General features: G+C 64.9%; 51 protein-coding genes, 4 tRNA genes and 2 pseudogenes (1 of these 57 cut by a window edge). 27 read left to right on the forward strand and 30 right to left on the reverse strand.

The window, feature by feature from the left end; all coding sequences use genetic code 11:
• From gspL to ACERLL_RS14640, 6 genes are all read left to right on the forward strand, one after another.
• A protein-coding gene (gspL, locus tag ACERLL_RS14615; protein ID WP_373656841.1) for a type II secretion system protein GspL crosses the window boundary here: on the forward strand, positions 1-29 show its 3' end. 1,237 nt of this gene lie to the left of the window's left edge; only the last 29 of its 1,266 coding nucleotides appear in the window; its start codon lies off the left edge, out of view; its stop codon occupies positions 27-29.
• A gap of 1 nt (position 30) precedes the next feature.
• Complete coding sequence (gspM, locus tag ACERLL_RS14620) at positions 31-531, forward strand: type II secretion system protein GspM (protein WP_373656842.1); 501 nt, start codon at positions 31-33, stop codon at positions 529-531.
• Between the two features lie 11 nt (positions 532-542).
• The gene (gene gspN, locus ACERLL_RS14625) at positions 543-1,310 is read left to right on the forward strand and encodes a type II secretion system protein N (protein WP_373656843.1); all 768 of its coding nucleotides are present in this window, start codon (positions 543-545) and stop codon (positions 1,308-1,310) included.
• A 63-nt stretch (positions 1,311-1,373) separates the two neighbouring features.
• Positions 1,374-3,422 (forward strand): NAD-dependent DNA ligase LigA, encoded by a 2,049-nt coding sequence (gene ligA / locus ACERLL_RS14630; RefSeq protein ID WP_373656844.1) that lies wholly within the window; start codon positions 1,374-1,376, stop codon positions 3,420-3,422.
• Between the two features lie 185 nt (positions 3,423-3,607).
• On the forward strand, positions 3,608-3,970 hold the full coding sequence (locus ACERLL_RS14635; RefSeq protein ID WP_373656845.1) for a coiled-coil domain-containing protein: 363 nt from the start codon (positions 3,608-3,610) through the stop codon (positions 3,968-3,970).
• Positions 3,967-5,637 carry an ABC1 kinase family protein gene (locus tag ACERLL_RS14640; protein WP_373656846.1) on the forward strand — a complete coding sequence of 557 codons (1,671 nt, stop codon included), beginning with the start codon at positions 3,967-3,969 and terminating at the stop codon, positions 5,635-5,637. Before ACERLL_RS14635 ends, ACERLL_RS14640 begins: the two co-directional genes overlap by 4 nt.
• 52 nt (positions 5,638-5,689) lie before the next feature.
• Here ACERLL_RS14640 and ACERLL_RS14645 read toward each other — a convergent pair whose 3' ends face one another.
• From ACERLL_RS14645 to mutS, 4 genes are all read right to left on the reverse strand, one after another.
• Positions 5,690-6,328, reverse strand: coding sequence for a TIGR04211 family SH3 domain-containing protein (locus tag ACERLL_RS14645; RefSeq protein WP_373656847.1), 639 nt, complete (start codon positions 6,326-6,328; stop codon positions 5,690-5,692).
• Positions 6,329-6,513: 185 nt separating this feature from the next.
• A complete protein-coding gene (locus tag ACERLL_RS14650; protein WP_373656848.1) occupies positions 6,514-8,553 on the reverse strand; it encodes a CHASE2 domain-containing protein in 2,040 nt (679 codons plus the stop codon).
• Positions 8,550-9,248, reverse strand: a complete 699-nt coding sequence (locus ACERLL_RS14655) for a FecR domain-containing protein (RefSeq protein WP_373656849.1) — start codon at positions 9,246-9,248, stop codon at positions 8,550-8,552. The genes ACERLL_RS14650 and ACERLL_RS14655 overlap by 4 nt, the downstream gene beginning before the upstream one ends.
• Positions 9,249-9,321: 73 nt before the next feature.
• The gene (gene mutS / locus ACERLL_RS14660; protein ID WP_373656850.1) at positions 9,322-11,910 is read right to left on the reverse strand and encodes a DNA mismatch repair protein MutS; all 2,589 of its coding nucleotides are present in this window, start codon (positions 11,908-11,910) and stop codon (positions 9,322-9,324) included.
• Between the two features lie 120 nt (positions 11,911-12,030).
• Here mutS and ACERLL_RS14665 point away from each other — a divergent pair, with 120 nt between their 5' ends.
• Positions 12,031-12,453 (forward strand): archease, encoded by a 423-nt coding sequence (locus ACERLL_RS14665; RefSeq protein ID WP_373656851.1) that lies wholly within the window; start codon positions 12,031-12,033, stop codon positions 12,451-12,453.
• A gap of 20 nt (positions 12,454-12,473) precedes the next feature.
• Entirely contained in the window at positions 12,474-13,904 is a 1,431-nt protein-coding gene (locus tag ACERLL_RS14670; protein ID WP_373656852.1) for an RtcB family protein, read from the forward strand.
• Between the two features lie 105 nt (positions 13,905-14,009).
• Here the strand turns inward: ACERLL_RS14670 and efp are convergent, their stop codons facing one another.
• Positions 14,010-14,573 carry an elongation factor P gene (efp, locus tag ACERLL_RS14675; RefSeq protein WP_373656853.1) on the reverse strand — a complete coding sequence of 188 codons (564 nt, stop codon included), beginning with the start codon at positions 14,571-14,573 and terminating at the stop codon, positions 14,010-14,012.
• A gap of 191 nt (positions 14,574-14,764) precedes the next feature.
• Here efp and ACERLL_RS14680 point away from each other — a divergent pair, with 191 nt between their 5' ends.
• From ACERLL_RS14680 to ACERLL_RS14705, 6 genes are all read left to right on the forward strand, one after another.
• Positions 14,765-15,079, forward strand: a complete 315-nt coding sequence (locus ACERLL_RS14680) for a gamma-butyrobetaine hydroxylase family protein (RefSeq protein WP_373656854.1) — start codon at positions 14,765-14,767, stop codon at positions 15,077-15,079.
• Positions 15,080-15,206: 127 nt separating this feature from the next.
• The gene (locus ACERLL_RS14685) at positions 15,207-15,908 is read left to right on the forward strand and encodes a rhomboid family intramembrane serine protease (RefSeq protein ID WP_373656855.1); all 702 of its coding nucleotides are present in this window, start codon (positions 15,207-15,209) and stop codon (positions 15,906-15,908) included.
• Between the two features lie 28 nt (positions 15,909-15,936).
• Positions 15,937-17,763, forward strand: a complete 1,827-nt coding sequence (gene uvrC, locus ACERLL_RS14690; protein ID WP_373656856.1) for an excinuclease ABC subunit UvrC — start codon at positions 15,937-15,939, stop codon at positions 17,761-17,763.
• Complete coding sequence (pgsA, locus tag ACERLL_RS14695; protein ID WP_373656857.1) at positions 17,760-18,332, forward strand: CDP-diacylglycerol--glycerol-3-phosphate 3-phosphatidyltransferase; 573 nt, start codon at positions 17,760-17,762, stop codon at positions 18,330-18,332. The genes uvrC and pgsA overlap by 4 nt, the downstream gene beginning before the upstream one ends.
• A 55-nt stretch (positions 18,333-18,387) precedes the next feature.
• A tRNA-Gly gene (locus tag ACERLL_RS14700) sits at positions 18,388-18,463 on the forward strand.
• 61 nt (positions 18,464-18,524) lie between these two features.
• Positions 18,525-18,599: transfer RNA gene (locus ACERLL_RS14705), tRNA-Cys, on the forward strand.
• A 155-nt stretch (positions 18,600-18,754) separates the two neighbouring features.
• Here the strand turns inward: ACERLL_RS14705 and ACERLL_RS14710 are convergent.
• Positions 18,755-18,964, reverse strand: a complete 210-nt coding sequence (locus ACERLL_RS14710; RefSeq protein ID WP_373656858.1) for a hypothetical protein — start codon at positions 18,962-18,964, stop codon at positions 18,755-18,757.
• A gap of 131 nt (positions 18,965-19,095) precedes the next feature.
• On the opposite strand from ACERLL_RS14710, the gene ACERLL_RS14715 reads away from it, so the two are divergent.
• Positions 19,096-19,923, forward strand: coding sequence for a hypothetical protein (locus ACERLL_RS14715; RefSeq protein ID WP_373656859.1), 828 nt, complete (start codon positions 19,096-19,098; stop codon positions 19,921-19,923).
• Positions 19,924-19,998: 75 nt separating this feature from the next.
• On the opposite strand, the gene ACERLL_RS14720 is transcribed toward ACERLL_RS14715, so the two are convergent.
• From ACERLL_RS14720 to ACERLL_RS14730, 3 genes are all read right to left on the reverse strand, one after another.
• Positions 19,999-20,163, reverse strand: a complete 165-nt coding sequence (locus tag ACERLL_RS14720; RefSeq protein WP_373656860.1) for a hypothetical protein — start codon at positions 20,161-20,163, stop codon at positions 19,999-20,001.
• A 381-nt stretch (positions 20,164-20,544) separates the two neighbouring features.
• Positions 20,545-20,633 (reverse strand) — tRNA-Leu (locus tag ACERLL_RS14725).
• A 534-nt stretch (positions 20,634-21,167) separates the two neighbouring features.
• The gene (locus ACERLL_RS14730) at positions 21,168-21,965 is read right to left on the reverse strand and encodes a hypothetical protein (protein ID WP_373656861.1); all 798 of its coding nucleotides are present in this window, start codon (positions 21,963-21,965) and stop codon (positions 21,168-21,170) included.
• 234 nt (positions 21,966-22,199) lie between these two features.
• On the opposite strand from ACERLL_RS14730, the gene ACERLL_RS14735 reads away from it, so the two are divergent.
• The 9 genes and pseudogenes from ACERLL_RS14735 (at position 22,200) to ACERLL_RS14775 (ending at position 29,407) form a co-directional block, all read left to right on the forward strand.
• Positions 22,200-23,318 (forward strand): MlaE family ABC transporter permease, encoded by a 1,119-nt coding sequence (locus ACERLL_RS14735; protein ID WP_373656862.1) that lies wholly within the window; start codon positions 22,200-22,202, stop codon positions 23,316-23,318.
• Positions 23,318-24,121, forward strand: coding sequence for an ABC transporter ATP-binding protein (locus tag ACERLL_RS14740; RefSeq protein WP_373656863.1), 804 nt, complete (start codon positions 23,318-23,320; stop codon positions 24,119-24,121). Before ACERLL_RS14735 ends, ACERLL_RS14740 begins: the two co-directional genes overlap by 1 nt.
• 2 nt (positions 24,122-24,123) lie before the next feature.
• Complete coding sequence (locus ACERLL_RS14745) at positions 24,124-25,101, forward strand: MlaD family protein (protein WP_373656864.1); 978 nt, start codon at positions 24,124-24,126, stop codon at positions 25,099-25,101.
• Positions 25,098-25,631 (forward strand): annotated as a pseudogene (locus ACERLL_RS14750) (ABC-type transport auxiliary lipoprotein family protein); the annotation flags it as partial. The gene ACERLL_RS14745 and the pseudogene ACERLL_RS14750, both read left to right, overlap by 4 nt.
• 68 nt (positions 25,632-25,699) lie before the next feature.
• Positions 25,700-26,680 carry an IS30 family transposase gene (locus tag ACERLL_RS14755; RefSeq protein WP_373656865.1) on the forward strand — a complete coding sequence of 327 codons (981 nt, stop codon included), beginning with the start codon at positions 25,700-25,702 and terminating at the stop codon, positions 26,678-26,680.
• A gap of 373 nt (positions 26,681-27,053) precedes the next feature.
• Positions 27,054-27,407: a peptidoglycan-binding domain-containing protein gene (locus tag ACERLL_RS14760; protein ID WP_373656866.1), complete on the forward strand. Its 354-nt coding sequence runs from the start codon at positions 27,054-27,056 to the stop codon at positions 27,405-27,407.
• A gap of 88 nt (positions 27,408-27,495) precedes the next feature.
• On the forward strand, positions 27,496-27,888 hold the full coding sequence (locus tag ACERLL_RS14765; RefSeq protein ID WP_373656867.1) for a peptidoglycan-binding domain-containing protein: 393 nt from the start codon (positions 27,496-27,498) through the stop codon (positions 27,886-27,888).
• Between the two features lie 96 nt (positions 27,889-27,984).
• The gene (locus ACERLL_RS14770; RefSeq protein ID WP_373656868.1) at positions 27,985-28,191 is read left to right on the forward strand and encodes a hypothetical protein; all 207 of its coding nucleotides are present in this window, start codon (positions 27,985-27,987) and stop codon (positions 28,189-28,191) included.
• Between the two features lie 52 nt (positions 28,192-28,243).
• Positions 28,244-29,407, forward strand: a complete 1,164-nt coding sequence (locus tag ACERLL_RS14775; protein WP_373656869.1) for an aminotransferase class V-fold PLP-dependent enzyme — start codon at positions 28,244-28,246, stop codon at positions 29,405-29,407.
• 18 nt (positions 29,408-29,425) lie between these two features.
• Here ACERLL_RS14775 and ACERLL_RS14780 read toward each other — a convergent pair whose 3' ends face one another.
• From ACERLL_RS14780 to ACERLL_RS14865, 18 genes are all read right to left on the reverse strand, one after another.
• Complete coding sequence (locus ACERLL_RS14780) at positions 29,426-30,205, reverse strand: MBL fold metallo-hydrolase (protein ID WP_373656870.1); 780 nt, start codon at positions 30,203-30,205, stop codon at positions 29,426-29,428.
• A 15-nt stretch (positions 30,206-30,220) separates the two neighbouring features.
• Positions 30,221-31,000, reverse strand: a complete 780-nt coding sequence (locus tag ACERLL_RS14785) for a TatD family hydrolase (protein WP_373656871.1) — start codon at positions 30,998-31,000, stop codon at positions 30,221-30,223.
• Between the two features lie 18 nt (positions 31,001-31,018).
• Positions 31,019-32,569 carry a methionine--tRNA ligase gene (gene metG, locus ACERLL_RS14790; protein ID WP_373656872.1) on the reverse strand — a complete coding sequence of 517 codons (1,551 nt, stop codon included), beginning with the start codon at positions 32,567-32,569 and terminating at the stop codon, positions 31,019-31,021.
• A gap of 50 nt (positions 32,570-32,619) precedes the next feature.
• Positions 32,620-33,393, reverse strand: a complete 774-nt coding sequence (locus ACERLL_RS14795) for a PSP1 domain-containing protein (protein WP_373656873.1) — start codon at positions 33,391-33,393, stop codon at positions 32,620-32,622.
• 16 nt (positions 33,394-33,409) lie between these two features.
• On the reverse strand, positions 33,410-34,429 hold the full coding sequence (holB, locus tag ACERLL_RS14800) for a DNA polymerase III subunit delta' (RefSeq protein ID WP_373656874.1): 1,020 nt from the start codon (positions 34,427-34,429) through the stop codon (positions 33,410-33,412).
• Positions 34,411-35,064, reverse strand: a complete 654-nt coding sequence (tmk, locus tag ACERLL_RS14805; protein ID WP_373656875.1) for a dTMP kinase — start codon at positions 35,062-35,064, stop codon at positions 34,411-34,413. Before tmk ends, holB begins: the two co-directional genes overlap by 19 nt.
• Positions 35,064-36,095, reverse strand: a complete 1,032-nt coding sequence (mltG, locus tag ACERLL_RS14810; protein ID WP_373656876.1) for an endolytic transglycosylase MltG — start codon at positions 36,093-36,095, stop codon at positions 35,064-35,066. Before mltG ends, tmk begins: the two co-directional genes overlap by 1 nt.
• The gene (pabC, locus tag ACERLL_RS14815; protein WP_373656877.1) at positions 36,088-36,951 is read right to left on the reverse strand and encodes an aminodeoxychorismate lyase; all 864 of its coding nucleotides are present in this window, start codon (positions 36,949-36,951) and stop codon (positions 36,088-36,090) included. The genes mltG and pabC overlap by 8 nt, the downstream gene beginning before the upstream one ends.
• A 252-nt stretch (positions 36,952-37,203) precedes the next feature.
• Positions 37,204-38,442, reverse strand: coding sequence for a beta-ketoacyl-ACP synthase II (fabF, locus tag ACERLL_RS14820; protein ID WP_373656894.1), 1,239 nt, complete (start codon positions 38,440-38,442; stop codon positions 37,204-37,206).
• 78 nt (positions 38,443-38,520) lie between these two features.
• Complete coding sequence (gene acpP / locus ACERLL_RS14825; protein WP_373656878.1) at positions 38,521-38,757, reverse strand: acyl carrier protein; 237 nt, start codon at positions 38,755-38,757, stop codon at positions 38,521-38,523.
• Between the two features lie 100 nt (positions 38,758-38,857).
• The gene (fabG, locus tag ACERLL_RS14830) at positions 38,858-39,598 is read right to left on the reverse strand and encodes a 3-oxoacyl-ACP reductase FabG (protein WP_373656879.1); all 741 of its coding nucleotides are present in this window, start codon (positions 39,596-39,598) and stop codon (positions 38,858-38,860) included.
• Positions 39,598-40,551 (reverse strand): ACP S-malonyltransferase, encoded by a 954-nt coding sequence (gene fabD / locus ACERLL_RS14835; protein ID WP_373656880.1) that lies wholly within the window; start codon positions 40,549-40,551, stop codon positions 39,598-39,600. The genes fabG and fabD overlap by 1 nt, the downstream gene beginning before the upstream one ends.
• 35 nt (positions 40,552-40,586) lie before the next feature.
• Positions 40,587-41,558, reverse strand: a complete 972-nt coding sequence (locus ACERLL_RS14840; protein ID WP_373656881.1) for a beta-ketoacyl-ACP synthase III — start codon at positions 41,556-41,558, stop codon at positions 40,587-40,589.
• Positions 41,559-41,577: 19 nt separating this feature from the next.
• Positions 41,578-42,594: a phosphate acyltransferase PlsX gene (plsX, locus tag ACERLL_RS14845; protein WP_373656895.1), complete on the reverse strand. Its 1,017-nt coding sequence runs from the start codon at positions 42,592-42,594 to the stop codon at positions 41,578-41,580.
• A gap of 68 nt (positions 42,595-42,662) precedes the next feature.
• On the reverse strand, positions 42,663-42,848 hold the full coding sequence (gene rpmF, locus ACERLL_RS14850) for a 50S ribosomal protein L32 (RefSeq protein WP_373656882.1): 186 nt from the start codon (positions 42,846-42,848) through the stop codon (positions 42,663-42,665).
• A gap of 75 nt (positions 42,849-42,923) precedes the next feature.
• On the reverse strand, positions 42,924-43,484 hold the full coding sequence (locus tag ACERLL_RS14855) for a YceD family protein (protein ID WP_373656883.1): 561 nt from the start codon (positions 43,482-43,484) through the stop codon (positions 42,924-42,926).
• Positions 43,485-43,490: 6 nt separating this feature from the next.
• A complete protein-coding gene (locus ACERLL_RS14860) occupies positions 43,491-44,237 on the reverse strand; it encodes an HAD family hydrolase (protein ID WP_373656884.1) in 747 nt (248 codons plus the stop codon).
• 51 nt (positions 44,238-44,288) lie between these two features.
• Positions 44,289-45,266, reverse strand: a complete 978-nt coding sequence (locus ACERLL_RS14865; protein ID WP_373656885.1) for an RluA family pseudouridine synthase — start codon at positions 45,264-45,266, stop codon at positions 44,289-44,291.
• A gap of 360 nt (positions 45,267-45,626) precedes the next feature.
• Here ACERLL_RS14865 and ACERLL_RS14870 point away from each other — a divergent pair.
• Positions 45,627-47,246: pseudogene (locus ACERLL_RS14870) on the forward strand (Rne/Rng family ribonuclease); the annotation flags it as partial.
• 834 nt (positions 47,247-48,080) lie between these two features.
• On the opposite strand, the gene ACERLL_RS14875 reads toward ACERLL_RS14870, so the two are convergent.
• A complete protein-coding gene (locus tag ACERLL_RS14875) occupies positions 48,081-48,311 on the reverse strand; it encodes a hypothetical protein (RefSeq protein ID WP_373656887.1) in 231 nt (76 codons plus the stop codon).
• Positions 48,312-49,293: 982 nt separating this feature from the next.
• Between ACERLL_RS14875 and ACERLL_RS14880 the strand changes: the two genes are divergently transcribed.
• Positions 49,294-49,369 (forward strand) — tRNA-Asn (locus tag ACERLL_RS14880).
• Positions 49,370-49,565: 196 nt separating this feature from the next.
• Here the strand turns inward: ACERLL_RS14880 and ACERLL_RS14885 are convergent.
• Positions 49,566-49,895, reverse strand: coding sequence for a hypothetical protein (locus tag ACERLL_RS14885; RefSeq protein WP_373656888.1), 330 nt, complete (start codon positions 49,893-49,895; stop codon positions 49,566-49,568).
• A gap of 82 nt (positions 49,896-49,977) precedes the next feature.
• Positions 49,978-51,999 (reverse strand): CocE/NonD family hydrolase, encoded by a 2,022-nt coding sequence (locus tag ACERLL_RS14890; RefSeq protein WP_373656889.1) that lies wholly within the window; start codon positions 51,997-51,999, stop codon positions 49,978-49,980.
• A 154-nt stretch (positions 52,000-52,153) separates the two neighbouring features.
• On the opposite strand from ACERLL_RS14890, the gene ACERLL_RS14895 reads away from it, so the two are divergent.
• Positions 52,154-53,038, forward strand: a complete 885-nt coding sequence (locus ACERLL_RS14895; RefSeq protein WP_373656890.1) for a M23 family metallopeptidase — start codon at positions 52,154-52,156, stop codon at positions 53,036-53,038.
• Positions 53,039-53,334 lie beyond the last annotated feature (296 nt).

Consider the following 53,334-nt stretch of genomic DNA (forward strand, 5'->3'; position numbering starts at 1 on the left):
CCCGCCTCCGCCTGCGGGAGGCGGGCTGATATGTGGAGCACCTGGTGGCGGGAGCGCGCTCCCCGGGAGCGGGCCTTGTTGATCGGGGGCGGCGCCGCGCTCGTTCTGGTGGTTTTCTATCTGATCCTGGAGCCCCGCTTGCAGGAGCGGCAGCGGCTCGCGGCCGAGATCCCGCAATTGCGGGAGGACCTGGCCTGGATGCAGCGTCATCTGAGTCAGGCCAAACAGCTCGGGAACCGGGCCGGGCCCGGGGGCGGGGAAGGGGAGGAGCGCTCCCTGACCCCGGCCCTGGTGGAGGAATCGCTGCGCGGATCGGGCCTCAATGAACGGGTGACGGCCCTGCGTCCCTCCGGAGGGCGGGGCATCCAGGTCGCCTTCGATCAGGTACCGTTTCCGGAGCTCGCCACCTGGCTCAGGCAGCTCCGGAACCGATCCGGGGCCGAGGTGCGCAAGGCCCGATTCGAGCGGCTTGCGGGGAAGGAAGGCGTGGTCAAGGTGGATCTGGTGCTCGCCGCGGGGCAGGGCTCATGAGAAGGCGGTGGGTGCGGCTTCTGATTATGGGGGCGCTGGTCTACGTCATTGCTCTTGTGGTTCAATTACCCGCCTCCTGGGCCTTCCATTGGGCGCGGGGAACGGTCCCGGAAGCGGTGACCTGGCAGGGCGTGGAAGGCACCATCTGGCATCCGCGCATAAACCGCTTGGCCGTCGCGCTTCCGGGGGGGATCCAAGTGCCCACCGGACCGGTGGGCGTGGATTTCCAGCCGTCCGCCCTGCTTACGGGGGCCCTGGGCGCGCGCTTTCGGGCGGAATTGCTGGGCGGCACGGTGCGGGGCCGCCTGACCGGCGGCCCGGGCGGCCGGTGGACGATGTCCGAGATTCAGGGGCGGCTGTCGCTGAGCCGCTTGGCGGACATCGACCCGCGCTTCGGGATGGCCGGAGCCCAGGGGACCCTCCTGTTCGCCGGGGAGAACCTGGCGGGCCGGGCCCTCCCCGAGAAGGGACAGCTCCGGGCCACGCTGGAAGGGCTCCAGGTGGGATTGCTGCCCACGGATGGCCCGGTGGGCGAATACGCCCTGCGCGCGGAAGTAACCGGGCCCGGCCGGATCCGGGGCGAGGTCCAGACCCTGGAGGAGCGTGCGCTGGGCATCCGGGGGCGCTTCCGGGCGGATCTCCGCAAACGAACCTACCGTTTCAAGGGCGAGGGCTGGGTGCCCTCCGACGCGCCGCAGGCCGTGCAGGACATCCTACCCCTGCTCGGTCCGGTGCGGGACGGGCGCGTGAACATTCAGCGGCAGGGGAGGCTCCGGTAAGCGTCCCCGGCGCGGTGCCAGCCTTCCCCAGAGGCGGGCCACGAGTACGATCACGGGGACGACATGGGCGAGCAAGCCGGCGAACGGGAAGCGTACAACAGGCTCCTGGAATTGCGCGATGCGCTGCACTACCACAACCATCGCTATTACGTGCTCGACGACCCCGAGATTCCCGATAGCGAATACGACCGGCTGTTCCGCGAGCTCCAGGACATCGAGGCCGCACATCCGGAGTGGGTGACGCACGATTCCCCGAGCCAACGGGTGGGCTCGGCACCCCTCGATGAATTCCCCGAGATCCGGCATGAAGTCCCCATGCTCTCCCTCCAGAACGCCTTCAGCGAGGAGGAGGCGCTGGACTTCGACCGGCGGGTCCGGGAGCTTCTGGGAACGGATTCCCCCGTGGACTACACCGTGGAGCCCAAGCTGGATGGACTCGCCGTCTCCCTGATCTACGAGGACGGCCGGTTCGTGCGTGGCGGCACGCGCGGCGACGGCTACCGCGGCGAGGAGATCACCTCCAATCTGCGCACCATCCGCCAGATTCCCCTGCGTTTGCAGGGGGAGGGCTGGCCGGCCCGCCTGGAGGTGCGTGGCGAGGTCTTCATGAGCAAGGCGGGCTTCGAGCGTCTCAACGCGCGCCGCGAGGAGCGCGGCGAATCCCCCTTCGCCAATCCGCGCAACGCCGCCGCCGGCAGCCTGCGTCAGCTGGCCCCCCGCATCACCGCGGAGCGGCCCCTGGAGATCTCCATCTACGGGCTCGGGGTTGTGGACGGCGATATCGGTGCGTGTCACAGCCAAGTGCTCGAACGGCTTCAGGAATGGGGGCTCCCCATGGTGCGGGAGGTGCGCACGGTCACGGGCATGGAGGATTGCCTTGCGGCCTACCGGCGGCTGCTCGACGACCGTCATTCGCTGCCCTACGAGATCGACGGCGTGGTCTACAAGGTGGACCGCTTCGATTACCAGGAAGACCTGGGCAGCATCGCCCGGTCGCCGCGCTGGGCCATGGCCCACAAATTCCCCGCCCTGGAGGAGCTGACGCGGATCCGCTCCATCGAGCCGTCGGTGGGGCGGACGGGCGCCGTGACACCAATCGCGCACCTGGACCCCGTGGTGGTGGCCGGCGCCACCGTTTCCCGGGCTTCCTTGCACAACCAGGACGAGATCGACCGCAAGGACGTGCGGATCGGTGACTGGGTCATGATCCGCCGCGCCGGGGATGTGATTCCCGAGGTGGTCAAGGTGGTCACCGAAAAGCGCCCCCCCAGTGCGACCGCCTTCCGGCTGCCGGATTCCTGCCCGGAATGCGGTTCCCAGGTGCTGCGTCCCGAGGGCGAGGCCATCGCCCGCTGTACGGGCGGGCTCACCTGCCCGGCGCAGCGCCTCCATACCATCCTCCACTTCGCCAGCCGGCGAGCCATGGACATCGACGGGCTGGGCGAGAAGATCGTCCAGCAGCTCATCGAGCGGGACATGGTCCATACCCCAGTGGACCTCTACCACCTGACCGTGGAAGGGCTCCAGGATCTGGACCGCATGGCGGAGAAATCCGCCACCAATCTGGTCAATGCCGTCGCCGCCAGCCGCGAGACCACCCTGGCCCGCTTCATCTACGCCCTTGGCATCCTGCTGGTGGGGGAGGCCACCGCCCAGGTATTGGCCAGCCATTTCGGCAGCCTCGATGCCCTCATGGCAGCGGACGAGGAAGCGCTTCAGGAGGTGCCGGACGTGGGCCCGGCGGTTGCCGCCTCCCTGGTGACCTTCTTCCGGCAGCCTCACAACCGGGAGGTGATCGCGGGACTGCGGGAAGCCGGGGTCCACTGGGCGGAGGGCACCGGGGAAAGCGTGGATGGGCCCGATCTGAGCGATGTCCGGGTGGTGCTTACCGGCACCCTGGAGCGCTGGACCCGGGAGGAGGCGAAAGCCGCGCTGGAAGCCCGCGGCGCCAAGGTGACCGGCTCGGTCTCCGCCAAGACCTCCTACGTGGTGGCGGGCACCGACGCCGGCTCCAAGCTGGAAAAGGCCGAATCCCTGGGTGTCCGGGTCCTGAACGAGGAGGGCCTGGACCGCCTGCTGGAGACCGGGAGTCCCGGAGACCGGACACCCTGAATTATCAGACTGGGAACGGCCCGGCGCCGCAGTGGCCGTGGACGCGCCCCTTCTGCTAGGGTCCCGGTCGGGTACACTGATAGTTCTTCGCCGGATGCTGGAGCGCGGCATCCCCTGTTCCCGGGATAATCGGTCCGCATCCGGAACATATTCCGCCCAGAACCTCACCGAAAAGGGAGCGGGGAATGCGTGAGCGCCTTCGAAACGCCATGGATATGAGCCTGGGAGCCGCTCTGACCGGGTGGCGACGCGTCCAGCGCCGCGCCGGCGACCTCGCGGAAACCGGGAGGGCCGGCCGGGAGCGGATGCAGGCACGCCTGGACCGGGAGACCGAATCCTGGCGCGAAACCGGCCGGGAGCAGATCCAAGACCTGGAAGGGCGGATACGGGAGGAAGTGAATCGCGTGCTGCGCGGCATGAATCTGGTGACCCGCGAGGAGCTGGAGCGCCTCAATCGGCAGGTTGCGCAGCTTCAGTCGCGACTGGCGGAGCTGGAGCGCGAGAGCCCGCCTTCGGAGCGGGGTACCGGTGAGGACAGCAGCGCTTGAGCCGTTTCGGGCTTGACGGCTTCCGTCAAATCAATCGGCTCCGCGAGGTGCTCGCGGTACTCGCCCGCTACGGGTTCGCCGAGCTGGTCCAGCAGCTACGCTTGGGCCGCCTGCTGCCCTCCTGGGCGCGCAAGAGCCCGGAGCGGGCCCGGGGACTGACCACTGCCGAGCGCGTGCGGCGGGTATGCGAGGAGCTGGGTCCCTCCTTCATCAAGATCGGCCAGATCCTTTCCACGCGTCCCGACCTGCTGCCCCCCGACTGGATCGAGGAGCTGTCCACCCTCCAGGGTCGCCTGCCCCCCATCCCCTTTGCCGACATAGAGCAGGAGCTGCGCTCCGCCTGGGGCGACGAGGGATGGCACCGCCTGGGTCGGTTCGACCGCCACCCCCTTGCCACCGCCTCCATCGCCCAGGTGCACCGCGGCACCCTGGACACCGGGGAGGAGGTGGCCGTCAAGGTTCGCCGGCCCGGGATCCAGGAGCAGGTGGAGGTGGACCTGCGGATCCTGAAGCGCCTCGCCCAGCTGGCCTCGGATTACCTGACCGACCTGGCCCGCCATGATCCGGTGCGCATCGCCGAGGAGTTCTCCGAGAGCTTCCGCGCCGAGCTGGACCTGACCCTGGAGGGGCGCAACCTGGAGCGCTTCCGGGAGAACTTCCGCAGCAGGCGCGAGGTGCGCTTCCCCGAGGTCTATTGGGAATACACCAGCGAGACTGTGCTGGTTACCGAGTTCATCGGCGGGTCCATGGCCCTTACGCCGCCGGAAACACTGGACGAGCAGGGGTACGACCGTAACCGTCTGGCCCGGGTGGGGGCGCGGGCGTTCCTCAAGATGATCATCCAGGACGGCTTCTTCCACGCCGATCCGCACCCCTCCAATGTGATCTTCCCCGAGCCCAACCTCGTATGCTTCATCGACTGCGGCATGGTGGGGCGGCTGCGCTCCGAGCTTCGGGAACAGATCCTGGGACTCCTGCTCGCCCTCATCGAGCGCAATGCCGAGGAGGCGGTGGACGCCTTCGTCAGCATCGGCCGGGCGCCCTCCGATCTGGATCGGGAGCAGCTGCTGCGCCATGCGGAGCGGTTCATCGACCGCTACCACGGCGTGCGGCTGGAGAATCTGCAGCTCGGCGAGATCCTGTTGGACTTCGTGCGCCTGATCCGGGAGCACCATATCGCCCTTCCGCCCGATCTGGCGCTGCTCGCCAAGGCCCTCATCACCGTGGAGGGGCTGGGCCAGGTGCTGGACCCGGAATTCGACATGGTCTCCGAGGCTGAGCCCTATCTGCGGGCCGTGCTGCGCGCCCGCTACCGCCCGGATCGGCTGGCCATGCGCCTGCTCGGGCGCGTGGAGGCGGGCGGCGCCGAAACGCAGGCCATTTACCGGGACTTCCGCAGCGGCCTGCGGCGGCTGGGGCAGGGTACCCCCATCCAGTTCGAGTTCCGACAGCTCCGCAACCTGGAGCAGGAGCTGGACCGGGCCAGCAACCGGATCGCCTTCGCCCTGGTGGTGGCGGCCCTCATCATCGGCTCCGCCCAGCTCGTTCAGGCCGGTGCCGGTCCCGTGGTCTACGGCATGCCCATGTTCGGACTCGTGGGCTTCGGAGTGGCGGCCTTCTTCGGGCTCTGGCTCATCGTGGCCATATTCCGTTCCGGCCGGTTGTGAATGGGCCGCCGCCCCGGTGCGCCGGTTCAAACTGCCGGCCGATCCGGCGGATTCAGAACTCGTACCGGCGCTTCTTGCGGAAGCGGATGCGGGGAAGGATCAGCCCCACCAGCATGCCGGCGATGATCACGCCGGCCCCCCGGGTGAACCAGGATTGGGCGGACAGGTCCTGGAGCTGGTTGTTCTCCTTACGGAGCCGCTGCAGCTCCTCGGCCTGCTCCTGGTTGCGCTGCTCCAGGGACTCCGCCCGCTCCTTCAGGGCAACGGCGTTTTTGCTGAGCTCCCGGATACGTTTCAGCTCGGCCTTGAGCTGCCCGTTCTCCTTGCGGAGCGCCTGAAGCTTCTCCTGCTGCCCCTCCATCTTTTCCATGCGCGCTTGGTTCCGCTGCATGCGCTTGCGCATGTCGGCGATCCGGTTGCGGGCCGCGGGCTCGTCCATCAGGAATCGGGTGTGCACCCAACCTTCGCGGCCCGAGGGGGCCCGGACATAGGTGTACCCGTTCTTGCGGTCCACCTTGAGGATCTCCACCGGTGTGCCGCTGACCAGAGACTCCAGGATGGTGTGCTGAAGCCCCTTGCCATCCCGCAGGGTGATCTTCAGCTGGTCGCTTACGTACCGGGTTTCTGCCTGAGCGGAAAGTACTGGGCTAACGGTCAAAAGGGCGAGCAGGATTATCAGTGTACGTGGCATTTTCGTCGATTCGAAAAAAGGATGAGGTTGCCTGGATTGGGTCTAGATGATGCCCCTTTCCGCGGCCGGGTTCAAACCCGATTTCTCCGGGAAAACCCGCGATTCAGGATAAGGTTTTGATTTTTCCGCGCATTCCTATCGGGGTTTTCTTTTATTCCCATAAGGGATGAAGTAAATGCTCCGGCTCACCCGGTTCCGGAAGGAAGTAGGGCGGCGGGCGGACGACTGCGGCCAAGTAAACCGAGCCGCCAGCGGGCCACCCGATCCCCCGTGATCGCCGCGGCCACCACCCATTCCCCCAGACCGCGAGAAGACGGGGCGCGCAGCAGGGCATGGGCGTCCAGGGCGGCGCGTAGCCTGGCCTCGGCTCCGGGGGGCAGGAGCTCGTGGACGGCAACCGTGGTCTGTCGGCCCTTGACCTGGACCGTTTCCAGGTAGCGGGTGGTGAAGGCATCGTCCAGGCATGACTGTACCGCCCCACTGATGAGAATCCGGGTCCCGTAGACCTTGTTCAGGCCCTCCAGGCGGGCAGCTACGTTCACGCTATCTCCCAAGGCCGTGTAGTTGAAACGCTGCCGGGAGCCCACATTGCCCACCACGGCGGACCCCGTGTGCACGCCGATGCCCATATCCAGCTCCCCGCCCGGAGCAGCCGAACCTCGCCGATTTATGGCCTCCAGGACCGCCGCCATGGCCAGGGCGCTTCGGCAGGCGGCCCGCGGGTGATCGGCGAGGTCCACGGGGGCGTTGAAAAGCGCCATGACCGCGTCGCCGATGAACTTATCCACGAAGCCGCCCTGTTCCTGGACCGCCTCGGTAACCGGGGTGAACAGGTCGTTGAGGCGGCCGATCAGCTCCTGCGGATCCATGCCTTCGGAGAGGCTGGTGAATCCGCGCAGATCGGCGAACAGCACGGAGAGCTCCCGGGTCTCCCCCCCCAGCACCAGGCTTCCCGGCCGCCGGGAGAGGCCCCGGAGCAGGTCCTCGGATACATAGGCCCGGAAGGCGCGCCGCACGAACCGGGATTCCCGTTCCCGGCTTCGGAACAGCAGGGACTCGCAGCCCACCGCGCTCAATCCCAGGGCCATCAGCGGATAGAACCCTTCCAGCCAGAGATCGTGCGCCACGAAGGCCCAGCCGATGCCGGAAACGGCAACCGTTCCCGCCCCGAGGTACAGTGCTGTGCGGAGCTTGTGGCGCGCTTCAAAGGCATGGCTGGCGGCCGCGGGCAGCAGGCCGAGGAGCAGGAGCAGGCCCCAATCGAGGCGCGGCGAGGTGCGAAGCAAGTCGCCGTTCAGGAAATTGGCCAGGAAGGTGTAATGGAGCAGGCCGCCGGGTACGGCACCCAGAGGGCTCGACCGGATGTCGGAGAGTCCGGCCTCGGTTATGCCCACCACCACCGCCTTGCCCCGGAAAAGTTCTGGAGAAACCTCCCCCCGCAGGAGATCGATGAAGGAGATTCGCCGGTAGCTTTCCCGGGGATAGAAATTCAGACGGGTCATGCCCTGGTCGTCCACGGCCAAGCGCCTGTCCATATGCAGGCCCGTGAATCCCCGTCCCCGCTCCCGGATCCGGAAGTCGCGGTTATGGAACAGGCGCAGTCCCTGCACCCCCAGGGAGGGATACACCCGGCCGCGGTGGATGAAGGCCAGGGGATAGCGGCGGAAGATGCCGTCGGCGTCCGGGCTGGTGGAGAATGCGGCGTTCAGCGGGCAGGCCCGCAGTAGGGCGCCGATGTTGGCCTCGGCGTAGGGCAGTTCCGGAAAGGGCAGGGGACCGGCCGGCACGCGCTCCAGGGTGGATCGGGTGAGCCATTGCCGCTCTTCGGCGGATAGCCGCTCGCTGGCACGGCGCCGCAGGAAAAAGCCGCAAACCGTGTTGCCGAGGTCCCGTAGAACCGCCGCCAGCCGCCGGTCGTCCTTCGGGCGAGCGGCCTCGGAGAACACCATATCCAGGACCACCACCCGCGCCTGGTCCAGGCGGTCGAGGCCCCGCGCCAGCAGGCGGCGCTCCCAGGGCCAGCGGCCGAGCTGATTGACACTTTTCTCGTCCACGGCCAGGAATACCACGGAATCGGGCGCCCCGGTGTCGCGGAGGCGGTACTTCAGGTCGTTGGCCTGCAGGGACAGGGAATGCAGCGGCGGCAGACGCAGCTGCCAAGCGGTACCGAGGAGCGTGACCAGGAGAAGGGCGGCCCCGTAGCGCGCCACGAGGTCCCTGTTCATAGCATCCCGCGCAGCCGCTGGATGTCTTCGGCCAGCGCCTCGGAGATGGGCGCCTTGGTGGCCTGATTCCCCTCGAAGGTGGCCATCCCGCCGGTACGGAGCCGGAAGGAGCGGGTATATTCCTGGAATTCCCGCCGCACCTTTTCACGGTACCGCGCGAACTCCTCACGGCGTTCCTTCATGAAGGACTCGAACTCAGAGCGCCGCTTGCTCTGGTAAAGCTCGAAGCGCCCCTCCGGGGCGCGGATCTCCACGTCCCCCTCCTGGAGGGCCACTGCGCGGGTCTCCGACTCGTCCCCCACCAGGAATTCCGTGCCCTTGACCCCGATGACCGAATAGTCGGTGCGCACGGTGCGCCCCTCGTGGCTCCGGGATTCCACCCGGTAGTAGGCCTTACCCCCCTCCTGGTGCCACTGGTCGGGGCCGTTCAGCGTAAGCCGTGTGCTGCCGTCGAGGGCCACCCGGGAGTCGTCCGGGAACCGGACCACCGCCGAGCCTTGCCCGCCGGTAAGGACGGCATCCCCGGGCTCCAGATGCATGCCCTTTCTGGCCGGCTCCCGCCGGAAGCCCTGGGCGGGCAGCACCTCGACGGTGCCCTGGATCCCGACTATGGTTGCGACCCGGCCGGTATCTTCCGCCAGCACGGTACCGGGGCAGTGGAGTACGAGCAGGCTCAGGAGCAGGACCAGCCGCATGGCATTCCCCTTTGTTTCGCAAGGCTTTGCGGCGCTCGGCTCGCCGGACGAGTCCGACTCTACCAGAGGGCGGTCACGGCTTCCTCCCCTCGGCCTGCTCGCGTAGCTCGTACAGCAGCTGAAGCGCCTGGCGGGGGGTGAGATCATCGGGGTCCAGCTCGCGGAGCCTTTCCATGACCGGATCCGGGGCGGTGCTGAACAGGTCCAGCTGCGGGGTGGGCTGGGGATTCCCGGGCTCGTGGGACGGCGTCACCGCGCCGGACTCCAGCTCCTCCAGCAGATCCCGGGCCCGCTCGATCACGGGCCCGGGCAGCCCCGCCAGGGAGCCGACCTGGAGACCGTAGCTGCGGTCGGCGGCGCCGTCCTGGACCGTGTGCAGGAAGATCACCCGCTCCCCGTACTCGCGGGCGGATACATGCACGTTGGCCACGCCGCTCAGCCGGTCCGCCAGGTCGGTGAGCTCGAAGTAGTGGGTGGCGAACAGAGCCCAGGAGCGATTGCTTTCGGCGAGCCGCTCGGCGCTCGCCCAGGCCAGGGCCAGTCCGTCGAAGGTGGAGGTGCCGCGGCCGATCTCGTCCATGAGCACCAGGGAATCCGGCCCGGCGTTGTGCAGGATATTGGCCGTCTCGGTCATCTCCACCATGAAGGTGGAGCGTCCGGAAGCGAGGTCGTCCCGGGCGCCGATGCGCGTGAAGATGCGGTCCACCGGCCGCAGGCGGGCCTCGGCGGCGGGCACGTAGCTGCCCGCGTGCGCCAGCAGGGTGATCAGGGCCACCTGGCGCATGTAGGTGGACTTGCCGCCCATGTTCGGCCCGGTGATGAGCAGCATGCGCCTACGGTTATGGAGATTCAGATCGTTGGGCACGAAGGGTTCGCTGCTGGCACGCTCCACCACCGGATGGCGGCCTTCCCGGATGGTCAAGGACTGGTCCTCGGTCCATTCGGGCTGGACGTAGTCCAGGGTTTCCGCGCGTTCGGCGAAACAGGCGAGCACATCCACCTCGGCAACCACGTGGGCGAGGGGCTGGAGCGTGGTCAGGTCGGCGCGCAAGGCCTCCATCAGCTCCTCGAACAGGGCCTTCTCCCGGGCCAGAGCACGCTCGGCCGCCGACAGGGCCTGTTCCTCGAACCGCTTGAGGTCCGGCGTGACGAACCGTTCGGCATTTTTCAGGGTCTGCTTGCGGATATAGCGCTCGGGAACCCGATCCAGGCGGGACTTGGATACCTCGATGTAGTAGCCGTGCACCTTGTTGTAGGCCACCTTAAGATTATCGATGCCGGTGGCCTCCCGCTCCTCGGCTTCCAGACGGACCAGGTAATCGCCGGCGTTGTCCCCCACATCCTTGAGCGCATCCAGCTCTTCGTCGAACCCGGCCCGAATGAAGCCGCCGTCGCGGACGGTGGCGGGCGGCTGATCCACGAGCGCGCGGCGCAGATGGTTCACCCATTCGTCCTGGGGCGGAAGAGCGGCCGAAAGCCGCGCGAGCCGGGGGCTGTCGTGCCGTTCCAGTGCGATCCGGACTTCAGGAAGCGCCGCAAGACTCTCCTCCAGGCTCTTGATATCCCTGGGGTTTGCCGAGCCCAGCCCAACCCGTGTCAGGACCCGCTCCATGTCCCCGATGCGGTCCAGCACCTCCCGCATCTCCACGAAGCGCCCGCCCTCCAGTAGGGAGCCCACTGCCTGGTGACGCAGGCGGAGCGCTTCGATGTCCCGCAGTGGACGATTGAGCCAGTGGCGGAGCAGGCGGGCGCCCATGGGCGTGACGGTGCGATCGATGACCCCTACCAGATGGGTGCTGCCCTCGCCGGAGAGCGTCCGGTCGATCTCCAGATTACGGCGGGTGGCCGCATCCATGACCACCGCCTCGCCAGTGCGCTCCCGGACCAGGGCGCGGAGATGGGGAAGCAGGCCCTTCTGGGTCTCCCGGGCGTAGATCAGCAGGGCGCCCGCGGCGGGGATACCCGCGCTCAGCCCCTCGCAGTCGAAGGCGGAGAGGTCGCGGGTACCGAACTGCTCGGTGAGGTATTCGCGCGCCGTTTCCTCCTGAAAAGACCAGGCGGGTCGGAGCTGGACGCGGTCGCTGTAGGTGGCACTCATGGCCTCGGGTAGGGCGTGGCCCTCGGGCAGGATGATCTCCGCCGGGTTCAGCCGCGTCACCTCGCCGCCCAGGGACTCCCCGGAGTCCAGCTCGGTGACGGTGAAACGCCCGGTGGACAGGTCCAGGGCAGCCAGCCCCCAAATGCGCTCCTCCCGGTCAGGGACCACCGCCGCCAGGAAGTTGTTGGCCCGCTCCTCCAGCAGATGGGACTCCGTGAGGGTGCCCGGGGTGACCACGCGAACCACCTTGCGCTCCACGGGCCCCTTGGCCGCATTGGGGTCGCCCATCTGCTCGCAGATGGCTACTGACTCCCCGGCCTTCACCAGTCGCGCCAGATAGGGCTCCAGGTTATGGACCGGCACGCCCGCCATGGGAATCGCCTCCCCACCACTCTCTCCACGCTGTGTGAGGGTGATATCCAGCAGCCCGGCGGCGTGCTGGGCATCCTCGAAGAACAGTTCATAGAAATCCCCCATGCGATAGAACAGGAGGATATCCGGGTACTCCGCCTTGATGCGGAGATATTGCTGCACCATGGGGGTGTGGGCGACGGCCTTGCTCATGGCTTCCTGTACTTGTCTTGCGGCGAGGGACTGGCGAGGGCGGCGGGGCCGCTTGAGCGGCTCGGGCTACGGTAACATACTCAAATTTTGGCTCGCTTTCAGTGCCCGCGGGAGACGGACATGGTGCAGGCAGGCTGGTCGCACTATGAGCACCAGGCCGATATCGGAATCCGCGCCTCCGGACCTTCCCTGGAAGAGGTGCTGGTGCAGGCCGCCCTGGGTCTGACCGGGGTGATTACGGACCCGGATTCGGTGAAAGCGAAGGAGCCCGTTCGGCTCCAAGTTGCTGCCGCCGATCCGGAATTCCTCCTGGTGGAATGGCTCGATGCCCTCATCTACGAGATGGCCGTCCGCCGCATGCTGTTCGGTGCGTATCGGATAACGCTGACGGAGCAAGGCCTGGAGGCCACCGCATGGGGCGAGCCCGTGGAGCGCGAACGGCATCATCCCGCGGTGGAGGTGAAGGGAGCCACCCTCACCGACCTGGCGGTTAAGCAGGCCGAGGATGGATCCTGGACCGTTCAGTGCGTGGTGGATGTCTAAGGTTACGCGAGGACAGAGCCATGGATACCAGCCGCTTGCACAAGATGGACGACTTCCGGTGGGTCCGCGAGCCCAAGGGGGCCATGCGGGTTCCGGGCATTCTATATGCCGACGGGCATCTGCTCGGCGAGATGGACGACAAGGTCCTGGAGCAGTTGGCCAACGTGGCGGCGCTACCGGGAATCGTGCAGGCCGCCTACGCCATGCCCGACGCCCACTGGGGCTATGGTTTCCCCATCGGCGGCGTGGCGGCCTTCGATGCCGACGCCGGCGGCGTGGTCTCCGCCGGCGGGGTGGGATTCGACATTTCCTGCGGCGTGCGCACCCTGCACACGGGGCTCGCCGAGGAGGACATTCGGCCCCACCAGGAAGCCCTGGCCAACATGCTCCTCCACCGCATCCCCGCCGGGGTGGGGAGCCGCGGCAAGATCCATCTCGCCCCCGCGCAAATGGACGCCATGCTAAGCGGCGGGGCGCGCTGGGCGGTGGAGGAGGGCTATGGAGACCCCGCGGACCTGGAGCGCACCGAGGAATACGGCTGCATGGCCGGCGCCGACCCGGCAGAGGTCTCGGAGCGCGCCAAGGAGCGCCAGAAGGACGAGATGGGTACCCTGGGCTCGGGGAACCATTACCTGGAGGTGCAGAAGGTAGCGGCGGTCTACGATCCGGAAACCGCCGTGGCTTTCGGTCTGCACGAGGGGGACGTGGTGCTGACCATCCACTGCGGCTCGCGCGGCCTGGGCCACCAGATCGGTACCGAGGCCCTGAAATCCATGGCCCGCGAGGCGCCGGTCCACGGCATCGAGCTGCCCGACCGGGAGCTGGCCTGCGCCCCCTTGCGCTCGACCGCAGGCCAGTCCTATCTGGCCGCCATGCGCTCGGCCATCAATTGCGCCCTGGCCAACCGCCAGATCATCACCCATTTCGCCCGACAGGCTTTCCGGGAGCTGTTCTCCGATTCCGCCCTAACGCTGCTCTACGACGTCTCCCACAACACCTGCAAGGAGGAGATGCATCAGGTGGATGGCGAATCCCGGCGACTGTTCGTCCACCGCAAGGGCGCAACGCGCGCATTCGGGCCGGGCAGCCCCAACCTACCCGCATCCCTCCGCCCGGTGGGGCAGCCCGTGCTGATCGGCGGCACCATGGGCACGGCCTCCTACATCCTGGTGGGCGAGGAGGGCAACGAGAACCGCTCCTTCGGCAGCTCCTGCCACGGTGCCGGGCGGCGCATGAGCCGCAACCAGGCCAAGAAGCAGTGGCGGGGCGATCAGGTGGTCAGGGAGCTCGCCGGGCGGGGGATCCTAATCCGCAGCCCCTCCATGCGAGGGGTGGCCGAGGAAGCGCCGGGCGCCTACAAGGCGGTGGAAGAGGTGGTTGAGGCCGCCGAAGCTGCCGGTCTGTCGCGGCGGGTGGCCCGGGTGGAGCCCCTGGTAACCATCAAGGGCTGAGCACGTCGGGAAGGGGAGAGGCGATGACCGGGGAAAGGGAGGGAGGAAAAACAAAAGGCGGGATCCGCGCACCCCGCCCGTAGTCCGGTCGGCCGAAAAGAGGGGCTATTTGACCCGGTCCTCGTAGCTGCCGTCGCCCGGATTGACGCGGATCACATCCCCGGCTTCCACGAAGGGCGGCACCATGACGGTCACGCCGGTTTCCACCTGGGCGGGCTTGTAAGAGGCACTGGCGGTCTGGCCTTTCACCACGGGCTCGGCGTCCAAGACCTTCAGCTCCACGGCCTTGGGCAGCTCGATGCCGATGGGCCGCTCGTTGTGGAACAGCACCTCCACCTCCGTATTGGGCAGCAGGAAGTCCGTGGAGCCTTCCAGGACGTCCTCGCTGATGGCCACCTGATCGTAGGTGCCCTGGTCCATGAAGATATAATGGGTGCCATCGTGGTAGAGGAACTGCATGGGCCGGGGCTCCACGACGGCCTTTTCCACCTTCTCTTCGGAGCGGAACCGGTGATTGGTTTTGGTCCCGCTTTCGATATTCTTGAGCTCCGCCTGGATGAAGGCGCCCCCCTTACCGGGCTTGGTATGCTCGGTTTTCAGGACCCGCCACAGGCCGCCGTTGAACTCGATGATATTGCCCTTGCGGATCTGCAGTGCCTCAAGCTTCATGGTTACCTTCTCTTCGGTTTCCGATAGGGTGGGGCGAACATATTATCAAGAACTGATAAATTGGCGGCCGGTCCAAGGAAACAGGCTCCTTGGCGGACCGAGCAGCCCGGGGCCTTTTTTACCATATTCCTCATGATCAGCTTAAGCGGTCCCGGGGGCGTGGAACCGGAGATTTAGGAGAATAGACGGCCATGAGCCAGAATACGACGCACCAGCCCGTGGAGATCCGGCCCCACACCAAGTCGAAGATCCTGGAGATCGAGTGGGATGACGGCCATATTTCCAAGCTAACCTACGAGTACCTCCGGGTGGAATGCCCGTGCGCGGACTGCAAGGGACACACGCCGGACCAGGCCAAGACCATCACCGGCAAGGAGAACGTGGACATCACCGATTTTCAGCCGGTGGGGAACTACGCTCTCCAGCTCGCCTTCGATGACGGCCATAATACCGGGATATTCACCTGGGATTATCTGCGTCGGCTGGATACCGCTGCGGATGCCTAGGGGCTCCGTTTCCTGAGCCTGGGCGATCCGGAGTGCCATCCGGCGGATTCCGAAAGCGGCGGCCCCCCGGCCGGCCGTCTCCGGCACCCGCCATCCAGCCGCCGGCGTACGGTAGAAGGGGCACGACATGATCCCGCTCTACGACGACAACCCCACCAGCCGTCCGCCGGTGATCACGGTGACGCTTATCGCCGTGAGCGTGGCGGTGTTCCTCGGCCAGATCTCACTCAGCGAGCAGGCCGCGACGGTTCTGATCTACCGGCTGGGGGCAATTCCCGCGGTGGTGACCGGAGAGGTCCGGCTGCATCCCGATCTGGCCGGAGCGGTGCCGGCACAAGCCACCCTCTTCACGAGTATGTTTCTTCACGGCGGTTTTTTGCATCTGGCCGGCAACATGCTCTACCTGTGGATCTTCGGCAACAACGTCGAGGACGCGCTCGGCCATTTCCGGTTTCTGCTGTTCTATCTGGCCGGCGGGGTGGTGGCAGCCCTGGCACATATCTACATGGATCCCGTTTCCGAGGTACCCATGATCGGGGCCTCCGGCGCCATATCCGGCGTGCTGGGCGCCTACCTCCTGCTGTACCCAAAGGCGCAGGTTGCCGTGCTGATTCCCATCGGCATCATCCTCCAGCTTGTGCGGCTCCCGGCGGTGGTGGTCCTGCTGCTTTGGTTCCTGTTCCAGTTTCTGTCCAACCTGTTCGCGAGCGCGCAGGAGGGTGGTGGCGGGGTGGCCTGGATGGCGCACATCGGCGGGTTCGTGGCCGGGATCCTGCTTCTGTTCCTGTTCAAGCGACGCAGCGTTCCCCTGTTCGGGGACGGGCGGTAGCCCGAAGACCGATCACAATCCGCAAAGCATGAACGAAACCGAGCAGCGCAACCACCTGATCCAGAAGATGCCCACCGGGCCCGGGGTCTACCAGATGGTGGACGACTCCGGGGTGGTGGTATACGTGGGCAAGGCCCGCAATATCCGTAGCCGTATCCGCAACCATTTCCAGAATGCGGACACGGACGCCAAGACGCGGGCCATGGTCCGGCAGATCAAGGACATCCACGCCACCCTGACCCATACGGAAACCGAGGCTCTGCTTCTCGAGAGCAATCTGATAAAGCGGCACACGCCGCGCTACAACGTCCTGCTGCGGGACGACAAGAGCTACCCCTACATCTTCCTCTCCCGGAACCACGACTACCCGCGGCTGGCCTTTCACCGCGGACCGCAGAAAGAGAAGGGGCGCTACTTCGGTCCGTACCCTTCCGCCGGGGCCGTTCGGGAGACCCTCAAGCTCATGCAGAAGATCTTTCCGGTGCGGCAGTGCGAGGACACCTTCTTCGCCAACCGGTCCCGGCCGTGTCTGCAGTACCAGATCGAGCGCTGCAGCGGCCCCTGCACCGGGGAAGTGGACGAGGAAACCTACCGCGAGTACGTGCGCCAGGCCGAGCTGTTCCTCGCGGGGCGCAACGAGGAGCTGGATCGGGAGCTCACCGAGCGCATGGAACGGGCCTCCGCGGAGATGCGCTTCGAGGAGGCGGCACGGCTCCGGGATCAGATCCGGGCGATCCGCCGCGTCCAGGAGCACCAGCACGTCAGCGGCGGCAGCGGTGACCACGATGTCATCGCCGTGCGGATGGAGGCCGGCGTGGCCTGCGTCCAGGTGTTCTTCATCCGGGGCGGGCGCAACCTCGGCAATCGCGGATTCTTCCCCAAGCACACCGAAGGCGTACCTCCAGAGGGGGTGCTGCAGGCCTTCCTGACCCAGTTTTATGATGACAAGCCTGTACCCCCGAGCGTCGTAGTGAACCAGGCCCTGAGTGAGCGAGAGGCCCTGGAGGCGGCCTTCTCGGAGCGTATGGAGCGCAAGGTGGCCATCGCCTGCCCGCAGCGCGGAGAAAAGCGCCACTGGGTGGCCATGGCCGAGCACAACGCGGATAATGCCCTGCAGCGAAGGATTTCCGACGAGGCGAGCCTCGAGGCCCGCTACCAGGCCCTCGCCGATTCCCTCGGGCTCGAGGCGCCGCCGGAGCGGATGGAATGCTTCGATATTTCCCATACGCGGGGGGAGGGGACAGTGGCCTCTTGCGTGGTCTTCGACCGGGAAGGACCCCGGAAATCCGATTATCGACGGTTTAACATTCGGGACATCGAAGCCGGGGATGATTACGCCGCCATGGAGCAGGCCCTGTCACGGCGGTACGGCCGTCTGAAACGGGAAGGGGCGGTCCTCCCCGATCTGGTCATCGTGGACGGCGGGCGGGGCCAGCTGCACGTGGCCGAGCGGGTCTTCGAGGAGCTGCAGGTTTCCGGGGTGGAACTGCTCGGCGTCTCCAAGGGGCCCGAGCGCCGGGCGGGCGAGGAGGATCTCTGGCAGCCCGGCCAGAGCCGGGCCTTCCGGCTCGACCCGCATTCCAAGGCCCTGCATCTGCTGCAGCAAATCCGGGACGAGGCCCATCGATTCGCCGTGTCCGGCCATCGGCAGCGGCGCAGCAAGGCCCGCCGGGAATCCGCCCTGGACGGCATTCCGGGGGTCGGCGGCAAACGAAAGAAAGCCTTGCTCAGCCATTTCGGCGGTCTCAAGGGCATTCGCTCCGCCGGCGTGGAAGACCTCCAGAAGGTCCAAGGAATCAGCCGCGGCCTGGCTGAGCGCATTTACGCCGAATTCCACTCGGGGAATAACGGGTGACTTGGAACGTTCCTAACATATTGACCCTCATCCGCATCGCGGCCATTCCGCTGCTCATGGGCCTTTTCTTCATCCCGGGATGGGCGGGACACCTGTCGAGCACCGTGGTCTTCATTCTCGCCGCCATTACGGACTGGGTGGATGGCTATTGGGCGCGCCGGTACGAACAGACCAGCGCCTTCGGGGCATTCCTCGACCCGGTGGCCGACAAGCTCATGGTGGCCACGGCCCTGGTGCTGTTGACTGCAGACGCCCGTGTGCCCTCCATCCTGACGGTGATCATCATCGGCCGGGAGATCACCATCTCCGCGCTCCGCGAATGGATGGCCGAGCTCGGCAAGCGGGCCGCGGTGGCCGTTTCCTGGATGGGGAAATTCAAGACCGCCGCGCAGATGGTGGCCATCGTGCTACTGCTCCTGCATCAGCCCATTTACGGGGTGGAGGTGCACCTCTGGGGGCTCGGGCTCCTGACTCTGGCGGCAGTTCTGACCCTCTGGTCCATGGTCCTCTACCTCAAGGCGGCCTTGCCCGTCCTTCTCTCCGGAAAGGCTGCCGCCGAGGAGCCCTGAAGCTCCATGGCCGCTTGACACGAAAGGGGCATTTTGCGAATCTTGGGCTTTCCGAGCGGAAGTAGCTCAGCTGGTAGAGCACAACCTTGCCAAGGTTGGGGTCGCGAGTTCGAATCTCGTCTTCCGCTCCAACTACCAAGCAGGTCCTGAACCTGGAAGGGAAAGCTGTTTGGCTTTCCCTTTTTGCTTTTCGGCTGGGTGGCAGAATGGCTATGCGACGGACTGCAAATCCGTTCTACAGGGGTTCGATTCCCCTCCCAGCCTCCAGGAGGGAGCCGGTGTCAGGACGAGCCCGGAGGGGCCGCGCCTGATCCCAGATTGCCTAGCTCAAAAGCCCGACCAGTCAGCTGGTCGGGCTTTTTTGTGCGCCCGGATCCGGTCAGACTGCAGATCCCGGGCCAGGGAGCGGACGGAAGAGCGGGCTAGTGGAGCGTGGCCGTGCCATGGATGAGGACGCTGGGCTCCTCCGGATCCACTTCCGGTTCGCACCAGCAATCCGGAGACAATTTATGGCCGTAGATGTTGGCACCTTCACTATCCACGGGAACGACATTCTTGAAGCTGCGCTCCGCCCGGGTTTCGGGATGCTCGACTTCCGAGGTTATGATTCCCCATTTCCCTTTCGTAGACACACGCCTCTCCATTAGTGCTAAAAGCGGCTTAGTGAGACCGGGTAAACGGCGTTTTCCGGGGTTACCCTAGGCTCTTTTACCGATTACCCGGATCCTTATCCACGTAAACACCTACGACAACAGGAAACGCCATGGGGTTTCGGAAGCTTTGCAGCTGCATCCTGGCCTCGGGGGGCATTCTCGCTGCGGTGAATGGCTCCCGAGCCGCAGAGCCCGATCCGCGTCTGGGTATCCACATCGGTCTGGAATCCTTCCGCTGGGTGGAAGAAGACCCCGCCAATACCAGCAGGAATCTCCTGGTGGAGCGTGGCGAGCGGATCGCGGGGAGTCTCTCCTGGGATAATCTGGCCAGGGAAGGGGAAGGCCAGATCCACAGACTGCTGGGGCGCGCCTATCATCAGGAGGTGGTATACGACGGCGAAACCCAGGATGGCCGCCCCGTTGAAACGGAAACGGAATATACGGGTGCCCTGGTCGAAGGTCGGATCGGGCAGCGTTTGGCTGTATCCGGGGCTCCGCTGGGGTTGGACGTGCTTGGCGGCGTGGGTCTGGAGGTATGGAACCGCTGGATCAAGGACACTCGCATTGACGATGGGGCGGTTGTGAGCGGGTACGAGGAGACCTACGGGGTTCTGTACCTGAAAGGGGGTTTGGGAGTGGCGGAGCTATCGGCGGGTGCCTGGTTCGGCAGGGCTGAGGTCGGGATCAAATATCCGCTGGAGATCAGGGAGGAGATCCGGGAGCTGGATGCAAGTCTGCGGCCCGAGGAACGGACTTCCCTGTATGCCGTGGCCGAGATTGCGCACACCGTCATCCAGGGGCGGGATCTAGGCGTAACCCTGTATTACGAATCCTACCGCTTCGGGCTGTCTCCCACCACGTCCAGCACGATCGGGCCGGTTCGTCAGCCCGAATCGGACATGGACGTTCTAGGGGTTCAGGTGGGCCTGTTTTTCTAGCCCGAGGACCGGCCATGGGGAGGTGACGGGTTGGTAAGCAGTTACGTTCTCATCTTGTTCTCATACCTGAAGCTTCTACAGAAAAATGCGGAACAGCCCCACAACCAGGAAGACGGCGCCGATCAGGGCCAAGGGCAATACTTCCCCGCGCGGCCTGTGCCGCCGATGCAGATTGAAGGCGCTCACCTCTAGGATGAGCCCGAAAAGCAAGGCGGCGATTCCGATGATGGGCAGGTTCACGAAAGAGCGCTCCTCGAATTTCCGACCCCGCCAATGCGGGGTTCTATTTTTTCCGGGGCCACCACTGAAGCCCCGACGGCCGGGAGTAGTGGATTCTCCGGATTGTCGGGGGGACCCATAAGGGTAAGGCTAGAAGAGCCCGAAACCAAGCGGAGTTAAATCCATGGAAATTACCGTGACGGTGCTTTCCGCTGCTTCCCTGCTAGGAATTGCCTGGCTTCTATATATGTCCGCCCATCCACATTGACCGAATGAGGTGGCACTCCGAAAAAGTAAAGGCCGGCCCCCCACGGGGCCGGCCTTTACTTTTTCAGCTCCCGATCCTTTACAGGAGCCGGCATCCAGCAGTTCCGTGCAAGGGGGACTTCAGGTACTCCGGAGTGGTGGCCGGGGAGGGACTCGAACCCTCACGGAGGTTACCCTCCAGCGGATTTTAAGTCCGCGGCGTCTACCAATTCCGCCACCCGGCCAAAATTTGCGCCTTATAGTACCACGGCCCGGCCCGACCAATCGAAGCCGCTCCCAGGCCTAGCGAGGTAGCCGAGTATTGCAGCTCACTGCACTGGGCTCGACCTCCAACGCCAGGTGCATTTGTCGCCAGCTTCCCTCAGCTTCTTTTCAGTCGACGGAATTCCACATCCACAACTGCGTCCAGGGTTTCTGGTCATAAGCGCCACCGGCTAATGGTAGGAAAGGGCGGAACTATACGGGGCCGCCGATAGGGGCCGCTCACAAATCGCGCAATCTGTTATTTAACATAATATATGTTATGCGCAATTCAGACGCCGGCATTTTCGGATGGCCTTACGGTTCCTGCGGTTCCTGGGGGCTGGAATCTCCGCACGGGTTCCGGCCCGATTCTTTCCGAGGGCGCCGAACCGGGATGTGCACACGGTGGTCGAGACGCTTGGGCCCTTGAACCGCCGGCTAATCACGAACGCGAAAAAAACGGGGACAGCCAAGCGGCTGTCCCCGTACGGGCGGACCGGAAGGACGCGTACGGACTAGTCGGCGCGCCCCTGAACGGAGGGTCGGTAAGCCGCCTGGATCAGAACGCACCGCGATCCCATGGTTGCCACCTGGAGCCCTCCGCAGGGCTTGAAGCCCTTGGCCACCAGCCCGGCCATCTGCTCCTCGAGCTGTTCCGGCCGGTCTACGGGTGCCTGGAGGATCCGGTAGGCGCTGTCCGGGGCTTCTTCCGGGGTTCCAGGCACCGGTTCCTCCGGTGCCGGTATTCCCCCGTTTCCGCCCCCTTCCTCTCCGGGCTCCACGGGAATATTCGGCTCTTCCATGCGCCGCTCGGTCAGGTAGGCGATGTCGGTTTCCTGGTATCGGACCAGACAGGACGGGCACAGGACACTCCGTCTCGGGTCCCGCGCACCCGAAGTCTGCCGTTCCTCGGCCAGCTGGGCGCGCTCCTCGGGGCCGGCGCCCAGCCCCCGAATCCCTCTGCCCAGTTCGGTAAGCGCCTGTTCCACGCCTCCCCGACTGTATCCCGGCGCCTCTATGGGTGCCTGGCAGCTGTAGCAATCCACCCGCAGAACACCCCGCGAGTACTGCGCCACCAGATCCCGGAGCTCCGACTCCGATACCCGGTCCCGGAATCGCTCCAGGACCTCCTGCTCGGAGCACAGAAAGTCCTCACCGAGCGGTGTTCCGCCGGCACCGGACTCCTCGGCATAATCCCAATAAGTCTCACAGATCTCGCGGATTTCCGGCGAGGCCTCCGGGTCGATCACCACCTCGAAGGTGGGCACCACAGTGGGTGCGATTTCCCGAATATTGTCGTCCATACCGTCCATTTCTACCGCCTTTTCAACCTGTCGGCCGCGCGCTCCCGCCGGGCCGAGAAGAGGATATCCCGGGATTATAGGGTGCCTCCCCTTCCCTGCTCCACAGCGTATGGCATTGGTGAGAATCGGGGCCGGAGTATCAGGGTCCTACGCACTACTAGCGCCCTCCAAACTCTTCTACGGTGGAATGGTCGTTCCCACGAGCCGCTTCCCATGGCAGGCGCAGTGCCGGAAAGCCCTTCTATGGCCACACAGGATGCCGATATCCGGATTTTCCGGGATCAGGAGCCCGCCCGCGCCCAGATTCGTGGATATTGGGATTTCCTTAATCGGCCGGAAAACCGCCGTACTGTCCAGGAGCAGCTTGCCGAGCTGGAGCGCGCGGGAGACCTGCAATGGGACCTGCGCTCCGTGGAGGCTTTGGATAGTGCCGGCGCCCTGGCGCTCTGGCGGGCCTGGGGGCGTCAATACCCCACCGAATTGGTTTGCCGGGAGCGGCACCGGCGGATTTTCGAGCGCATGCAGGCCCTGCCGGAAGGCCGACCGAAATTTTCCCGGAGCCCCATCGATCTGCTCGCGCGGCCAGCCAAGCTTCCCGTGGCCGCAGCCCGTGGCACCTGGGAGCTGGCCCTCCATTTCGGCATGATCGCGTTGGCCGCCGGCTATGCGGTCCTCCATCCCAGATCGGTCCCCTGGATGGAGCTAACCTCCGTCATCTACCGGGCCGGTTTTCGGGCCAGCGGTCTGGTTGCGGTGATCAACCTGGTGGTCGGCATGATGGCGGCCTACCAGATCGGTCAGGCGCTTACGCGGTTCGCCTCCAATATCATCGTGGTCGGCGCCTTCAGTACCGCCGTCCTGCGCGAAATCGGGCCGTGGGTCACCGCCATCATCGTTGCCGGCCGCTCCGGGTCCGGGATTGCCGCGGAGATCGGTTCCATGCGCCTGACGGGCGAACTTTCCGCCCTGCGCGCCTTCGGAATCTCGCCGATCCTGCGGTTGGCCTTTCCACGGGTTCTGGGGCTGGCCATTGTGGTACCCCTGCTGGTGCTGCTCGGCAATATGTTCTCGCTGCTGGGCGGAATGGTGATTTCGGACCCTGTGCTCGGGATACCGCCTTCCCAGTTCCTGGACCACCTGCCCAATGACGTCCAGATCATCAATTTCTGGATCGGCGAAGTGAAATCCCTGGGCAACGGCATCATCATCGGCGGGGTCAGTACCTATTACGGACTGATGGCCGCTTCCAATACCGAAAGCCTGAGCCGGCAGACCATCTCCTCCGTGGTCATGAGCCTGGCGCTGGTCCTGATCCTGAACGCGGGGGTCGGCGCGCTGTACGTGGATACTGGATTGCCCTGATGGCCGCGGAGCACGGCAACGCCGTCATTCGTATCGAGCACCTGAGTACCCGGATCGGGGATTCCTGGATCCACCATGACCTCAACCTGGAGGTTTGCAGAGGGGAAATCCTGGCCATTATGGGTGGTAGCGGCGGCGGGAAATCGGTCCTCCTGCACCAGATCATGGGCCTGCTGCGACCCACGGAAGGCCGGATCCGGGTCATGGATACGGACGTGCACCGGGCTTCCCCCGCGGAGCTCCGCCGGGTTCGGCGCAAATGGGGCATCGTATTCCAGACCGGCGCCCTGTTCAGCACCCTTTCCCTGTTGGACAACGTGGCCTTCCCGCTCCGGGAAATGGCCCGCTACCGCTCCTCCCTGGATGAAGGCACCATCCGGGATCTGGCCTGGCTCGCACTCGCCAATGTGAGCCTGGGACCGCAAGACGGCCTGAAGAAGCCTGGAGCGATCTCCGAGGGCATGGTCAAGCGCACCGCTCTGGCGCGCGCCCTGATTCTGGAGCCCGAGCTGCTGATCCTGGACGAGCCGATCACCGGGCTGGATCCCGTACTGTCGGGAGAATTCATCGCCCTCCTGAATGATCTCCGCGAGGAATACAACTTCACCGGTCTGGTGGTCAGCCACAATATGAACGCGCTGGCGAATTTCGCGGACCGTTTCGCGGTACTGGCGGACGGAGGCTTCAAGGGCATCGGCACCCTGGAGGAGCTGGCGGCTATCGAACATCCGTTCATCCGGGGCCTGTTCGCTCCGACTTCCGGACAGGAACGCATGTTCCGTCTATCGCATCGGGCGGAGTGAACATGGAGAACAGGGCCTACGCCGTGGCGGCGGTGGCCTTCATCGCCGTGCTTCTGGCGGCGGGGGCTTTCGTGTACTACTGGCTCACGGTCCCACCGGCGGAAAACCGGATCTACCGGGTTGTTTCCCCCTACGAGGTCGGTCAGCTACGCGGCAGCTCTGAGGTGGCCTACAAGGGCCTTGTGGTGGGGCATGTCAAATCGGTGGGCTTCCATCCGGAGGATCCCGACAAGGTTCTGGTCCGGATCGGTATTCAGCCCGGCGTGCCGATTACCGAATCCATGTATGCGCAGGTAATGACCCAGGGCTTGACCGGCTCCAGCTATCTGGCCCTGAAAAAGAAGCCCGGCAGTAGCGATAAGCCCTTGCGCACCTCCAGGCGGGACCCGGCGCGGATTCCCATGCATAAAGGGCTCCTGCAGCAGGTCATGGGATCGGCCGAGGAGATCACGAGCCAGGTGGAGACCCTGACGAGCCGATTGAATCAGCTCGTCGCCCGGGACAACCGGAAACAGGTGAACCGGATCCTCGGATCCACCGTTCGTGCCACCGCCCGCATGCAGACGGTCATGAAACGGTTGCAGCCTACCATCAATGTCCTGCACGAAGTGCTCCGGTCCAGCGACCGGACGGTCAGCGAAGCGCGCCGGACGTTGCAGCGTATGCAGCGTTTGGCGGATACCACCGCCAAGCAGGCCCGGAAGGCCGGCCAGGCGGCAACCGACCTGCAAGACTTCGCGGAATCCGGGGAACAGGTGCTGCAGGAAGGCGATCGTCAGCTATTGCCCGACCTGGAAGACCTTGCCGAGCAGCTGCAGCGCACGGCACAGAGTCTTGAAACCCTAAGCCAGCAGCTGGAATCACAGCCCAGCTCCCTGCTCTACGGGCCGGCCCCGCGCCCACCGGGTCCCGGGGAGCCAGGATTCCGGAACGGGGAGCAAGAGAATGGGGAAGCCCCCCGGATAAGGCCCAGGCAATGAAGCAGATTCCGGCGTGGCCAGCGCTCTTTCTGATCCTCCTCCTGTCCGCCTGTCCCGGCCCGCAACCGGAGTCCTGGCCCGACCAATACCGGCTCACGGCCCCGGTGCCGTCCGAATCCGGCGGGGACAGGAAGCGATTGGGGAGGATCCGTGTGGAGCAGGTAACCTCTTCCCCCGCCCTTCAGGAGCCCGCCATCTACTATGCGCTCCGCTATCAGAGCCCTCATGAGGTTTCCGCATACGGGGACGCCCGGTGGATCGCCCCACCGGCCGACATGATCGGATCCGGCATCCAGAACTGCCTGACTGAGTCCGGGGACTGGTCGGTGGTGCTCGGCCCCGAGGATTCGGCGGAAGCCGACTGGCTGGTGAGTCTCGAGCTCAAGGAGCTGATCCAATCCTTCCCGGAGCCGACGAAAAGCTTTTCCCGGCTGCAGGCGCAAGCCGAATTGAAAACCCGGGAGGATCAGCGCCTGCTTGCCCAGCGTAATTTCTCCTATCGGATTCCCGCTGCGGGAGCCGATGCCGAGTCCGGAGTGGAGGGGGGTAGATTCAACCTCGAAGTGCAACACCGACCCACTGGTAGGGTCGGGTTGCTATGGGGACCGAATACACGCACCTGCAGCCATCTGAGCGCGAGCACCTGTGTCAGCGCCGTATCGAGGGCGCCAGCCTCCGGACCATTGGCCGGGAGCTGGGCCGGGACCCCGGCACCCTCAGCCGAGAGGTCGCTCGGAACCGACGACGAAGCGGTGGTTATTGGCCCGAAGCCGCGGAGCGCAAGGCTCGGGCCCGGCGCTTCCGCGGCAACCGCTGCGAGCGGGATGCCGCGCTGGGCGCCTACGTCCGGGAGCGCCTGGATCTGGGGTGGTCACCCCAGCAGATCGCCGGCCGCATGCGGTATGAAGGCCGTGGCCAATCAGCCAGCCACGAGACCATCTACCGCTATGCCTATCGCCCCCAGGGCAAGAAGCTGCGGCTTCATCGGTGCCTGTGGCGCGGTAAGGCCCGGCGCGGGTGTCGGGCGGCCAAACGGCCCAGGGGCTCGCGGATCCCGAACCGGCGCTCCATCCACGACCGCCCCGAGGCCGCCAATGACCGCAGCGAATTCGGCCACTGGGAAGGCGACAGCATGGACTTCCGAACCCAGAAGCGCCCCATGCTGACGGTCACCGAGCGCCAAACCCGTTTTGCCCTGGCGGCGGAGCGTTTGGACCGGACAGCGGAAGCCGCAAGCGCCGCGCAAATCCGCTTACTAGCCGCATTGCCGCCTCACGCCCGAAGGAGCATTACCTATGACCAGGGCAGCGAGTTCGCCGGCCACGAACAGGTCGCAGAGGCGACCGGGTTAACCACCTACTTCTGCGACCCCCATGCCCCCTGGCAACGGGGCGCCATCGAGAACGTGAACCGCTGGCTGCGGCGGGACCTGCCCCGCAAGATCCCGCTGGAGCATTACGCCGCCGAGGACCTGGACGACGCCCTCTGGCTATACAACACCACGCCTCGCAAATGCTTGGGGTACCGAACCCCCTTGGAGGTCTTCAGCGAAAAGCTCGGTGTTGCACTTGCAGATTGAATCCGCCGGGTTCAATCGCGCCCTGAAGAAGCTTTGCGACGATCTGGAGCACTGGGTGGCAGGAAAGGCCCGCGGCCAAGGCTGAGGGGCCTCGATTTCACCATATCCGATAGTGTGCCGGGCCATTCGACGAGCCCTCCCCGAATCCCAACCGCGATACAGGCCGATCCTACGGTCTTGGATTCCCGGGCCTGTTTGCCTTCAGGGCAGCACCAATGCGGTCTATGAATTTTATTTCCGTCTGTGTTTCAAGGCCCTTCTTTTTATTGTCTAGGTACTTCCCCATTTCGGATTGGGTCGGCACCCCATTGCCCCGAATATTCAGCAATTTTCAATATGGATGAAATATTCATTCAAATAAAGGAGGGGGGAAATGGCCGGATCGAAGCAAATATTTGCTGGCTTCGCAATCGTCGTGCTTGCCGTAGGCTCGGCGCTGGCAGAGAACATTGCCGGCACGCAAGGACAGAGCGGCGACCCGGGCAACCGGAATGCGCGCGTCCAGGAGGGGCCCCAGCTGACCATAAGTCCCGCGGTTGTGCGCCAGATTCAGGAAAAGCTGAGCAACCAGGGATTCAACACCGGAAGGGCCGACGGCATATGGAGCGCCCAATCCGCCAGCGCTCTGGCAGACTATCAGCAATCCAAGGGCATGGAGCCCACCGGCCAGTTGACCATCCGCACTCTTTCCGCCTTGGGAGTCAGGATCAAGGCCAGGACCCCCTAGGAACGTGATTGACCGGGAAAATGGTATGCCCCGGCACGGCCCGGAACCGGGCGAATTGTTCCCTTCAGGGAAACGGGGGAGGATTCCAATGGGGAGAGCCGCACCTTTAGCGCTGGTCGGGATCGTCGGAGCACTCGGCCTGGGCGGCCCATTCACGCCTGCCACCCTGCAACGGGCCGAACTGACCTTCACGGAACGGGCTGTCACGGCCCCCAAAGGCTTAGTGGTGCGTGTCGGGACGGCTTCCGTCCTTCGCGTGGAGCAGAAACTGCAAGGGAGAGGATTCCGCGTGGGCAGGGTGGATGGCCGCATGGATGCTTTAACCCGGCGAGGTCTGGCCATCTATCAGGAGAAGCGTGGGCTGCATCCTACAGGCCGGATCAACCTGCAGACGCTGCTATCCCTGGGCGTTCTGTCGGAGGTCATGGAAAATGACGACTCCTGGAAGGATCCGCAATCACCACCCCCCTTGTTCCTGTGAAGGAATGACCCTGGATTGGGCTTTCATCCGAGCGCTGTGCTAAGCCTAACGTAAGGAAGGGCCTTTCCGCTTCAATGCTACGAAGAGGAGCCTGGAATGGAGGGATGGCACGTAGTGGCTTTAATCAATCTAGTGGTGGTCCTGTACCTGACGATTCAGGCCCTTTTCATTCCGGATCTGTCCCTGACCGTGCTCGGCGGGATATTGCTCCTCGGAATCCTCTGGAGCGTACGCGATACCCGGAGGACACCGGAGCCCGGACAGGGAACGACGCCGGGATCCTCCTACACGAAAACCGAGTGAACGGTAAATCCTCCCCTCCCGGCCGGGGGAGCGGGTGCGTTACACTAACGGCATGAATACGAACACGGATTCCTCCGGCTCCCTCGACCGCCTCGCGGCGGAAGAATTCCCGGTTACCGAAAACCATATCTACCTGAACCACGCCGCAATCAGCCCGTGGCCCGAGCGTGCCCGCCGGGCCGTCCAGGCCTTTGCGGAGGGGATCACCCGGGACGGCTCGCTCCATTTCCAGGACTGGCAGGAAACCGAGCGTTCCCTGCGGGAGCGTATTCGGGACTTGTTGAATGCTTCCGGTACGGAGACCATCGCGCTGGTTCCCAACACCTCCGCCGGTCTTTCCCTGGTGGCGGCGGGCCTGGATTGGCGGCCCGGGGACAACGTGGTCATCACCGACTCCGAGTTTCCCAGCAACCGCATGCCCTGGGAGGCCCTCGCCGGACAGGGCGTGGAGGTCCGCGAAGCGCTATGCACGCCGGCCGGTGATGCCGATTGCGAGGGCAACATACTCCGTTTGGTGGATGACCGGACCCGGGTAGTCAGCGTCAGCAGCGTACAGTTCGGAACCGGGCGGGCCCTGGACCTGGAACGGATCGGGCAGGCGCTTTCCGGCTCGGACACGGCGTTTTGCGTGGATGCCATTCAGAGTCTCGGCGCCTTTCCCTTCGACCTGGAGGCCATCCGGGCGGATTTCGTGGCGGCGGACGGCCACAAGTGGCTGCTTGGACCTGAAGGGCTAGGCCTGTTCTATTGCGCCCCGCAATGGCTGGAGCGCCTCCACCTGCACCAGTGGGGCTGGCACATGGCGGAGCCTTTCGGGGACTTCGACGCCCGGGAATGGCGGCCCGCCACCACGGCCCGGCGCTTCGAGCCGGGAACGCCGAACACCCCCTCCAACCATGCCCTGGAAGCCAGCCTCTCTCTTCTGCAGGAGGTTGGCATCGTTCGGGTCGCGGAGCGCATCCAGGCCAGGGTCGAATACCTCATCGAGGGCCTATCCGCCCTTTCGGACGCGGAATTCATCTCGCCCGTGGATGCCGGGCTCCGGGCCGGCATCCTGAATGTCCGATTCGGCGGACGCACCGACAAGGTCTACCAAGCGCTGCGGGAGGGCGGCGTTCAGGTGCTGACCCGGGCGGGCGGCATCCGCTTCGCGCCCCACTTCTATAATCGTTATTCCGAGCTGGATCGGGTACTGGAGATCGTCCGCGGCGCCTGAGCGGCATCCCCGTTCGGACTATCTCCCGGAAACGGCGATCCGGAGGCCGTCGTGGCCCGGCTCCATCCCCTCGGGGAGCGCATCGGCGAGACGGGCGAAATCGATTTCGTGCGTGAAATGGGTGAATACGGTGCGCCGGGCACCGATGCGCTCCGCGACGGCCACCGCCTCGTCCACGCGCAGATGCGTGGGGTGCTCCCGGTAACGCAGACAATCGAGGATCAGCACGTCGAGATCCTCCAGGAGCGGCCAGCTGGCTTCGGGTATGCGCTTGACGTCGGTGATGTAGGCGAGGTTATTGAAACGATAGCCGTAAATCGGCCAGCGGCCGTGCTCCACCGGGATGGGGGTAACGGTGAGGCTTCCCCACTCCAGGGCGTCGGTGAAGGGTCGTGCCTCCAGCACCGGGATATACCAGCCCTTTTCGGGGGGAGGCGGATCGCCGAAGCAGTAGTGGAAGCGCTTTTCGGCCTCCTCCAGGGTGGCCGGGCGGCCATATACCGGAATAACCTGTTCCTGCAGACCGTTGAAGGCCCGCATGTCATCGATGCCGTTAATGTGATCGGCGTGGGTATGGGTAAGGAGCACGGCATCCACCCGGTCCATGCCTTCACGAAGGGCTTGATGGCGCATGTCCGTGGAGGTGTCCACGAGCAGCGATTCGCCTTCCTCACCGCGTACCCAGATGGAGGCCCGGGTACGGTGATTGCGCGGATCACCGGACCGGCACACCGCGCAGGTGCAGCCGATGACCGGCGTTCCGGCGCTGGAGCCCGAGCCGAGAATCACCACCTCCATGACGGCACCCCGCCTCTAGCCGTTCCGCGAAATACGGAACAGCCGCAGGAAGTTCTCGGTGGTGGCCTCGGCGAGCGCCTCCAGCGTCTCCCCACGCTCTTCCGCGACACGCTCGGCGGTGTAGCGGACGTAGCCGGGCTGGTTGGTCTTGCCCCGATAGGGCTCCGGAGCGAGATAAGGGGCGTCGGTTTCCACCAGCATCCGGTCCTCCGGTACCTTGCGCGCAACCTCGCGCAGCTCGGGGGCATTCTTGAAGGTAACGATCCCCGAAAAGCTGATGTAGAAGCCGGCATCCAGGGCGGCCCGGGCCGTTTCCCAATCCTCGGCAAAGCAGTGCATGACGCCAGCCACTCCCTGATCCGCCGCTTCCCGAAGCATGGCCACCGTATCCTCCCGCGCCTGGCGGGAATGGATGATTAGGGGCAGATCCAGGCGCCGCGCCGCTTCGATATGCGCCCGGAATCGGGCAAGCTGGTCGGCCGGCTCCACATGATGGCGGAAATAGTCCAGCCCTGTTTCACCGATTCCCACAACCTTCTCACTTCCCGCCAGCTCCACCAGGCGGTCCGCGGTGGGCTCCTCCACGCTGTCATAGTTCGGATGCACGCCTACAGTGGCGAAAACCTCCGGGTCGGATTGCGCCACCGCCAGCACCCGGGGGAAATCCTCCAGGCACACGGAGATATTCAGAAGGTAACGGACGCCCAGCTCGCGGGCATTGCCGATCAGCTCCCCATGGGACGACTCGTAATCGGGGAAGTCGATGTGGCAGTGGCTATCGGCCAGTTCAATCATGACTTGAACGCTCGTTGTTCATGTCTCGGGCTCTTGGACTTTCTGAAAGACGGGCTTGGGCTTGGTAATGGAGAGGGTGCCGGGCCGTGCTCCCCAACGGGCGTCGCGATCCAGCTCCACTCCCTCCAGGGAATAGCCCATCTGGGTGAACATCTGATTACAGGCCTCGGGCATCACCGGCCACAGATGGAGGTTCACCACGCGCATGGTCTCCAGGAGGTTAGCTAGCACCGCGGCCAGACGCTCTTTGCGCCCTTCCTTGTTCAGAACCCAGGGTGCGGTCTCGTCCACGTACAGGTTGCCCCGGCGCACCACCTCGAAAACCGCCTCCAGCGCCCGGTGGAAGCGCATGTTGTCCATGTGCTCTTCGAAATTTGCCGGCAGGCCGTCCAGGTGGGCCTTGAGGTCTGCATCCTCGTCGGTCTCCACCGCCGGGAGCCCCACCTCGTCGCCCAGGTACTTGTGCTGCATGGACAGGGTGCGATTCAGCAGGTTGCCCAGATCGTTGGCCAGATCCTCGTTGGCCCGACGAACCATGGCCGCATCGGAGAAGTCGCCGTCCTGACCGAAGGGCACCTCCCGCAGGAGGAAATAGCGCACCTGGTCGGTGCCGTAATAATCGGTGAGGCCAAAGGGGTCGAGCACATTGCCCTTGGACTTGGACATCTTCTGCCCCTCTTTCGTCCACCAGCCGTGGGCGAAGATCTGGCGCGGTAACGGCAAGCCCGCCGCCATCAATAGCGCCGGCCAGTAGACAGCGTGGAAGCGCAGGATATCCTTGCCGATGAGATGGAGATCGGCGGGCCAGAAGCGCTCGAATAGGGCTTGATCTTCAGAGCCGTAGCCAAGGGCACTGATGTAGTTCGTCAGGGCGTCGATCCAGACGTAGATGACATGGTCCGGATCCTCCGGTACGGATACCCCCCAGGTAAAGGTGGTGCGGCTGATGGAAAGATCCTTCAGTCCTTGTTCGAGGAAGCTCAGGATCTCATTACGGAAATTGTCCGGCTGGATGAATTCGGGGTGCGCCTGGATGTGCTCCACCAGGACATCCCGGTATTCGGAAAGGCGGAAGAAGTAGCTTTCCTCCTGAACCCGCTCAAGGGGCTGTCCCGATTCCGCATCGCAGCCGTCCACTACCTGGCTGTCCGGCACGTAGGCCTCGTCGCTGACGTTGTACCAGCCCTCGTAGACCCCCTTGTAGATGGCGCCGCTCTGCTCTAGGAGCTCCCAGAGCTTGCGGACCCCGGCGGCGTGCCGGTCCTCCGTGGTGCGGATGAAATCGTCGTGGCTGATCTCGAGGCGCTCCCAGAGGGAGCGGTACCGATCCACCACCTGGTCGGCCAGCTCCTGCGGAGCGATTCCCTGCCGCTGGGCGGAACGTTCCACCTTGAGTCCGTGCTCGTCCGTGCCCGTGAGGAAGTAGACCTCCCGACCGCGGAGGCGCTGATACCGGGCGACCGTGTCCGCGGCCACCGTGGTATAGGCGTGGCCGATGTGCGGAACATCGTTCACGTAATAAATGGGTGTAGTCAGGTAAAACGTTGACTGGCCGTCACTTCCGTCCATGGACGATCCGCTGTGAAAAGGTTTGGATTCCGGAGAAGGGGGCCTACGCCCTATTCCCCGCGGAGAGAGAAATCATCGGCGGAGGCTCCCGGCCCCCAGAGAACGATGCGCCCGTCGGGCCCTTCTCCCTTCTCGGCACTTTTGGCCTTCTTGGAGCCGCATCCACCACAGCCCCCGCCTTCCCCGCCGTAGCCCTCCTGCTCGAAGCGCAGGCAGCATTTCAGACGCCCGCACATCCCAGTGGAGCTGTTGGAGTTCGGCTCGATGCCCTGCTCCCGCGCCATCTTCACGTTGATGGGCGGGAATCCGTCCATGTGCTCCGAGCAGCACAGAGTCTTGCCGCATGGACCGAGTCCACCCACCAGGGCCGCCTCGTCACGGACACCGATCTGGCGCATCTCCACGCGGATGTGGAATTTCCGCGCAAGGATCCGCACCAGCTCGCGGAAATCCACGCGTTGGGGCGCGGTGAAATAGAAGGTGCCGCGCTCGCCGTCGAAGTCCATGCGTACCTTGGAGACCTTCATCTCCAGGCCCAGGGCGCGGGCCTTACGGCGGGCGAAGCGCAGCGCCTCCCGCTCCTTCTCCTCCAGGGTGGCCAGCCATTGCTCGTCCTGGCTGGAAATGCGCCGGATTACGCGCTTGATACGGCCGGGGAACGGAAGCTGGCTGCTTTCCACCTGGCCGATCACCACATCGGCCACCTCAGTACCCGAATCGCCCTCCACCAGGACGCGATCCCGAACGGATATGGTTTCGTCTTCCACGGGAAGCACGAATACCCCATCGGAGAGCTCGCTTTTGATGCCCACCTGTTTGCCCATGGATGCTGAGACCTGCTCATTCACTGTCCGACGGAAAGCGGGGCATGGCGTCCGGCTCCCGCCACCAGACAAGGAATTCCTCTATGGCCAGACGCGTGCTGGTCCGGCCCGAGACCATTTCGGCCAGCCTTTCGCCGGCCCGCAGAAGCCGCTCAGCGGCGGGGGGGCCAATACTACGGGCCTGCTCCGCCAGGTAATCCTGGCGGTCGAAATTGACCAGGCGCTGTTGACCCACCATCCCGCCGCTGACGGTAACACGGGCCAAGTCCCGCAGCCAGGCAAGGAAATGCGGCAGCCAGCTATCGGGGTCGGCCTCGGCCCATTCGCCAGCCACGCCTACCAGCGATTCTCCTCCCCCTGAACGGACCGCTTCAAGTCCCTGCACCAGCGCATCCCGTTCCTCGGTGACCGCCCGCCGGGCCCATTCCAGCGCCTGCCCGGGCGCCCCGCCCGCCATGCGGGCCGCCAGGCGAGCATTGTCCCCCCGCAGTTCGTGCGCTGTTTGCAGCCATTCTTCCACGGCCTCCGCAGGGGCCGGCCGGAAACGAACCGGCTGGCAGCGGCTGCGAATGGTGGGCAAGAGCCGGTCCGGACGGTGGCTTACCAGCAGGAACAATACCTGGCCGGGCGGCTCTTCCAGGATCTTGAGCAAGGCGTTCGCCGCGTAGATCCCCATGGCCTCGGCCGGGTCGATGATCACCGCGCGGCGCCGGCTTTCCTGCGGGGTGAGCTGAACCTGCCGGGTCATCTCCCGGAGGCTGTCCACGCGGATCTCTTCCCCCGCCTCCGCGGTTAGCAGGGTCAAATCCGGGGCGGTCCCCGCCAAACGGTGCCGGCAGGGGGTGCACTCCCCACAGGCGGGAGAGGCCGGGCCCGCACGGCACAGTAGCCGCGCGGCCATCCACCGGGCCGCGGTCCCCTTGCCGGTCCCCCGGGGACCGGCAAGCAGGAGGCCATGCGGCACTTTCTCCGCCTGGAGCGCGGCCTCCAGGCGGGCAATAGGTGCTTCCTGCCCGATCAGGCCCCAGCTCGCCACTGCGCCAGCTCCTGATCCAGCCACGAATCCAGGGCCGCGGCCACCTCCGGCCATTCACGGCCCGCGTCGATGGGATGAAAGCGCTCCGGCTCCTCCATGGCCCGCTCCTGATAGGCGGCCTGCACCTTTTGCAGGAAGGCCACGCCCCCTTCCTCGAAGCGGTCCCCCACCAGGCCCGCTCCCGCGCGGCGGCGGAGCCCCTCGGTGGCAGGAAGATTGAACAGCAGTGTCCTGTCCGGCTGGAATCCCCGATGGACCCAGTCCTCCAAAACCCGAATGCGCTCGTCCGGAACTCCCCGGCCACCGCCCTGGTAGGCATAGGTAGCATCCGTGAAGCGGTCGCAGACCACCCACTGGCCGGCCTCCAGAGCCGGGCGGATAAGCCGGTCCAGGTGCTGTGCCCGGGCGGCGAACATCAGCAGGGTCTCCGTATCCTCCGTGGGGGCTTCGTCCTCCACGCCTTCCTTGAGCAGACCGCGAATGGATTCGGCCAGCGCGGTGCCACCCGGTTCCCGGGTAGGTACCACTTCGATCCCCTCCCCCCGGAGACGCTCAGTCAGATGGGTCACGGAGGTGGTCTTCCCCGCGCCGTCGATGCCTTCCACGGTGATGAAGCGGCCGCGCCGGCTCTCCATCAGCGTCCTCCCAGCTGGAAGCGGCGCACCGCCCGGTTGTGCTCTTCCAGGGTCTCGGAGAATACATGGGTTCCGTCACCCCGGGACACGAAATACAGGGCATCCGTATCCGCGGGCTGGCAGACGGCGCGGATCGCCCCCCGGCCCGGATTGGCGATGGGCGTGGGCGGCAGGCCGTCGATCCGATAGGTATTGTAAGGGGTCCGGCGCCGGAGATGGCGGGCCTTCAGGTTGCCGTTGAAGGCGTCACCCATGCCGTAGATGACCGTCGGGTCGGTCTGAAGGCGCATGCCCTTGCGGAGCCGATTGATGAACACGCCCGCAATCATTGGGCGCTCCTCGGGAACGGCCGTTTCTTTTTCCACGATGGAGGCCAGAATCAGCGCCTCGTAGGCGGAATCATAGGGCAGGTCCGCAGACCGGGCGGCCCACTCTTCCTCTAGCACCGCCTTCATGCGCTTATGGCTCTTCCGCAGGATGGTAGCCGCGTCATCGCCCCGGGGATACCGGTAAGTTTCCGGAAACAGCCACCCCTCGGCGTTTTCGAGTCCGCGCTCTTCCAGGCCCAGGAGCCGTAGCAGGCTGGGGTCCTCGGGCCCATCGGGCACATCCTCGGGCTCCAGGGTCTGCTTGCTCCGAAGCCGCTCCAAAAACTCCCTTACCGTCCAGCCCTCGGGCAGCGTGACGGCGTGCAGCACCACGTCACCGCTGACCAGGGCTTCCAGGACCGCCATGGGGGTCATGTCCGGCTTAAGCCGATATTCCCCCGCGTGAATGCGTGAGGCAACCCCGAACATACGGCCTAGGAGCTTCATCTCCAGGGGCCGGTCCACCCAGTCGTGCTCCACCATGCGCCCGACCACCTGGTTGAAAGGTGTTCCCTTGGGCACCTCCAGCATGGGCTCGGACACGTCCCCGAGGGGGGTGGTGGCGAATTCGTACAGGTGGCGGGCTCCCAGACCCACCCCTATCAGGCCCAGGAGGGTCAGCACCACCAGCCAGCGGCGCCAGCCGCGAACCGGATTACGCATAGGTCGCCTCCAGGGCCTCGCTCAGCTGCCTGGTTACGGGGCCGGGGGCCCGGGGAAGCCGGCGGGCATCGTGCTGGCGGACCGGCCAGATGCCGACAAGCGAGTTGGTCAGGAACATCTCGTCGGCTTCCTCCAGATCTTGGGGCCGGACCACCCCTTCGCGCACGGGAATTCCGGCCGCCCGGGCAAGCTCGAGGACGCGGCGGCGGGTGATTCCGGGAAGGCCGGCACCCGAAAGGTCCGGGGTCAGCAGCGTGCCCTCCAGGACCAGGAACAGGTTGGTCACGGTGCCCTCGATCAACCGGTTCTCGTGGTCCCGGAGCAGTCCTTCGGCGATATCCGGATCGGACCATTCCATGCGCGCGGCGATGTGATTGAGCTGGTTCATGCTCTTGATGCGACCGTCCAGGGCATCCCCGCTCATCTGGCGCGTTGCGCAGGAGATGGTCCGCACCCCGCGCTCCCCCCATTCCGCCGGATGGCCGGGCCAGGCAAGCCGCATGACAGCCCGGGTAGGCTCGGGCTCGGCGGGCGGAAGCAGGCCCCGGCCTCCGGGCCCCCGGGATAGAAGGATCTTGATCACGTGGCGTTCCCCGGCACCCTGCTGGGCAATGAGCGATTCCGCCTCAGCGGCCAAGAGGGCGGTATCCGGCTCGGGGAAGCACAGAATCCGGGCCCCTTCCGCCAACCGCTCCAGATGGGCGGCACCTTCCAGCAGCCTTCCCTCACGGGCGGCGATGGTTTCGAAAAGGCCGTCCCCGTACTGGAACCCTCGGTCCGCCACGGAAATGGCGGGCTCGAGCGGGTCCACGGAACGCCCATTGACCAGGACGGAGGGGTTGGTGGGTATGCTCATTGAATCGCGCAGGGTCCCTGGGAAAGCCTGTTCAGCGCCTCCGGACCCGGCCCCGTTCCGCCTGTGCCCCGTGGTTGCATATCGGCACAGAGAGTAGGAACGGTAGCGGCCCCGCAGGGTTATCCTAGCACGGACGCCTTACGGGCCAGGGCGTCCCTCGGGTACCGGTCGACGGAATTGGGAACGCGGGCCCGGGTCCGGTCCGAGGCGGCTCCGCCGTTGCCGGATTCCCGGCTTTCCGCGGGGAAAGGATCAGGCGCGTTTGAAGACGAGCGTGGCGTTGGTTCCACCGAATCCGAAGGAATTGTTGAGAACCGCGCGCAACGGGGCCTCGCGAGCCTCCCCGGGCACGTAATCCAGATCGCACTCGGGATCGGGGCTCTCCAGGTTGATGGTGGGCGGAACCACGCCGTGGTGCACGGCGAGTGCGGAAACGATACTCTCCACGCCGCCCGCGGCCCCCAGCATGTGGCCCACCATGGATTTGGTGGAGCTGACCGCCAGGCTGCCGGCATGGTCGCCGAACACCTGCTTGAGCGCCGTGGTCTCCACCCGGTCCCCAGTGGGCGTGGAGGTGCCGTGGGCATTGACGTAGTCGATGTCCTCGGGACTGAGCTCCGCGTCCCGCAGGGCCAGCTCCATGCATCGGGACGCGCCGGACCCGTCTTCGCTGGGCGCAGTCATGTGATAGGCGTCGGCGCTCATCCCATAGCCCGCCACCTCGGCATAGATGCGCGCGCCGCGGGCGATGGCGGCTTCCCGCTCCTCCAGCACCAGAACGCCGGCCCCTTCGCCGAGGATGAACCCGTCGCGTCCGGAGTCGAAGGGGCGGCTGGCTCCCTGGGGATCCTCGTTGTTGGTGGACAGCGCCTTGGCCGCGGCGAACCCGCCTACCGCCAACGGCGATATGCAGGATTCGGTGCCTCCGGCGATCATGGCGTCCGCATCTCCGTACTGGATCAGCCGGGCGGCGTCGCCGATGGCGTGCGTACCGGTAGCGCAGGCCGTAACGGCGGCCACGTTGGGCCCCTTGGTCCCGTACATGATGGAAAAGTGCCCCGATACCATATTGATGATCGAAGCGGGGATGAAAAAGGGCGAAATCTTCCGTGGTCCTCCGTTGAGATAGGACTCGTGCGCGCGCTCGATGAACGGCAGACCGCCGATACCGGAGCCGATGGACACACCCACCCGCTCGGCGTTCTCCTCGCTGATCTCCAGGCCGGAATCATCCATGGCCATGGAGGCGGCCCCCAGCCCGTAATGGATGAAGGTATCCATCTTCCGGGCTTCCTTCTTGGGGATATAGTCCCCCGGGTCGAAGCCGTGCACCTCGCCGGCGATCCGGGACGCGAAATCGGACGCATCGAACCGACTGATGGTATCGATACCGCTGCGCCCGGCGACCATCGCCTCCCAGCTTTCCCCGGTGGTGGTTCCCACGGGGGTCACCATCCCTACTCCGGTAATGACCACGCGACGTTTCAAAATTCGCCCCTATCCCTGAATAAGAAAGCGGCACCCCCTCTTGACGAGGCACCGCCCAAGGTCCGGCAACCCCGACGGCCGTCAGCCGACGTTGTTGTTGATATAGGTAATGGCTTCCTGGACCGTGGTGATTTTCTCCGCCTCGTCGTCGGGAATCTCGCAGCCGAATTCCTCTTCTAGGGCCATCACCAGCTCGACGGTATCCAGGGAGTCGGCGCCGAGATCGTCGACGAAGGACGCCTCGGTGGAGATCTCCTCCTCGCCGAGCCCCAGCTGTTCGGACACAATCTTCTTCACCCGAGCGTCGGTATCGCTCATTGCTAACCTTTCCTCCTTTAAAGGGTTTTGCAAAGCCCCGACTAGGTACCACATTTGTCAGGGCGACTCAATTGGTCCAAAGAGGCCTCCCCAAAAGGGGTTACCCCATGTACATGCCGCCATTCACATGGAGCGTGGACCCGGTGACATAGGCCCCTCCGGGCCCCGCCAGAAAAGCAACGGATTCGGCCACCTCGGAGGGTTCCCCGAGCCGCCCCAGGGGGATCTGCTGCAACAGGGCCTCCCGTTGCTCCTCGGGCAGCTCGCGGGTCATATCGGTCTCGATGAACCCGGGAGCCACCGCGTTGACGGTGATGCCGCGCGGGCCGAGCTCCCGGGCGGTGGATTTGGTCATCCCCAGAATGCCCGCTTTGGCGGCGGAATAGTTCACCTGCCCCGCGTTCCCCATGGCGGCCACCACCGACGCGATATTGATGATGCGCCCACCCTTGGCCTTCATCATGGGGCGCGTGACAGCCCGGGTCAGCCGGAAAACGGAGGAAAGGTTGGTATCGATGACATCCTGCCAATCCTCGTCCTTCATCCGCATGAGCAGGCCGTCCCGGGTGATGCCTGCGTTGTTCACCAGGATGCCCGGATTGCCCAGATCCTCCTGCACGGCTTTGATGAACGGCTCGATGGCTTCGGTATCCGTGACGTCGAGGGCATAGCCCTTGGCCTTGGCGCCCGCGTCCCCCAAGGCCTGCTCGGCCTTCTGGGCACCGGACTCGGAGGTGGCCGTGACCGCGACCGCTGCGCCGAGCTCACCCAGCCGCAGCGCGATGGCGTGCCCGATGCCCCGGCTGGCACCGGTAACGATGGCGATTTGCCCGTTCAGCATTACGCGTTCCCTTCTTGGGCCTGCTCCAGGGCCTGGTTGAGGCTTTCTTCATCGATTACCGGCAAGCAGGGCATGCGCCGGTCGATGCGTTTGTTGAGACCGCACAGAACCTTGCCCGGCCCCATTTCCAGGACCCGGCCGACGCCGTTGTCCCGCATCTGCTCGATGGCGGCCGTCCAGCGTACGGGGCTCGCCAGCTGGCGTACCAGCGCGTCCCGGATGGCCTCCGGATCCTCGCTGGGGGTCGCATCCACATTGTTGATCACGGGGACGGACGGTGAGCGCAGATCGACCTCCCGGAGACGCTCCGCCAGCCGTTCGGCGGCGGGCTCCATTAGGGGGCAATGGGAGGGGATGGAGACGGGAAGCTCCACGGCCCGCTTGGCTCCGGCTGCGCCGGCACTCTCCATCACCGCCGCCACCGCCTCGGCCGCTCCCGCTATAACGATCTGGCCCGGGGCGTTGAAGTTCACGGGCCGCACCACCTGGCCGGACCGACGCTCCTCGGCGGTGCAGAGCTCCTCCACCGTGGGATCGTCGAGACCGAGCAAGGCGGCCATCTTCCCGGTTCCGGCGGGAACTGCCTCCTGCATGAAACGGGCGCGGTCGGCGACCAGTTTCACGGCCTCGCCGAAGTCCAAGCTGCTGGCGGCTACCAAAGCCGTATATTCCCCCAGGCTGTGCCCCGCCATGAACCGGGGGTTGGCACCCCCTTGGGCGTTCCACAGCCGGTGCGCGGCCACACCCGCCGCCAGCATGGCCGGCTGTGTGACTTCGGTCTTATTCAGTTCGTCCTCGGGGCCCGTCCCGATCAGCTTGGCCAGATCACGGCCCAAGGCCTCGGAGGCCTCTTCCAGGGTCCGGGTCACGACACCATCCGTGTCGGGGTAAGCGTCGAGCATGCCAACGCTCTGGGATCCCTGCCCGGGGAAAATAAATGCGAAATCGCTCATGGGTTGGCTGTTCCCCCTCTTGGTGTCCGGTATGCCTACCAGCGCAGCAGCGCGGAGCCCCAGGTAAAGCCGCCGCCGAAGGCCTCCAGAAGCACCAGGTCACCGGGACGTATCCGGTCCTGCCGGACTCCTTCATCCAGGGCCAACGGGACCGACGCCGCGGAAGTATTGCCGTGCCGATCCACTGTCACCACCACCCGGTCCATGGGCAGGGCGAGCTTCTTGGCGGTGGCCTGGATAATGCGAATGTTGGCCTGATGGGGAACCAGCCAGTCCACCTCGCCCTTGTCCAGACCATTCGCCTCCAGGGTCTCTTCCACCACCTGGCCGAGGGTGTTCACGGCTACCCGGAACACCTCGTTGCCCTTCATGTGGATGGTGCTCTCGGGGTCCTCGCGGTCCCATCCGGTGGACACCCCGCGGGGAACATTGAGGAGGGCTTCCTGGGCACCGTCCGCATGCAGGTGGGTGGAAAGGATTCCCTGCTGATCGGAGTCGTCCGCTTCCAGCACCACGGCCCCCGCGCCGTCGCCGAACAGCACGCAGGTCCCGCGGTCCTCCCAGTTCACGATCCGGGACAGGGTCTCGGCACCCACCACCAGGGCGCAGCGCGCCGAGCCACTGCGAAGGAACTTGTCCGCCGTGGCGAGGGCGTAGACGAATCCGGTGCAGACGGCCTGCACGTCGAAGGCCGGCGGTCCGACGATTCCGAGGCGGCCCTGCAGGAGGCAGGCGGTGCTGGGAAAAACCTGGTCGGGCGTGGTGGTGGCGACGATGATCAGGTCCACATCGGTGGGGGTGCGCCCGGCGGCCTCCATAGCCCGCCGGGCGGCATGCTCGGCCAGATCCACGGTGGACTGCTCTTCGGCAGCGATGCGCCGCTCTTTAATGCCGGTGCGCGCGGTGATCCAGTCGTCGCTCGTATCCACCAGGGCTTCCAGGTCCTGATTGGTCAGGACCTTTTCCGGGAGATAGCTCCCGGTCCCCGTAATCCGCCCGCGCCCCATGCCTGCTCTCTCCCCGCCCTTATTCCGCCACTTCCAGCATCTGCTGGATTTCGTGGGTGATTCGCCGATTCACGCTATGCCGCGCCTCCGAAGCGGCCACCTCGATGGCACGGGAGAAGGCGTAGCTGTCGGCACTTCCGTGGCTCTTCACCACGATGCCGTTCAGTCCCAGCAGCATGGCCCCGTTGTATTCCCGGTGGTCCGCCTTCCGCTTGAAATCCTTCAGCACCCGGCCGGCCATGAACGCGGCCAGCTTGGAGGCCCAGGAGGCGGAGAAGGCCTGCCGCAGGAAGTGCCCGAGCAGCTCCGCGGTGCCCTCGGAAGTCTTCAAGGCCACATTGCCGACAAAGCCGTCGGCCACCACCACATCCGCCTTGCCGGTGAAGATGTCCCGGCCTTCCACGTTGCCGATATAGTTCATCTCGCTGTCGCGCAGCAGCTGACCGGCCACCTTCACCACGTCGTTGCCCTTGATGTTCTCCTCGCCGATATTGAGCAGCCCGATGGTGGGCTCCTCGACGCCGTAGACCGCACGGGCGGCCACTTCACCCATGACGGCGAATTGGAACAGGTGGTCCGAGTTGCAGTCCACGTTGGCCCCCAGATCCAGCATGAGGACCCGACTGTCCCGGGTTGGCAAAAAGGTGGCGATGGCCGGGCGATCGATGCCGGGCAGGGTTTTCAGGATCAGGCGGGAGATGGCCATCAGCGCGCCGGTGTTTCCAGCGCTCACGAAGCCATCCACTTCCGCCTCCTTCACCAGGTTGGCGCCGACGTGAATGGAGGAGTCCCGCTTGTTCCGCAGGGCCTGGGAAACATCGTCCTCGGAGGAGACCACCTGGCTGGCCGGGCGCACCGAAACGCGCTCCTCGTTTTCCAGTCCGTGCTCCCGGAGCGCGCCTTGGATGGAATCCTCCACACCCACCAGAACCAGCTCCAGGTCGGCGTGGTCCCGAAGGGCGGACAACGCCGCCGGGACTACCACCGAGGGGCCGTAGTCTCCGCCCATTGCATCCAGAGCTATGCGCATTGAGATCCCGGTGCGGTGCTCAGCGCGGCTGGTTCCGGTGAGGATGGCTGCTTAACGGTACGCAAGGCGGCGCGTCAGTCTTCTTCAGCGACAGCCAGGACTTGGCGCTCTCGATAAGAGCCGCAGCTCTCGCATACATGGTGCGGCCGCTTGCGCTCGCCGCATTCCGGGCAAGTGCTCAGGCTTCGCGGCGAGATGGCGTGGTGCGCGCGGCGCTGATCGCGGCGGGCTTTCGAGGTCTTTTTCTTCGGTACGGCCATTTCTGCTCTCCCAAACGTTGGTTCCCGGCCCGCAGCAAGCGGCGGACAAGGACCGCCCTGCGGCGGCGTGGGCGTTCATTTGTCCTTCTTGAGCTGCGCCAATACATCGAAGGGGCTCTCCCGCGGGGCCGGAGAGCAGGCGCATTCTGCCTCGTTCCGATTCGTTCCGCAAACCGGACATATCCCTTTGCAAGCTTCCGCGCAACGGGGACTTATGGGCAGCTCAAGAAGCCACTCGTCCTCCAAGGCCTCCACAAGGTCGAAATACCCTTCCGGGGCCTCGATCTGCTCGTCGGAATGATCGATGACCCAGACCTCGCCCTTCTGGGTCGGATCCCTGTACAGGTCCTGCTCGGGATTGGGGTCGATGCTCAGGTTCAGGGTCGCTGCCAGCGGACACCGGAACGGCGTCCGGCAGGACTCGCACTCCAGCTCCACAGCCCCCCGAACATTCCCGTGCAGGAGGTAAGCGTCGTTATTCGGCTTCAGACGCAGATCCACCTCCACGCCCTCCCCCATGCCGACCACGGCGTCCGCGAGCCGGGTCAGGCGACGGGCGGGTATAAGGCCCTGAAACAGCAGCCCCTCCGGTGGAACCTGCGCCAACCGGATGATGGATTCCCGAAGTTCACGCATAAGCGGCTAATTATATCCTTCTGCCGGCCATGATTCCAAATCGGTGCAGCCCAAATGGGCCAGGACTTCGCCAAAACTATCCGCCCAGGCGTGCGGACTCAACGCACCCAAACGTTCCGTGTCATGCACCCCATAGGTGACCGCCATAGCGGATATCCCGGCGCGATGCGCCATCTCCATATCGAAGGCGGTATCCCCCACGAGCACGGCCTGCTCGGGGCGGGCCCCGGTGGATTCCAGGAGCTCGTGGATCATGCGGGGATCGGGCTTGGAACAGGTCTCGTCGGCGCAGCGGGTGGCCGCGAAGAACCCTTCCAAGCGCCATTCGCGGAGCATGCGGTCGAGCCCCTGCCGGGATTTTCCGGTGGCCACAGCCAGACTGCGTCCCTGGCGGACCAGCCATTGCAGACCCTGTTCCGCGCCTGGGAAGAACGGCATGTCCGTGGCCCCGTACGACTTGAAGCGCCGACCATAGGTTTCCCGCAGCAGGTCGTGCGTTCGGGCATCGGCATCCGGCACAAGCGCCGAAATGGCCTCCCGGAGCCCCAGGCCGATGACCTGCTGGAGCTCCCGGTCCGGCAGCACCGGCAGCCCCACTTCCTCCAGGCTCGCCCGCATGGTGTCGACGATCACTTGCCGGCTATCCACGAGGGTCCCGTCCCAATCGAAGATCACCAGCTCCGTTTCCTGAAGCGCGGGCAGGGCATCGCCGGCAGCGTTCGGGTATTTGTTTTTCGTAAATTTTTCAGTCATCTGCTTTGTTTCGGTTCGTGCTTTGCCTCAAGGGTGCTGCTCCCCTCCCCTTCAAGCGGGAAGCCGCTCCAGGAGGGTCTTCAGGGCGTCAGGCAGCGGGGCCCGCACATGCAAGGATTCTCCGCTGACCGGATGGGGTATCGTGATCTCGGCGCTATGCAGGAATATTGAATCAAGGCCCAACCCCTTCAGTAGACGGTTCGCTTCCCGGTCGCCGTACAAGGGATCCCCCGCAATGGGGTGTCCCCAATGGCTTGCATGAGCGCGTATCTGGTGGGTACGCCCCGTTTTGGGCTCCGCCCGGAACAGGGTGTACCCGACAAACGGGCGAAGTGCCACGAACCGGGTTATCGCTTCCTGGCCTTGCCCCGGATCCACCATCATGGGGCGCTGTCCGCCCCGCTCCGGTCCGCGGCGCAAGGGGGCATCTACCGTGTACTCCCCCTGCTCCCACCGGCCCAGCATCAGGGACAGATACACCTTGGCGACCCGGTTCTCCCTGAACGCTGCCTGCAGATTCCGGGTCGCCCTGCCGTTCTTTCCGACTACCAGACAGCCAGAAGTTCCGCGGTCGAGCCGATGGGCCAGCCCCCATTCCACTCCGGGTCTGGCGGCGGCCAACGCCTCGATCACTCCGTAGGGAGTGCCGCTGCCGGCGTGGACGGCAATCCCCGAAGGCTTATCGAGAACCGCGAGCTCGTCATCCTCGTACAGAAAGCGCCCCACCAGGGACTTCCGGACCCCTTCCGGCACCTTGCCCGGCGCAGAGGATGTCCGGGTCTCGGCCGGCGGGATACGCACTTGGTCCCCCATCTTCAGGCGATCCGCAGGGCGGCAGCGCTTGCCGTTTATGCGCACCTCTCCCTTGCGCAGCATTCGGTAGACCCGGGCCCTCGGAACCCCTTTCAGCTGTGCCATGAGGAAATTGTCCACCCGCTGACCGTCCTGGCCCTCGGAAATTTCCTCCCACCGGGCCCCTGATCTTTTGTCCGGTTGTTGGGGTTTTCCCGAATCCCTGTCCCTGCTCATGAATTACGGAATGTCCTTTGCTGTCCGGATTTGGGCCCCAGATGCCGCCAATTGAAAAAATGCGGGCGTTCGGTTACTATGAACTCGGCCTATTTTTGCGGGTTTTTCGGGGTTTTAGCCCCCGTTGCGCATACCGAATACAATCGGCCTTCGAGGCTCGGAGCCCCCTGAAAACGCTTTTGCTCGCTGACAAATCGGCGAGCTGCCTTCCGGCCCATAGCGCAGGACAAGCCCGCACCAAAAGTAGCAGCGGACCCGGGGAGCACATCTCCCCTCCGCTTCCTAATTCCAGCGCCGCCGATGCGCATCGACGGCCGCGACGTCATATGCCCCAACGGGTGTAGGAGCCAACTACCCAAAATGAAACGGATGCTGATCAATGCCACCAACCCGGAAGAGCTTCGGGTGGCGGTGGTGGACGGCCAGAAGCTTCTCAACCTGGATATCGAGAACGCCGCCCAGCAGCAGAAAAAGGGGAACATCTACAAGGGCCGTATAACCCGGATCGAGGCCAGCCTCCAGGCCGCCTTTGTGGAATACGGCGGTGACCGCCAGGGTTTTCTCCCCATCAAGGAAGTAGCGCGGGAATATTATCCCCGCGACGAGCAGGGCAAAACCCCCTCCCCCCGGAAAATCCGGATCCAGGATGTCCTCTCCGAGGGCCAGGAGCTAATCGTCCAGGTTGACAAGGAGGAGCGCGGCACCAAAGGCGCCGCGCTTACCACCCTGCCGAGCCTGGCGGGCCGCTTCCTGGTCCTGATGCCCAACAACCCCCGCGCCGGCGGAGTCTCTCGCCGGATCGAGGGCGAGGACCGCAAGGAGATGCGCGACGCCCTCAACACCCTCGAGATTCCGGACGGGATGGGCGTCATCATTCGGACCGCCGGCATCGGCAAGAGCTCCGAGCAGCTCCAGCGGGACCTGAACCACCTTCTGCAGCTTTGGCATTCCATTGTTGAACAGTCGGAAAAGAATCCCGCTCCGGTCCTGATCTACCAGGAAGGAAACACCGTAATCCGGGCGCTGCGGGACAATTTCGAAGAGGATATCGGCGAGATCCTGGTGGACGACCAGGACGTGGTGCAGACTGCCCGGGACTTCATGCAGGCCATCATGCCGGAGTGCGTGAACCGGGTTAAGCCGTACAAGGATTCCATTCCCCTGTTCTCGCGCTTCCAGATCGAGCACCAGATCGACACGGCCTACAGCCGGGAGGTCCCGCTGGAGGGCGGCGGATCGCTGGTGATCGACCCCACCGAGGCCCTGGTCTCCATCGACATCAACTCGGCGCGGGCCACCAAGGGTGCGGACCTGGAAGAAACCGCCCTCCAGACCAACCTGGAGGCGGCCGAAGAGATTCCACGGCAGCTGCGCCTGCGCGATGTCGGCGGCCTGATCGTCATCGACTTCATCGACATGAAGCGCAAGCGCAATATCCAATCCGTGGAGGACAAGCTCCGCCAATCGGTGAAGGCGGACCGGGCGCGCATCAAGGTGGGCAAGATCTCCCGCTTCGGGCTCATGGAGATGTCCCGCCAACGGTTGCGGCCTTCCCTGGGCGAGGCCACCCACACCGCGTGCCCCCGGTGCAGCGGCCAGGGCCGAATCCGTACCACCGAATCGTCGGCCCTGCACATTTTGCGGGTTCTCGAAGAGGAAACGCTCAAGGAGAACACGGCCTACATCGACACCCGGGTTCCGGTGGAGGTGGGCTCCTACCTGCTCAATGAGAAGCGGGGTGCCCTCGCACAGCTGGAGGAGCGGTACCAGGTCCGGATCACAATCATCCCGGATCCCAACATGGTCACTCCGGATTACGCCATGGAACGGGGTCGGGCCAAAGACTCGGAAACCAAGGGGGGCCGGGCGCTCAGCTATCAGCAGATCCCCAGGCCCGAGCCTGCGGCAAGTCCCCGGAGTGAGGAGGAGCCCGCGCCCGCCGAGGAAAAGGCGCCCCTCTCCCCCACCGCGGTGGCACCGCCCTCCGTGGCGGAGGAAAGCACGGCTTCCGTCGAGGAGCCGCAAGAGCAAGAGAAGGCGCAAGCCGACACTTCCGCGAAGCCAAGCTTCTTGAAGCGAATCCTCAAGGCCCTCTTCGGCGAACATGCCACCGAAGAGGCCTCGGGTCCCGAGCCCCAGAAAGAAGCCCCAAGTACTCAGGAGCCGGAGCCGGCTCCCGCCAAAGCCAAACAGTCCGATGCCAGTCAGACCCAGTCCACCGGTGGTGGCCAGGAAGGCAAGGGCGACGGGCAAAAGGGCCGCCAGACCCAGAAAGGCGGGGGCCGCAAAGGCGGCAACGGCCAGAAATCCGCCCAGGAGGGCAAATCTTCCTCCGGCGGAAGGAAGCAGCGGGATGGCCGCAAGGCCAACGGGGGCAAGAAGGCCCCCCAAGGGGCCCCGCAAGCCGCCTCCTCGAAGGATTCGGGTACCGAGAAAGCCGCCAAGAACGCCGGCGATTCCGGCGGCGCCAAGGGTGGGCGAGGAGGTTCCCAGGGCAAGCCAGGCCAACCGGGGAAAAAGGGCTCCGGACAAAAAGGTGGAAAGCAGCAGCCGGAACGGCCTGTCACGGAGCGGGTAACGCCCCCCAAGCCCTCCACGGAGGATATCCGGGTGCCCGCGCACACGGCCGATTTTTTCGAGGAAGCCGAATCGGGCTCCAATGAGGAGCATGCCTCTGGGGAGCACCGGGAATCGTCGGAAAATTCCGGCTGATCGGAAACGGCTGGCTTAAGCTATGAAAAGCCCGGGTGATACCCGGGCTTTTCAATGCCCTTTTCGTTGCTATCGGTCGGGAGACCCTCCGCGGGAGTCCTCTTAGAAATCATAGGCCCCGAATTCTTGATCCAGGGCATCCAGCTTCTGGTGTCCTTTGCTCGTGAGGCGGAGTCCGAAAGAAGTGGGTGCCAGGAGCCCCTTGCCTAGGAGCTCAGCCTGCTTTTCCTTGATCGAGCCCCTGTCCAGCCCCAGATGATCTCCCAGGAATTCATAGACTTCCCCGTTCCAGGCCGCCTGAGCATGGGCGCTAAGCACGATATGGTCATCCATGGTTCCCCCGGCTGCCGGGTAGCCCGTTCTGTCTTGCAACTAAAGCAACCCTGTGGAAGCCGTTTGTCTTTAATACATTTGGCCTCCATACGCCGCCCGGGTTCCATTTAAAATAATTTGTCGTCGCCAGGTGACATGGAACAGGCGTGCCCCATGTGAACTTTCGCGCTTTCGGATAGGGATGCGTCTATTCTCTCGGCGAAGGGAATTCGCTTTCCGGGGGCTCCCGATCCTCGAGGAGATGCGTAACCTGGAACGGCAGGAGGACGGAACCGGCCAATCGGGGACCGTGGGGGTGTGCTCCTTCTGAAAAGTTTCCATATCCTCGGCGATTCTGCGCGCTTCCTCGACTTTCTCCCGGCTTGCGCCCAGGAACGCCGCATGGTCCGCCCACTCGCGAATGGTCTTGGGCGCGGTAATACGCAGGACTTCTTTTACGCCCGCCAGGAGTGGCGATTCGGTGCCTCAAACGGGGTCAATGAGCCTCTGATCGGGATTCGCATCGAGCGGGCACCGCCCTTGTTGCCCCATGGGACGGGGAAGCGCCCTGACAGCCCAACCCTCTCCGCCAGCGCTTTCCCTTTCTACTTATACAGCCCTTGTCACATCCTGCCGGATTGGGGAGGTCCCCACCGACGCGCACCCCCATAGAGAATGGGTTCTCCAGGTCGGGAAGCGGCCGAATTGGCGGGTCAATTCGGTGCGGGCCATTTCCGGTTTTGGGATGGGAAATTCCCGTATCTCTCCCAAACCGATTGCCCAAGGCAGGTCCCTATCCGACTACTATAGGATGTAAGGCATTTTATCCTGGTTCCTGGACGCCATGGCCAGGGCGCAGCAGCTCCCCGGGGCAGATTCGGAGGGAGGCCGATGCAAGCTGCACCGGCCATGGAGCCCATGATCGCATACCAGGCCTTCACCGGAGGAAAGGGGTGAAGGTTTGACAGGGGAGCCGTATTTCGCTAAATTTTCAGATCTCGCTTCCCCGGTAGCTCAGTTGGTAGAGCAGGTGACTGTTAATCACCCTGTCGCTGGTTCGAGTCCGGCCCGGGGAGCCACCCAGGCATACTATAAACCGCCCCCTCGGGGCGGTTTTTTTGTGTCGGGGCATCGGCCCGAGGCACTACCTTGCCCCCCGCATCCGGAAAGCTCCTCTTCCCCCGAGATCACTTTCCCCGGTCAGCGGCTTGCGGTACCGGCCATTCGGTTCGCGCCATGGCGTCCGGACAGCTCAGGGGCACCACGGCGGGCTCCTCAGTTGGTTGTCTGCCGCGGGGGACGCCCGGTCTTTACGCGCTCCAGGCTTTCGAACGCCTCGCGGAATTTCCGTTCATTGGCCCAGCCCAAATGCTTGAGCGCCGCTCGTACCACCTCACTCCGGGTCGGTGTCCGCAGCCCCATGCCATCCGCCAGCTCTTGGATGTCGGCAATGAGCGCTTCGTCGCTGGTCGGCAGGGTGAATGTACAGCGCTGTACCCGACGTCCGCTGCCCCGCGTGCTGCTTTGTCCGACACTGCCCCCGCTCGCCGATTCGTTTTCGGTTTCCCTACGCATGCTGGATCCCTTATGGAATGAAAATTTCATAAATTTGTCTCCCCCGGCCCGGATGTCCCGGCCGTGTAGCCATTCTTTACAGTGGACATAATTGTTCATTCCTGTAAATGGGTTAAACCAGGTTCCGGGGAATGGAGGTATTCCAGTTCTTCGAAAATACCCGCGTGTCCTCCTCATAGGCATCCAGCTCGGCCCGGATATGGAAATTATCCGCGTCACAGGTCAAAACCGTCCGGGTGACGGTCTTGACCGCCCAATCCCCCCGCCGGAAGGCGCGGATGCAATAAGTCTCTCCCCGGGGAGAATGGAAATTGTCGTTCTCGAAGGAGTACCACTCGTTGGTGCGGCGCTGGACCTCGGTTTCCGTGGGCTCAATCCGGTAGGTGCCTTCGTCGTTGATCACCTCCAGCGTGGAAACATCCCCGGCCAGATCGCGGATAACCGTCCAGCGGTGGTCCTCCAGCTGGAGCATGGTCATGGGGGTGGATGGCCCCACCTCGGGCTCCTCGAAGCCCCGCAGTATCCCGTCCACTTCGCTTGCCGGCCGCACCGGCAGCAGGAAATAGGAGGTCCCGGCGTACACCGTGAGCTGGACGGGCTCGGGGGGCGGCCAGGCGAGCGGCCAGTACGAGGTGGAGATGGAAACGCGCAGGCGGTGTCCGGCCGGGAAAGACTGGGCGATATCGTTCAGCTGCAGCCGGACGCGGTACCGCTGACCCGGATCCAGGGGCTGGGGATGCTCGTGGCTCTCGCGGTGCGTAAGGTTGAGCAGGCCGTAGGTATTACGCGTGGCCTTGCCATCCGCAGCCACGTCCGATAAGCGCACGGCCACCATGGCAACGGGCTGATCCGAGACCAGATCCAGTTCCATGACCGGCGCCCCCAGGATCTCCAAATCCTCGCTCAGGGGCTCGGAATCGAAGATCAGCGCCCCGCCGTCCTCTTCCCGCTGATCATGGGGAAGGTCCGGGGGGGCGGTGTAGGAGCACCATTTGCCCGCGAACAGGCCCACCGACAGCGGAGACCGGATGGTCATGGGCTCTTCGGTGACCCGGGTGCCGGGCTCTTCCAGCTTCCGCGGGGCAAGGGGCATTCGGCGTGTCTCGATATTCGTCGAAGGCCAGCTCTCCTCACCCACCCACCGCCCGGGACGGAACTTGTACATGGTGGTAGGGGGTACGGAGTCCTGCATCCATACCCGCAGCATGGGCTCGTCCATGACGCCCGTATCCACGCCCTTTAGCCAATGATCCCACCAGCGCAGGGCCTCCTGCAGAAAGCCGATGGCCGGCCCCGGCTTGCCCAGGTGTGGATACTTATGGCTCCAAGGGCCGATCAGGCCTTTCCGGGGGACATCCAGGTTGGCCAGCATGCGGAAAACGGCGTTTGTGTAGCCGTCGGCCCAACCGCTGACCGCGTAGACCGGGCACCGGACACTCGAATAATCCTCGCATATGGACCCATGCTTCCAGTATTCGTCCCGGTTCTGGTGACGCAGCCATTTCTCCAGCCACAGCCCGGAGCCATCCAGCCGACGGAGCCACATATCCCGCCAGCGATCCCCGACTATGGCCGGATCCGGCGGACAGGAATTATAGGCGAACATGACTGATGCCCAGGAGAGGTTATCGCCCAGCAGGCAGCCCCCCATGTGGTGCACATCGTCGGCGTACCGGTCGTCGGTGGAGCAAACCGTGATGACGGCCTTGAGCTCGGGGGGCTGAAGGGCGGCCACCTGCAAGCCGTTGAAACCGCCCCAGGATATGCCGATCATGCCAACGTTGCCGTTACACCAGGATTGCCGAGCGAGCCAGCGGATGACCTCCGCGCCATCATCCAGCTCCTGCTGCAGGTACTCATCCGCAAGAATCCCGTCCGAATCCCCCGATCCTCGCAGGTCCACCCGGACCGAGGCGTATCCGTGCCCGGCGAAATAGGGATGGTTCTGGTCATCCCGCTCCCGGGTCATATCCCGCTTGCGGTAGGGAATATATTCCAGGATGGCCGGTACGGGCGCGGACTCGGCGCCCTCGGGCAGCCAGATCCGGGCAGCCAGCCGGGTACCATCGGACAACGGAATCCAGACGTTTTCCAGTTCCTGAACATGGCGCGGAAATTCGCGGACGGTCTTCATGTTGATCCTTCCCGACGCTATACAGATGGGTCCATTCCATCCTCATATTAATCCCGCAGCCAGAACTCGGCATCCGTTCGAGGGAGCTGGCGACCCGTTACCGCCCGTCCCGTAGCGGTCCTTCCGACGCGGGTCTTGCAATAGGGAGCGGTTCATGTCCTTTATGGAGCCCGTTTCCGCCCGCACTCATACGGAGGCCGATGTGCTTTTCCCGTTCACGACCCGACTACTGCCTCCCCTCGTACTCCTCTTGCTTCCGACCGCGGCGTTCTGCGGCTCCCCCGCCCTGCAGCTGAAAGGAACCTTCCAGCCGGGCGGGATGGTCCTGGGCAAAACCAGCCCCGGAACGACGGTCATTTTCCGGGGACAGCCTCTCCGCGTATCCGAAAACGGAGCCTTCCTTCTGGGGTTCGGTCGGGATGACCAAGGGGAAGCAGAACTGACCCTTGTCTCGGATTCCGGAGAAAAGCGCACCGAGGTCCTGCGCATCCCGCCTCGCGATTACCCGACCCAGCGCATTGAAGGACTGCCCGAACGGCTGGTCACCCCGCTTCCCCGGGACCTGGCGGACATCCTCCTGGATCGGATCATGGTCCGGGAGGCGCGCAGCCACGAATCAGCCCTTTCCGGGTTCCGCAGCGCGTTCCAATGGCCTGTGGACGGGCGGATTTCCTCGGTTTACGGCTCGCAGCGGATCTTGAACGGAGAGCCACGCCAGCCGCACTTGGGCGTGGATATCGCCGCCCCGGCCGGGACCACGGTCCGGGCGCCGGCCCCCGGTCGCGTACGCCTGATCGCTGAGGACCTGTTCTTCTCGGGCAAGACGCTGGTGGTGGACCACGGCCACGGCCTCAGCTCCTCCTATCTCCATCTCCGCGAGGTCATGGTGGAGGAAGGGACGTTACTGCGGCAGGGACAGCCCATGGCCAAAGTGGGATCCACTGGCCGGGTTACGGGTGCCCACCTGGACTGGCGCCTCACCCTGTTCGGATGCAGTCTGGACCCGGTCCTGGTGGCCGAGGGGAATCCCGATCGCTGATATGTCGTGGAAGTGGAATTCTGTTCTGTATGCGTATCCATGCGGATAGCATTGAAGCGGCCCGGTATTCCCCGGGCCGCTTTTTTGGTCCAGCCTGATGCGGAGGAGCCGCGATCCTGGCAGGGGGTGCGTGGTGCTACCTGCTTGGTTGCGCACCGGCATGTTTTGGGGGGCTACGGTAGTCGCCTGCACCTCTTTCGAAGGCGGCAAGACCTGGACTGGGGTGGACCCATTCCGTTGGACAGTCAGCAGGCCTTGAGAAGTAAACGGGCTTTGGGGGCTCCTCAGGCTTCGGT

Origin of the sequence: Thiohalorhabdus sp. Cl-TMA, from assembly GCF_041821045.1 — a bacterium.
Classification (GTDB): Bacteria; Pseudomonadota; Gammaproteobacteria; order Thiohalorhabdales; family Thiohalorhabdaceae; genus Thiohalorhabdus; species Thiohalorhabdus methylotropha.

Bases quoted from the DNA above. Each gene is read 5' to 3' on its own strand.
- acpP (WP_373656878.1), bottom strand. From the start codon at position 38,757: ATGAGCGATACCGACGCTCGGGTGAAGAAGATTGTGTCCGAACAGCTG.
- ACERLL_RS14680 (WP_373656854.1), top strand. From the start codon at position 14,765: ATGAGCCAGAATACGACGCACCAGCCCGTGGAGATCCGGCCCCACACC.
- metG (WP_373656872.1), bottom strand. From the start codon at position 32,569: ATGGACGGAAGTGACGGCCAGTCAACGTTTTACCTGACTACACCCATT.
- ACERLL_RS14785 (WP_373656871.1), bottom strand. From the start codon at position 31,000: ATGATTGAACTGGCCGATAGCCACTGCCACATCGACTTCCCCGATTAC.
- fabD (WP_373656880.1), bottom strand. From the start codon at position 40,551: ATGAGCGATTTCGCATTTATTTTCCCCGGGCAGGGATCCCAGAGCGTT.
- rpmF (WP_373656882.1), bottom strand. From the start codon at position 42,848: ATGGCCGTACCGAAGAAAAAGACCTCGAAAGCCCGCCGCGATCAGCGC.
- ACERLL_RS14670 (WP_373656852.1), top strand. From the start codon at position 12,474: ATGGATACCAGCCGCTTGCACAAGATGGACGACTTCCGGTGGGTCCGC.
- ACERLL_RS14760 (WP_373656866.1), top strand. From the start codon at position 27,054: ATGGCCGGATCGAAGCAAATATTTGCTGGCTTCGCAATCGTCGTGCTT.
- ACERLL_RS14755 (WP_373656865.1), top strand. From the start codon at position 25,700: ATGGGGACCGAATACACGCACCTGCAGCCATCTGAGCGCGAGCACCTG.
- ACERLL_RS14650 (WP_373656848.1), bottom strand. From the start codon at position 8,553: ATGAACAGGGACCTCGTGGCGCGCTACGGGGCCGCCCTTCTCCTGGTC.
- ACERLL_RS14860 (WP_373656884.1), bottom strand. From the start codon at position 44,237: ATGACTGAAAAATTTACGAAAAACAAATACCCGAACGCTGCCGGCGAT.
- efp (WP_373656853.1), bottom strand. From the start codon at position 14,573: ATGAAGCTTGAGGCACTGCAGATCCGCAAGGGCAATATCATCGAGTTC.
- ligA (WP_373656844.1), top strand. From the start codon at position 1,374: ATGGGCGAGCAAGCCGGCGAACGGGAAGCGTACAACAGGCTCCTGGAA.
- ACERLL_RS14840 (WP_373656881.1), bottom strand. From the start codon at position 41,558: ATGGGGCGCGGGCGGATTACGGGGACCGGGAGCTATCTCCCGGAAAAG.
- ACERLL_RS14730 (WP_373656861.1), bottom strand. From the start codon at position 21,965: ATGGACGGTATGGACGACAATATTCGGGAAATCGCACCCACTGTGGTG.
- ACERLL_RS14665 (WP_373656851.1), top strand. From the start codon at position 12,031: ATGGTGCAGGCAGGCTGGTCGCACTATGAGCACCAGGCCGATATCGGA.
- ACERLL_RS14765 (WP_373656867.1), top strand. From the start codon at position 27,496: ATGGGGAGAGCCGCACCTTTAGCGCTGGTCGGGATCGTCGGAGCACTC.
- ACERLL_RS14895 (WP_373656890.1), top strand. From the start codon at position 52,154: ATGTCCTTTATGGAGCCCGTTTCCGCCCGCACTCATACGGAGGCCGAT.
- ACERLL_RS14775 (WP_373656869.1), top strand. From the start codon at position 28,244: ATGAATACGAACACGGATTCCTCCGGCTCCCTCGACCGCCTCGCGGCG.
- ACERLL_RS14875 (WP_373656887.1), bottom strand. From the start codon at position 48,311: ATGGATGACCATATCGTGCTTAGCGCCCATGCTCAGGCGGCCTGGAAC.
- ACERLL_RS14855 (WP_373656883.1), bottom strand. From the start codon at position 43,484: ATGCGTGAACTTCGGGAATCCATCATCCGGTTGGCGCAGGTTCCACCG.
- tmk (WP_373656875.1), bottom strand. From the start codon at position 35,064: ATGGAGAGCCGGCGCGGCCGCTTCATCACCGTGGAAGGCATCGACGGC.
- ACERLL_RS14685 (WP_373656855.1), top strand. From the start codon at position 15,207: ATGATCCCGCTCTACGACGACAACCCCACCAGCCGTCCGCCGGTGATC.
- ACERLL_RS14885 (WP_373656888.1), bottom strand. From the start codon at position 49,895: ATGAAATTTTCATTCCATAAGGGATCCAGCATGCGTAGGGAAACCGAA.
- fabG (WP_373656879.1), bottom strand. From the start codon at position 39,598: ATGCTGAACGGGCAAATCGCCATCGTTACCGGTGCCAGCCGGGGCATC.
- ACERLL_RS14780 (WP_373656870.1), bottom strand. From the start codon at position 30,205: ATGGAGGTGGTGATTCTCGGCTCGGGCTCCAGCGCCGGAACGCCGGTC.
- mutS (WP_373656850.1), bottom strand. From the start codon at position 11,910: ATGAGCAAGGCCGTCGCCCACACCCCCATGGTGCAGCAATATCTCCGC.
- uvrC (WP_373656856.1), top strand. From the start codon at position 15,937: ATGAACGAAACCGAGCAGCGCAACCACCTGATCCAGAAGATGCCCACC.
- pabC (WP_373656877.1), bottom strand. From the start codon at position 36,951: ATGAGCATACCCACCAACCCCTCCGTCCTGGTCAATGGGCGTTCCGTG.
- ACERLL_RS14635 (WP_373656845.1), top strand. From the start codon at position 3,608: ATGCGTGAGCGCCTTCGAAACGCCATGGATATGAGCCTGGGAGCCGCT.
- ACERLL_RS14770 (WP_373656868.1), top strand. From the start codon at position 27,985: ATGGAGGGATGGCACGTAGTGGCTTTAATCAATCTAGTGGTGGTCCTG.
- ACERLL_RS14795 (WP_373656873.1), bottom strand. From the start codon at position 33,393: ATGGGCAAACAGGTGGGCATCAAAAGCGAGCTCTCCGATGGGGTATTC.
- ACERLL_RS14740 (WP_373656863.1), top strand. From the start codon at position 23,318: ATGGCCGCGGAGCACGGCAACGCCGTCATTCGTATCGAGCACCTGAGT.
- gspM (WP_373656842.1), top strand. From the start codon at position 31: ATGTGGAGCACCTGGTGGCGGGAGCGCGCTCCCCGGGAGCGGGCCTTG.
- ACERLL_RS14865 (WP_373656885.1), bottom strand. From the start codon at position 45,266: ATGAGCAGGGACAGGGATTCGGGAAAACCCCAACAACCGGACAAAAGA.
- ACERLL_RS14655 (WP_373656849.1), bottom strand. From the start codon at position 9,248: ATGCGGCTGGTCCTGCTCCTGAGCCTGCTCGTACTCCACTGCCCCGGT.
- ACERLL_RS14735 (WP_373656862.1), top strand. From the start codon at position 22,200: ATGGCCACACAGGATGCCGATATCCGGATTTTCCGGGATCAGGAGCCC.
- ACERLL_RS14890 (WP_373656889.1), bottom strand. From the start codon at position 51,999: ATGAAGACCGTCCGCGAATTTCCGCGCCATGTTCAGGAACTGGAAAAC.
- ACERLL_RS14645 (WP_373656847.1), bottom strand. From the start codon at position 6,328: ATGCCACGTACACTGATAATCCTGCTCGCCCTTTTGACCGTTAGCCCA.
- ACERLL_RS14715 (WP_373656859.1), top strand. From the start codon at position 19,096: ATGGGGTTTCGGAAGCTTTGCAGCTGCATCCTGGCCTCGGGGGGCATT.
- mltG (WP_373656876.1), bottom strand. From the start codon at position 36,095: ATGCGTAATCCGGTTCGCGGCTGGCGCCGCTGGCTGGTGGTGCTGACC.
- ACERLL_RS14745 (WP_373656864.1), top strand. From the start codon at position 24,124: ATGGAGAACAGGGCCTACGCCGTGGCGGCGGTGGCCTTCATCGCCGTG.